Source organism: Pseudomonas sp. MUP55 (genome assembly GCF_034043515.1).
GTDB lineage: Bacteria > Pseudomonadota > Gammaproteobacteria > Pseudomonadales > Pseudomonadaceae > Aquipseudomonas.
In genome coordinates, this window is sequence record NZ_CP138214.1 from 862406 (window position 1) to 918201 (window position 55796).

General features: G+C 59.9%; 60 protein-coding genes and 1 tRNA gene (2 of these 61 running past the window's edge). 25 read left to right on the forward strand and 36 right to left on the reverse strand.

Annotation, left to right across the window (positions count from 1 at the left end):
• The 7 genes in view from sctO to sctU are tightly spaced (at most 9 nt apart) and all read left to right on the forward strand, a layout consistent with a single transcriptional unit that may run on beyond the window.
• Positions 1-347: the 3' portion of a type III secretion system stalk subunit SctO gene (sctO, locus tag SC318_RS03670; protein WP_320429694.1), read on the forward strand. The gene continues 82 nt to the left of window position 1, outside the view; 347 of the gene's 429 nt are visible here — the last part of the coding sequence; its start codon lies beyond the left edge, outside the window; the stop codon is at positions 345-347.
• On the forward strand, positions 344-802 hold the full coding sequence (locus SC318_RS03675; RefSeq protein WP_320429695.1) for a type III secretion system HrpP C-terminal domain-containing protein: 459 nt from the start codon (positions 344-346) through the stop codon (positions 800-802). Before sctO ends, SC318_RS03675 begins: the two co-directional genes overlap by 4 nt.
• Complete coding sequence (locus SC318_RS03680) at positions 799-1812, forward strand: FliM/FliN family flagellar motor switch protein (protein ID WP_320429696.1); 1014 nt, start codon at positions 799-801, stop codon at positions 1810-1812. Before SC318_RS03675 ends, SC318_RS03680 begins: the two co-directional genes overlap by 4 nt.
• Positions 1809-2462: a type III secretion system export apparatus subunit SctR gene (sctR, locus tag SC318_RS03685; RefSeq protein WP_320429697.1), complete on the forward strand. Its 654-nt coding sequence runs from the start codon at positions 1809-1811 to the stop codon at positions 2460-2462. Before SC318_RS03680 ends, sctR begins: the two co-directional genes overlap by 4 nt.
• A 7-nt stretch (positions 2463-2469) precedes the next feature.
• Positions 2470-2733, forward strand: coding sequence for a type III secretion system export apparatus subunit SctS (gene sctS / locus SC318_RS03690; RefSeq protein WP_320429698.1), 264 nt, complete (start codon positions 2470-2472; stop codon positions 2731-2733).
• A 9-nt stretch (positions 2734-2742) separates the two neighbouring features.
• Entirely contained in the window at positions 2743-3531 is a 789-nt protein-coding gene (gene sctT, locus SC318_RS03695; protein ID WP_320429699.1) for a type III secretion system export apparatus subunit SctT, read from the forward strand.
• Positions 3528-4625 carry a type III secretion system export apparatus subunit SctU gene (sctU, locus tag SC318_RS03700; RefSeq protein ID WP_320429700.1) on the forward strand — a complete coding sequence of 366 codons (1098 nt, stop codon included), beginning with the start codon at positions 3528-3530 and terminating at the stop codon, positions 4623-4625. The genes sctT and sctU overlap by 4 nt, the downstream gene beginning before the upstream one ends.
• Here sctU and SC318_RS03705 read toward each other — a convergent pair whose 3' ends face one another.
• The 18 genes from SC318_RS03705 to SC318_RS03790 all read right to left on the reverse strand — a co-directional run bounded on the left by SC318_RS03705 (position 4626) and on the right by SC318_RS03790 (position 19082).
• Positions 4626-4988, reverse strand: a complete 363-nt coding sequence (locus SC318_RS03705; protein WP_320429701.1) for a transcriptional regulator — start codon at positions 4986-4988, stop codon at positions 4626-4628. It lies immediately after the preceding gene.
• A gap of 2 nt (positions 4989-4990) precedes the next feature.
• The gene (gene hrpT, locus SC318_RS03710) at positions 4991-5194 is read right to left on the reverse strand and encodes an HrpT family type III secretion system protein (protein WP_320429702.1); all 204 of its coding nucleotides are present in this window, start codon (positions 5192-5194) and stop codon (positions 4991-4993) included.
• A complete protein-coding gene (sctC, locus tag SC318_RS03715) occupies positions 5191-7329 on the reverse strand; it encodes a type III secretion system outer membrane ring subunit SctC (RefSeq protein ID WP_320429703.1) in 2139 nt (712 codons plus the stop codon). Before sctC ends, hrpT begins: the two co-directional genes overlap by 4 nt.
• 14 nt (positions 7330-7343) lie before the next feature.
• Positions 7344-7736, reverse strand: a complete 393-nt coding sequence (locus SC318_RS03720; RefSeq protein WP_320429704.1) for a type III secretion protein — start codon at positions 7734-7736, stop codon at positions 7344-7346.
• On the reverse strand, positions 7737-7964 hold the full coding sequence (locus SC318_RS03725) for a hypothetical protein (protein WP_320429705.1): 228 nt from the start codon (positions 7962-7964) through the stop codon (positions 7737-7739).
• A 110-nt stretch (positions 7965-8074) separates the two neighbouring features.
• On the reverse strand, positions 8075-8758 hold the full coding sequence (gene sctL / locus SC318_RS03730) for a type III secretion system stator protein SctL (protein WP_320429706.1): 684 nt from the start codon (positions 8756-8758) through the stop codon (positions 8075-8077).
• A gap of 477 nt (positions 8759-9235) precedes the next feature.
• A complete protein-coding gene (gene sctJ / locus SC318_RS03735; protein ID WP_320429707.1) occupies positions 9236-10021 on the reverse strand; it encodes a type III secretion system inner membrane ring lipoprotein SctJ in 786 nt (261 codons plus the stop codon).
• Positions 10022-10027: 6 nt separating this feature from the next.
• On the reverse strand, positions 10028-10387 hold the full coding sequence (locus SC318_RS03740) for an EscI/YscI/HrpB family type III secretion system inner rod protein (RefSeq protein ID WP_320429708.1): 360 nt from the start codon (positions 10385-10387) through the stop codon (positions 10028-10030).
• Positions 10388-10499: 112 nt separating this feature from the next.
• The gene (locus SC318_RS03745; protein WP_320429709.1) at positions 10500-10688 is read right to left on the reverse strand and encodes a hypothetical protein; all 189 of its coding nucleotides are present in this window, start codon (positions 10686-10688) and stop codon (positions 10500-10502) included.
• A gap of 239 nt (positions 10689-10927) precedes the next feature.
• On the reverse strand, positions 10928-11860 hold the full coding sequence (locus SC318_RS03750) for a sigma 54-interacting transcriptional regulator (protein WP_320429710.1): 933 nt from the start codon (positions 11858-11860) through the stop codon (positions 10928-10930).
• A gap of 308 nt (positions 11861-12168) precedes the next feature.
• The gene (gene ychF, locus SC318_RS03755) at positions 12169-13269 is read right to left on the reverse strand and encodes a redox-regulated ATPase YchF (protein WP_185708255.1); all 1101 of its coding nucleotides are present in this window, start codon (positions 13267-13269) and stop codon (positions 12169-12171) included.
• A 21-nt stretch (positions 13270-13290) separates the two neighbouring features.
• Positions 13291-13875, reverse strand: coding sequence for an aminoacyl-tRNA hydrolase (pth, locus tag SC318_RS03760; RefSeq protein ID WP_003188350.1), 585 nt, complete (start codon positions 13873-13875; stop codon positions 13291-13293).
• A gap of 167 nt (positions 13876-14042) precedes the next feature.
• Positions 14043-14645, reverse strand: coding sequence for a 50S ribosomal protein L25/general stress protein Ctc (locus tag SC318_RS03765; RefSeq protein ID WP_320429711.1), 603 nt, complete (start codon positions 14643-14645; stop codon positions 14043-14045).
• Between the two features lie 137 nt (positions 14646-14782).
• The gene (locus SC318_RS03770) at positions 14783-15724 is read right to left on the reverse strand and encodes a ribose-phosphate pyrophosphokinase (protein ID WP_003208392.1); all 942 of its coding nucleotides are present in this window, start codon (positions 15722-15724) and stop codon (positions 14783-14785) included.
• 46 nt (positions 15725-15770) lie between these two features.
• Positions 15771-15845, reverse strand: a tRNA-Gln gene (locus tag SC318_RS03775).
• 37 nt (positions 15846-15882) lie between these two features.
• Positions 15883-16686 (reverse strand): 4-(cytidine 5'-diphospho)-2-C-methyl-D-erythritol kinase, encoded by an 804-nt coding sequence (gene ispE / locus SC318_RS03780; RefSeq protein WP_320431185.1) that lies wholly within the window; start codon positions 16684-16686, stop codon positions 15883-15885.
• Between the two features lie 49 nt (positions 16687-16735).
• The gene (gene lolB, locus SC318_RS03785; protein ID WP_065891723.1) at positions 16736-17353 is read right to left on the reverse strand and encodes a lipoprotein insertase outer membrane protein LolB; all 618 of its coding nucleotides are present in this window, start codon (positions 17351-17353) and stop codon (positions 16736-16738) included.
• Between the two features lie 4 nt (positions 17354-17357).
• Positions 17358-19082, reverse strand: a complete 1725-nt coding sequence (locus SC318_RS03790) for a tetratricopeptide repeat protein (RefSeq protein WP_320429712.1) — start codon at positions 19080-19082, stop codon at positions 17358-17360.
• 274 nt (positions 19083-19356) lie between these two features.
• Between SC318_RS03790 and hemA the strand changes: the two genes are divergently transcribed.
• The 6 genes from hemA (at position 19357) to SC318_RS03820 (ending at position 24710) form a co-directional block, all read left to right on the forward strand.
• Positions 19357-20646: a glutamyl-tRNA reductase gene (hemA, locus tag SC318_RS03795; protein ID WP_320429713.1), complete on the forward strand. Its 1290-nt coding sequence runs from the start codon at positions 19357-19359 to the stop codon at positions 20644-20646.
• Positions 20643-21725 carry a peptide chain release factor 1 gene (gene prfA, locus SC318_RS03800; protein ID WP_320429714.1) on the forward strand — a complete coding sequence of 361 codons (1083 nt, stop codon included), beginning with the start codon at positions 20643-20645 and terminating at the stop codon, positions 21723-21725. Before hemA ends, prfA begins: the two co-directional genes overlap by 4 nt.
• Complete coding sequence (gene prmC / locus SC318_RS03805) at positions 21726-22556, forward strand: peptide chain release factor N(5)-glutamine methyltransferase (protein WP_320429715.1); 831 nt, start codon at positions 21726-21728, stop codon at positions 22554-22556.
• Entirely contained in the window at positions 22550-23305 is a 756-nt protein-coding gene (locus tag SC318_RS03810; RefSeq protein WP_320429716.1) for a molybdopterin-synthase adenylyltransferase MoeB, read from the forward strand. Before prmC ends, SC318_RS03810 begins: the two co-directional genes overlap by 7 nt.
• Positions 23298-24092, forward strand: coding sequence for a glutamate racemase (murI, locus tag SC318_RS03815; protein ID WP_320429717.1), 795 nt, complete (start codon positions 23298-23300; stop codon positions 24090-24092). Before SC318_RS03810 ends, murI begins: the two co-directional genes overlap by 8 nt.
• A gap of 99 nt (positions 24093-24191) precedes the next feature.
• Entirely contained in the window at positions 24192-24710 is a 519-nt protein-coding gene (locus tag SC318_RS03820) for an acyloxyacyl hydrolase (protein ID WP_320429718.1), read from the forward strand.
• A gap of 139 nt (positions 24711-24849) precedes the next feature.
• Here SC318_RS03820 and SC318_RS03825 read toward each other — a convergent pair whose 3' ends face one another.
• The 12 genes from SC318_RS03825 to SC318_RS03880 all read right to left on the reverse strand — a co-directional run bounded on the left by SC318_RS03825 (position 24850) and on the right by SC318_RS03880 (position 34859).
• The gene (locus tag SC318_RS03825; RefSeq protein ID WP_065888031.1) at positions 24850-25155 is read right to left on the reverse strand and encodes a YkgJ family cysteine cluster protein; all 306 of its coding nucleotides are present in this window, start codon (positions 25153-25155) and stop codon (positions 24850-24852) included.
• A 54-nt stretch (positions 25156-25209) separates the two neighbouring features.
• Positions 25210-25719 carry a DUF2878 domain-containing protein gene (locus tag SC318_RS03830; protein ID WP_320429719.1) on the reverse strand — a complete coding sequence of 170 codons (510 nt, stop codon included), beginning with the start codon at positions 25717-25719 and terminating at the stop codon, positions 25210-25212.
• Positions 25712-26983, reverse strand: a complete 1272-nt coding sequence (locus SC318_RS03835) for a class I SAM-dependent methyltransferase (RefSeq protein WP_320429720.1) — start codon at positions 26981-26983, stop codon at positions 25712-25714. Before SC318_RS03835 ends, SC318_RS03830 begins: the two co-directional genes overlap by 8 nt.
• Positions 26970-27779: a DUF1365 domain-containing protein gene (locus SC318_RS03840; RefSeq protein ID WP_320429721.1), complete on the reverse strand. Its 810-nt coding sequence runs from the start codon at positions 27777-27779 to the stop codon at positions 26970-26972. Before SC318_RS03840 ends, SC318_RS03835 begins: the two co-directional genes overlap by 14 nt.
• Positions 27776-29023, reverse strand: a complete 1248-nt coding sequence (locus SC318_RS03845) for an NAD(P)/FAD-dependent oxidoreductase (RefSeq protein ID WP_320429722.1) — start codon at positions 29021-29023, stop codon at positions 27776-27778. Before SC318_RS03845 ends, SC318_RS03840 begins: the two co-directional genes overlap by 4 nt.
• A complete protein-coding gene (locus SC318_RS03850) occupies positions 29020-29802 on the reverse strand; it encodes an SDR family NAD(P)-dependent oxidoreductase (protein ID WP_320429723.1) in 783 nt (260 codons plus the stop codon). The genes SC318_RS03845 and SC318_RS03850 overlap by 4 nt, the downstream gene beginning before the upstream one ends.
• The gene (locus SC318_RS03855; protein ID WP_320429724.1) at positions 29799-30221 is read right to left on the reverse strand and encodes a nuclear transport factor 2 family protein; all 423 of its coding nucleotides are present in this window, start codon (positions 30219-30221) and stop codon (positions 29799-29801) included. Before SC318_RS03855 ends, SC318_RS03850 begins: the two co-directional genes overlap by 4 nt.
• Positions 30214-31656 (reverse strand): deoxyribodipyrimidine photo-lyase, encoded by a 1443-nt coding sequence (gene phrB, locus SC318_RS03860; protein ID WP_320429725.1) that lies wholly within the window; start codon positions 31654-31656, stop codon positions 30214-30216. Before phrB ends, SC318_RS03855 begins: the two co-directional genes overlap by 8 nt.
• Complete coding sequence (locus SC318_RS03865; protein ID WP_320429726.1) at positions 31657-32586, reverse strand: MerR family transcriptional regulator; 930 nt, start codon at positions 32584-32586, stop codon at positions 31657-31659.
• 3 nt (positions 32587-32589) lie between these two features.
• A complete protein-coding gene (locus tag SC318_RS03870) occupies positions 32590-33549 on the reverse strand; it encodes a YbgA family protein (protein ID WP_320429727.1) in 960 nt (319 codons plus the stop codon).
• Positions 33550-33660: 111 nt separating this feature from the next.
• Complete coding sequence (locus SC318_RS03875) at positions 33661-33876, reverse strand: TIGR02450 family Trp-rich protein (protein WP_320429728.1); 216 nt, start codon at positions 33874-33876, stop codon at positions 33661-33663.
• Positions 33873-34859 (reverse strand): NAD(P)/FAD-dependent oxidoreductase, encoded by a 987-nt coding sequence (locus SC318_RS03880; RefSeq protein WP_320429729.1) that lies wholly within the window; start codon positions 34857-34859, stop codon positions 33873-33875. The genes SC318_RS03875 and SC318_RS03880 overlap by 4 nt, the downstream gene beginning before the upstream one ends.
• Positions 34860-35071: 212 nt before the next feature.
• Here SC318_RS03880 and SC318_RS03885 point away from each other — a divergent pair, with 212 nt between their 5' ends.
• Positions 35072-35971 carry a TIGR01777 family oxidoreductase gene (locus SC318_RS03885; protein WP_320429730.1) on the forward strand — a complete coding sequence of 300 codons (900 nt, stop codon included), beginning with the start codon at positions 35072-35074 and terminating at the stop codon, positions 35969-35971.
• Between the two features lie 14 nt (positions 35972-35985).
• Positions 35986-37011, forward strand: a complete 1026-nt coding sequence (gene hemH, locus SC318_RS03890) for a ferrochelatase (RefSeq protein ID WP_320429731.1) — start codon at positions 35986-35988, stop codon at positions 37009-37011.
• 128 nt (positions 37012-37139) lie between these two features.
• Here hemH and SC318_RS03895 read toward each other — a convergent pair whose 3' ends face one another.
• Complete coding sequence (locus SC318_RS03895) at positions 37140-39236, reverse strand: TonB-dependent siderophore receptor (protein ID WP_320429732.1); 2097 nt, start codon at positions 39234-39236, stop codon at positions 37140-37142.
• Positions 39237-39347: 111 nt separating this feature from the next.
• Positions 39348-40508 (reverse strand): Do family serine endopeptidase AlgW, encoded by a 1161-nt coding sequence (algW, locus tag SC318_RS03900; RefSeq protein ID WP_320429733.1) that lies wholly within the window; start codon positions 40506-40508, stop codon positions 39348-39350.
• Between the two features lie 101 nt (positions 40509-40609).
• On the opposite strand from algW, the gene SC318_RS03905 reads away from it, so the two are divergent.
• The 4 genes from SC318_RS03905 to cysN all read left to right on the forward strand — a co-directional run bounded on the left by SC318_RS03905 (position 40610) and on the right by cysN (position 44931).
• Complete coding sequence (locus tag SC318_RS03905; RefSeq protein ID WP_320429734.1) at positions 40610-41368, forward strand: Nif3-like dinuclear metal center hexameric protein; 759 nt, start codon at positions 40610-40612, stop codon at positions 41366-41368.
• Between the two features lie 247 nt (positions 41369-41615).
• On the forward strand, positions 41616-42533 hold the full coding sequence (gene cysD, locus SC318_RS03910; RefSeq protein ID WP_012722132.1) for a sulfate adenylyltransferase subunit CysD: 918 nt from the start codon (positions 41616-41618) through the stop codon (positions 42531-42533).
• 104 nt (positions 42534-42637) lie between these two features.
• A complete protein-coding gene (locus tag SC318_RS03915) occupies positions 42638-42979 on the forward strand; it encodes a four helix bundle protein (protein WP_320429735.1) in 342 nt (113 codons plus the stop codon).
• 53 nt (positions 42980-43032) lie between these two features.
• Complete coding sequence (gene cysN, locus SC318_RS03920; RefSeq protein WP_320429736.1) at positions 43033-44931, forward strand: sulfate adenylyltransferase subunit CysN; 1899 nt, start codon at positions 43033-43035, stop codon at positions 44929-44931.
• A 112-nt stretch (positions 44932-45043) separates the two neighbouring features.
• Here cysN and SC318_RS03925 read toward each other — a convergent pair whose 3' ends face one another.
• The 3 genes from SC318_RS03925 to SC318_RS03935 form a co-directional block, all read right to left on the reverse strand.
• Positions 45044-45943 carry a 1-acylglycerol-3-phosphate O-acyltransferase, YihG family gene (locus SC318_RS03925; RefSeq protein WP_320429737.1) on the reverse strand — a complete coding sequence of 300 codons (900 nt, stop codon included), beginning with the start codon at positions 45941-45943 and terminating at the stop codon, positions 45044-45046.
• Complete coding sequence (gene pta / locus SC318_RS03930) at positions 45944-48043, reverse strand: phosphate acetyltransferase (protein ID WP_124361222.1); 2100 nt, start codon at positions 48041-48043, stop codon at positions 45944-45946.
• 79 nt (positions 48044-48122) lie between these two features.
• The gene (locus SC318_RS03935; RefSeq protein ID WP_124385058.1) at positions 48123-48413 is read right to left on the reverse strand and encodes a DUF3565 domain-containing protein; all 291 of its coding nucleotides are present in this window, start codon (positions 48411-48413) and stop codon (positions 48123-48125) included.
• Here SC318_RS03935 and SC318_RS03940 point away from each other — a divergent pair.
• Complete coding sequence (locus SC318_RS03940; RefSeq protein WP_032886172.1) at positions 48412-48897, forward strand: FKBP-type peptidyl-prolyl cis-trans isomerase; 486 nt, start codon at positions 48412-48414, stop codon at positions 48895-48897. The two genes, SC318_RS03935 and SC318_RS03940, sit on opposite strands and share 2 nt — an antisense overlap.
• A gap of 276 nt (positions 48898-49173) precedes the next feature.
• Here SC318_RS03940 and rpsT read toward each other — a convergent pair whose 3' ends face one another.
• Entirely contained in the window at positions 49174-49452 is a 279-nt protein-coding gene (gene rpsT / locus SC318_RS03945; protein ID WP_003188401.1) for a 30S ribosomal protein S20, read from the reverse strand.
• Positions 49453-49705: 253 nt separating this feature from the next.
• On the opposite strand from rpsT, the gene murJ reads away from it, so the two are divergent.
• The 5 genes from murJ to SC318_RS03970 all read left to right on the forward strand — a co-directional run.
• Positions 49706-51244, forward strand: coding sequence for a murein biosynthesis integral membrane protein MurJ (gene murJ / locus SC318_RS03950; RefSeq protein WP_320429738.1), 1539 nt, complete (start codon positions 49706-49708; stop codon positions 51242-51244).
• Positions 51245-51363: 119 nt separating this feature from the next.
• A complete protein-coding gene (gene ribF / locus SC318_RS03955) occupies positions 51364-52302 on the forward strand; it encodes a bifunctional riboflavin kinase/FAD synthetase (protein WP_306491557.1) in 939 nt (312 codons plus the stop codon).
• Positions 52303-52316: 14 nt separating this feature from the next.
• A complete protein-coding gene (ileS, locus tag SC318_RS03960) occupies positions 52317-55148 on the forward strand; it encodes an isoleucine--tRNA ligase (RefSeq protein WP_320429739.1) in 2832 nt (943 codons plus the stop codon).
• Positions 55149-55155: 7 nt separating this feature from the next.
• Positions 55156-55665 carry a signal peptidase II gene (lspA, locus tag SC318_RS03965; protein ID WP_320431186.1) on the forward strand — a complete coding sequence of 170 codons (510 nt, stop codon included), beginning with the start codon at positions 55156-55158 and terminating at the stop codon, positions 55663-55665.
• Between the two features lie 7 nt (positions 55666-55672).
• A protein-coding gene (locus SC318_RS03970; protein WP_320431187.1) for an FKBP-type peptidyl-prolyl cis-trans isomerase crosses the window boundary here: on the forward strand, positions 55673-55796 show its beginning. The gene runs 317 nt beyond the window's last position; only the first 124 of its 441 coding nucleotides appear in the window; its start codon is at positions 55673-55675; its stop codon lies beyond the right edge, outside the window.

Below are 55796 nucleotides of genomic sequence, written 5' to 3' on the forward strand. Positions count from 1 at the left end.
CGCTGCGCGAGGCCAAGCGATCTCAGCAAGCGCTGGTGGCGCACATCCAGCAGGCGCAGGACCTGCTTGAGCAAACCCGCCAGGAAGAGGCACGCCAATGCGCACAACTGCTGAGCGAACACCAGGGACAAGTGGTGAGCTTCCAGGCGCTGAAGTCCTGGAACCGCAAGGAGCAAAGCCTGTCTGCCGGCACCCGGCGTGAAGAGGGCCAGTTGCACCACCTGCAAGGGCAGCAGGAACAGCGTGAAGTAGAGGTAGGTAGGGCGCAGAAGCATGTCACCGCGTGCCTGCGTCAAGTCGAAAAACTCCAGGAGCTGGCCAATTTGCTCACGCAGGAATCGCTATGACCTCCATTTCAGCCAACACGTCTGAACGCCAACGTCGACGCGATCCTCGCGAGGACCGTGTCCACGAGGTGGGCGCGCCTGTGCCTTTGGAGCAGCGCCAGCTCTTTACCCAATTGTTCGGTGATGACGAACAGGATTCGGGCCGCAGCGCCTCACACGCCGGCATCAAGGCATCTGGCGATCGGGTCATGGTCGAGGCGCTGACCGAGCAGTTGGTACCTCGGCTGCAAGGCGTTTCAGCGTGGCCGCTGACGGTGGCCATGTACTTGCCGCGTCTGGGACGGATCAGTGCGCGTATTCGTCGGGAAAGGGCTGGGTGGAATATCGAGCTTGAGGCGCAGCAGAACGCAACGGCAAGCTGGCTCTACGGCGTACGGCACCAATGTGAGCAGAGGCTCGCCTCAGGCCTGGCACTCCCGGTGGAGCTGTGCGTGGCGAATGCGGCGCCGGCATGATGTTGCCATCTCTTGCCTTGCCCCGGGTGAGGGCCGACGCAGTGGCCGCGCGGCGGCGGCTGGGGCGCGGGTTGCGTTTACCGTTCCAGGTTGCCGAGCAGCGGGGTGAATTGCGCCTCGAGCCTGGCAATGAGCCGTTTGGTGTTCAGTCATTGTGCTTCGAAACCACCTGCGGGGTCCTGGCGCTCAGCGAGCCGGGACCGCAATTGAGCTTGATGGGCGAGTGCCCGGTGACATTGGCCCAGGCCGGCAATGATCCGGATTCCTGGTTCTGGGCCTTGCTTCAGCACTACCTGAGCCCGCAGATAAGCGCGCTGTTCGGTTATGTGCGGCTCGTGGATACCGACCGCCCCACGGGGTTTGGCTGCCGGCTCAGCGTGAGCCTGGGAGCTTCGCGAGTGGTGGGCTATGTGTGGCTGGCTCCTGACAGTTTGCTCGCTCTGTGCGAGGCCGCCCCATGGTGCTCTATCGCAGCCCCCCTGCCAGCGCAGTTCCAACTGGCGGTTGCCGTCACCCTGGGGCGCATGCGCCTGACCATTGCACAAGTGCGCGGCCTGCACGCCGGTGATGTGCTGGTTCCCGAACTCGCGCTGTTTCAGGCGCAGGGCAGCGGGTATGTCCAGGTGGGCAGGCACCGGCTGCGGGGCGTTATTGACGATGAAAACGGGACTATGTGCCTGACTCTTTCTTCTATCGAGGACACGTCTGTGGACGACAATTTTGCAGCGCATGCCTACTCCGAGGATGCGCAGGATGAGCCGGTGGTGGATATCTTTGGCCACGAGCCCTTTGACGAGTTGAGTATGGCGCTGAATGTTCGCTGCGGCACACTGAACCTCACGCTGGGCGAATTGCGCAATCTGGGGCCAGGCTCCGTGCTGGGCCTTACCGGTTACGCGCCTGGCCTGGCAGGCCTGTACTACGGCGATCGGCCGATTGGGCAGGGGCAGTTGGTGGAGGTCGACGGCCGCCTGGGCTTGCAATTGTCCCGCGTGCTTTTCGGTCGATGATACTTCAGGGGCTGGACCCCCTCGTTCTGGCACTGTTCCTTGCCACGCTGACGCTGATGCCCATGCTGTTGATCATCTGCACATCGTTTTTGAAGATCGTGATTGTGCTGATGATTACCCGCAATGCCATCGGCGTGCAGCAGGTGCCGCCAAGCATGGCTATCAACGGCATCGCATTGGCCGCGACGCTGTTTATCATGGCGCCGGTGGGCCATGAGATCGCTGAAAGCCTCAAGACCGCTCCGCTGGACACGAGCAATGTGCAGATGGTGTTGCAGACAGGCGCAGAGGCCATCAAGCCCTTGCGTGCATTCATGCTGCGCAATGTCGACCCCGACGTGCTCACCCACCTGTTGGAGAATACCCACCGCCTCTGGCCCGCGCAGATGGCCCAGGAGGTCCAGCGTGAAGATCTGATCCTGCTGGTTCCTGCCTTTGTCTTGTCGCAACTGCAGGCGGGGTTCGAGATCGGCTTTCTGATCTACATACCCTTTATCGTGATTGATCTGATTGTCTCCAACCTCTTATTGGCGCTGGGCATGCAGATGGTTTCCCCCATGACCATTTCCCTGCCGCTCAAATTGCTGCTGTTTGTGATGGTGTCCGGCTGGTCGCGGCTGCTCGACAGCCTGTTCCTTTCTTATCTCTGAGCCGACTATGGACCCGATCGTATTGTTCAAGCAGGGCATGTTGCTGGTCGTGGTATTGACCGCACCACCGCTGATCGTGGCTGTGGTAGTGGGCGTGCTGACCTCGCTGGTCCAGGCGCTGATGCAGGTGCAGGATCAGACGCTGCCGTTCGGCATCAAGCTGGTGGCGGTGGGGGTCACGCTGATCATGACCGGACGCTGGATCGGCGTGGAGTTGATCCAGTTGATCAACCTGACGTTCGACATGATCGGCCGCTCGGCCCTCCACTGAGGTTGCTCTGTGCTGTTGTATCTCGAGTTTCTGCCCAGTCTGGTGATCGCCATGGCGCGCATCTATCCCTGCGCGTTACTGGTCGCGGCCTTCAGTTTTCAACATATTCGTGGCATGCCCCGGCACACGATCGTGATGGTCATTGCACTGATCCCCGCGCCAGGCATCCATGCCGCATTGGAGGGGCTGGATTACTCGGCGCTCATGCTCGCCGCCCTGGCGCTCAAGGAGGTGGCCCTTGGGGTGTTGCTGGGCGTGTTGCTGTCGATGCCGTTCTGGATGTTCGAGTCGGTGGGCGCGCTGCTGGATAACCAGCGAGGCGCGTTGGCCGGAGGCCAGCTCAACCCATCGCTGGGCCCGGATGCAACGCCCATCGGACACATGCTCAAGCAGCTGGCGATTTTTCTGTTGATGATCAGTCTGGGGCTTGGCGCACTGACCCAGGTGATCTGGGATAGCTACCTGATCTGGCCACCGACGGTGTGGTTCCCGCTGCCGGGGCCCAATGGGTTCAGCGTATTTATTGCGCTGCTCGGGGATACGTTCATGCACATGATGCTTTACGCCGCACCCTTCATCGCCGTGTTGCTGTTGCTGGAGTTCGGCATCGCGCTGCTGGGGGTCTACAGTCAGCAATTGCAGGTGAGTACGCTGGCTCCGCCAGTCAAGAGCCTGGCGGGTATTGGTGTTCTCTTGCTGTATTTTGCGTTGTTGCAGGATTTGATCGTCGGGCGCATGAGCCTGCTGGGTGGCCTCAAGCACTCCCTTGGGCTGTTGTTCAAGGTAGTGATGCCATGAGTGACTCGGGAGAGAAAAAACACCCTGCCTCGGCCAAAAAGCTGCGTGACCAGCGTAAGAAAGGCCAGGTCTCCCAGAGCCAGGATGTGGGTAAGTTACTGGCGCTGGCCGCTATCAGCGAAATCGCGTTGTATACCGCCCAACGCAGTTTGCAACGTTTCGAACACCTGATGGTGTTACCGATCTCACGGATCAATCAGCCCTTTGTGCGAGCGCTGGAAGAAGTGCTGTTCGATGGGGTGACCGTATTTTTATCGTTCGCCTTGTTGATGGTTGGGGTCGCGATTGCCACGAAACTGATCAGCAGCTGGATGCAGATCGGCTTTCTGTTCGCTCCGGATGCCCTCAAGCTCGATTTCAATCGGGTAAACCCCATGAGCCAGCTCAAGCAAATGTTCTCCGCCCAGTCGGTGATGAACCTGTTGATGAGCGTGGCCAAGGCGTTTCTGTTGGGGCTGATTGTGTACCTGGTGGTCTGGCCCTCTCTGGGCACCCTGATCAATCTGGCCAACAGCGATCTGCAAAGTTACCTGTTGGCGCTGATTGCACTGTTTCGCTATCTGCTCCATGCCTGTCTCGGATTGCTGCTGGTGTTGGCGCTGATCGACCTGACCCTGCAAAAGTATTTCTTTGCCAAGCGTATGCGCATGACCCAGGTCGAAGTGGTCAAGGAGTACAAAGACATGGAGGGCGACCCTCACGTCAAGGGCCAGCGCCGTTCGCTGGCGTATCAGCTGGCGCAGGAAGAACCCAAGGTCAAGTTGCCCAAGCTGGAGGAGTCGGACATGCTGGTCGTCAACCCGACTCACTTTGCCGTCGCCTTGTATTACCGTCGCGGCAAAACGCCGTTGCCGCAGTTGGTGGCCAAGGGCACGGATGCACAGGCGCGCAAGTTGATCGACCGCGCCAAGGCGGCGGATGTTCCGGTCATTCAGTGCGTGTGGCTGGCTCGGACCCTTTACGAGAAAAAGCTCGGTGCGCCGATTCCCCGCGAAACGTTGCAGGCTGTGGCGTTGATCTACCGTACCTTGCGTGAGCTGGACGACGAAGCCAAGCGTGAAACCCTCACATTGCCGGAGCTCGAGCAGCGCTGATCAGCGTGTGGCCGAAAGGTCCAGAGCGTGCAAGTTGGCCAGAGACAGCATCCGGCTGAGCATTTTATCCAGCGCCTGGGGCTGTGTGGGCAGGGCGTGCCAGATAACCAGCGCGCCCTGTTTGTCCAGATAGAGGTAACAGCCGTCAAACGCCAGCGCCTGTTCAAAGCGACGCTCCAGTACCCGCTCCAACTGTCCAGCTTGCAGGGCCACGCGTTCGATTTGCAAGGCCACGCCCTTGCGTGTGCCCGCATCGCTCGAGCGCAATGCAATCCCCGGACACAACTGCTGATGAGCGGGGCGGCCGCTCACCAGGTCGTCGATGAGCATCTGGCGGTTCAGAGGGTCTGTCGATGCCCCCATGCTCATCGCTCCAGGGACACCGTTTGATAGTCCGAGCGCTCCCCGGCCGGGCCGGGCTCGGCACGCATGTGGGGTGGCCACCAGACCACCATTTTATCGTTGCTCGATTGCGGACGTGAGCAGGAGTCGCCTTTGCACGTCGGTGTGCAACCGGCAACAAGCAGTACGGCAGCCATCAGCGTGGCATGCATCAGACGGTGGTTCATGGCGAGGGTGTCCGGGTTGAAGGTGCAGTGATCAGGGAAGGGCGGGGCACGCTCAGGTGTTCATCCTTGATGACAGGACGCATGGCGATAAACACTTCGGCTTCTTCACCAGGCTTGAGCCAGGCGTGCGGCCACACAGTGACCGCCAGCGTTTGCGAATTGCTGCATTCCTTCTCATCGATGCGCACATTGCGCTTGAACTGGTTGCGCAGAACCACTACCGCCACGTTGTACTGTGGGCCCGCATACCATTGGCTGCGTTCTGGATTGAGCGCCAGCAAGTCTCGGGTGCTGCACAACGTGTTCAGCCCCAGTGGCATGGGCTCGGCCTTGAACGTCTTGGGCACCTCGCCACTGACCAGATGGGCCAGGGTGCTGGTGATATCGCTGCGGTTGATCACTGGCTGATGCGGGGCGTAGCGCCGTGCCAAAGGCTTGAGCGCGGCCTGCAACTGGACCTGATCATCCTGAGGCAGATAGCGCGAAGGGTCAGACTGATCGCCGATCACTCGCGGCGTCAGGATGAACAGTCGCTCACGCCGATTGTTCTGCCGTTCGGTCGAAGAGAACAGCGCCTTGCCCAGCAACGGTATGTTGCCCAGCACAGGCACCTTGCTTTGTTTGTCGGTGTTTTCCGTGACGTGGAATCCACCCACCACCAGCGAACGTTTTTCCGCCATCACGGCTTGGGTACTGACCTTGCCCCGGCGTACATCGGGGCCCATACGCTCGGGGTTGGACTCGTCGAAGTTACCGTCTTCGATGTCTATCGCCAGATGAATCTGATGACCACCTCGACTGGTGATTACCCGAGGAATCACCTGAAAGCTGGTGCCCACGGTGATGGGCAGGATCGTCGCGTTTTCAGTACCGGCAGTCAGGTATTGAGTACGGTTGAAATCGATGACCGCTGGTTGGTTTTCCAGGGTCAGTACTGAGGGGTTGGAGACCATGGTTGCCAGCCCGCGGGATTCCAGCGCGCGGATATCGGCGTAAAAGCGATCGCTGCGTCCGATCGATAGTTGCGAGGCGGTACCGGGCGCCATATTGACGCCGCCACGAAAGCGACTGTTCTGAAAGCCCCATCGGGTACCGAACTCATTTAATTGTGTGCGCTCGATGTCGAGGATGATCGCGTCGATTTCCACCAGCTTGCGCGCGACATCAAGTTGGCTGATCAGCTCGCGATACATCGCTTGTCGCTCCGGCAAGTCATAAATCAGGATCGCGTTGTTACGCACATCCGCCTCGACGCGGATCTGGCTGGTGCTCACTGGCGCCCGAGGCGTAATCGACATGCCGGTATCCGGGGGCGTAGGTGCGCTGAGCATCTGCCCCAGCAGCGGGTTGCTCAGGCGCGCAAAGCCGGGCGTGACAGGTGCGGGCTGGGACTGGGACGGGGTGCGTTGAGCCAGGCCGGAAAGCATAGTGGCAGAGCGCGGCTCCAAGAGCTTGCGCAGCATGCTGGCGACGCCAGGGATAACAATTTTTTCGCTGCGGTACTCTACTTGGCGGTCTGCGGCATTGGCGAACTTCAGCGGGAACGTCAGCACACTCTGTTTTTCATCTGCGGAGCGACGCTGGCTGCTGAATTGCTTGATCTGCTCGATGTAGCTTTTGGGGCCGGACACCAACACGATGCCGTCTTCCGGCAACTCGCCCCAGCCGAATCGGCTATCGAGCAAGCCGATATCGGTGAGCGCCTGCTTGAGGTCGGAAACCGTCTCCGAAGAAACTTCCAGTCGTGCAGACTCTTGTTGGTCCAGCGTGCTGATAAATAGCGTGTTGTTGTACATGTACCATTGGAAACGGTGTTCGACGCCAAGCCTGTCCAGCAGTGACTGCGGGGTGTTCGCTCGGATCTTGCCATTGACGTCGCCCTCCAGCAGGCCCTCGATTTGCAGTTGCGTGCCGAAGGTCTGGGCGAAGTCTTCGAGTACTTGGCGCAGAGGTTTGTGTTCGGCCTCATAGGCGTAGGCGGTGTTTTTCCATTCCGTGGGGGTGGCGGCCAGCGTCGTGCCGATAGGGTTAAGCAACCAAGGCATCGCAATTAAGCAACCCCAACGAGCTCGTTTTGATGAGGTGCCTGATGGGTTCGCTTGCACATACTCAAGCTTGGGGGAGGGCGTATGCATGGAGAGTTCTCTGATTAATATGTCAGTGATCGTAGTGAAGTGGGAGGCACGCTTTTGCGAGGGGAGGCAAGGCGTGCTGCCACGGCCTGCCACGCGTCGCGTTGGTTCAGCATGGCTTCAAGAGAGTCAATCAGGTGCTCTTCGCCTTGATCAGCGCCCAAACACTGGATTAGCCAGAGCGCACCAGTGACGGGTGCTCGAGCGAGCGCGCCCTGGAAACGGTTCAGGCTTGCGCTTCCCACCCACATCCATGTTTGCAGTTGCCAATCATCAGGTGCATGTTGGGTCAGTTGGACATTTAAGTACAAAGTGCTGCCATAACGCCGCATGACTATTTCAGCATCGCCTTCGCACAAATGGATCTGTTCTTCGTGACCGTTAAACCAATTGATAAGTAAACTGTTCAATTACTGAAAGCTATCAAACGTCGTTTTGTACATCATATGAGCGGCACGGCCTTGTTCATGCTGTGCTAACTGAGTATAAAAAGCGTCTCGCGATAATTTTCCAAACAGCGCGGAGAGTTCTCGCAGGTTTTCGGGATCTTGCACAGCGTGTTCCATCGCATTATCGAATTGTTTATCGACAACGCTGCGGCTGTTTGACAGTTGAGGCGCCAATTTAAAAAAATTCATATTTTTTTCCTCATGTGTTTTTGCGGTCGCTTTGGTTGTGGTTTCCTCTGGGAACTAGTTCCACTATTCAGGGCTTCTGAAAGAAATCCTACATGGAATTATTTTTTTGACTACGAGTTCTGACGCTTTTCAAGCGCTTCACGCATTGAATTCCAACTGATACGAAAGTTACCCTCTTCTGTTTGAAGCACAAGGGTTTGAGACTCTACCCTCTCGTCAGGCTGAAGCTTCCAATACTTGGAATGCTGACTAGCGAGGTACTGTTTCACAACTTTCATTTCAGGTGGATGGCAAAGCAGTATCGCGTTGACCTCTGGAAGCTGAAGCGTTACCAAGTGTCTGAGCAGAGATGCCAGACGTTCTGGTTCTACCGATTCGTCGAGCAGTCTGTGAATGGCTTTATTGACGACCGCGGTGGCATACCGTTCCAGGTTGTCGCACATTTGCTGACGGTCATTTTCCCAGCGCTTGAGCTGGGCGTCGGCGCGCTGCCATATCTCAAAAGCGGCGCTCTCCAAGATTGCTTCACGTTCTTTATTGGCTTGGGCCATCAACTGATTGGCTTGGGCTTGGGTGCGGTTCAACAGCTGACTGGCCTGCGAAAAGTCAGCAAGGGTTTGGCGTGAGATGAGGGTTGGCGGTAGTCCAAGGTTGTCCTTATCTATTTCAATCTTGTGTCTACAGAACATCGCTATCTCCGTGCTCGTTTGAATGAGAGTGCGCGTCAGCACCGGTAATGGCCGTAGCACGCCAAACGAACGCTTGGCAAAGTGTGTCCAATCGGCCGTTTCCATTTTCAAATGAAGCGTGGTTTTTTTCTGTTTCGAGTACTCGTGTATAAGGGAAGCGCAGTTTCAGACGATGCCAGATAGCAGGTTCGAGCCAGTTATGTAGGAGTTGTAGCGGGTCATCATTGGGCAACAGCATGCCCGGGGGAAGCGCCTTGGAAAGGCGCATGCACCACAGCTGATTATCTTTGCTCAATGGAGGCGCCGCTGTAGGGTTGAACATGCAATGAATCAGCAAGAGTATTAAATTGAGTTGTTCGGATGAGGCACGAACCAGTCGAAGTAGGGTGGGAGTAGGCGCAGCAGGTAAGCAAGGAGCAATACCGATAGCATTGAGGTTCACCGGTACGCTCATGCGAGAAAGCCAATCGAGGGCAGCGTATTTATCGGCAGTCTTCCAGTCCTGGTGGGCGCATCGCCATGGGAATGCCCACCATTGAGCCCAGGCCACGTTCTCGTTTACCGGGTCGTTTCCACCAGGCATCATAAGATCGGATGGTCAGCTGGTAGCGTCGCCAAGGATGCTTGTTGTCGCCGATGGTGTAAGAAAAGCGCGCTGCTGGTTATTAGCACCAAACCAATCAGCAAGAATGTAACGCTGATGCGCCAGAACCCGACGTCATTTTCAGGAACAAGAAACGGGCCGAAATAAGCCATCTGTTGCTTTTCCTGATACGCCGTCGCAGGTATAAATATCACGGCAAGTTTTTGCGGGTTGTCCACGGCTGAGGTCATGCCGGGGAGACTGCTTGCTACCAGTCTGCGAACACGTGCTCGGGTATTGTCAGGGTCGAGGCGTACGTCGTGCTTTATGAAAACTGAAGCGGATGCTGGCATAATGGGTTCCCCTGGAGCGATACGTTCGGGGAGGACTACGTGCACTCGTGCGACAATCACACCGTCTACATTGGATAAAGTGGCTTCAAGCTCTTGCGAGAGGGCATAGATGTAGCGAGCACGTTCTTCCAAGGGCGTTGAAATAACGCCTTCTTTTCGAAATATATCTCCTAAGGTCGTCCGCGCTAATCTAGGTAAACCTGCCGCTTCGAGGGTGCGCACTGCACGGCCGATGTCTTGTGCATTGACTGCAACTACAACGCCATCTTTGGCGGATGATTTTTGAGCGCGAATGTTCTTGTCGGCAAGCTCGGCAATGACCTCATTTGCTTCTTGTTCGGTAAGCTTACTGTGAAGTTCCACACTGTCGCCGCAACCGCTAAGCATAAACGCCAGGGCTAACAGTAACGCAACGGAGAGCAAACGATTCATGTCGATTTACTGCAAGTTAGAAATTTTATCAATGCATTGGGTCGCCTTGCCAAGGCTCTTTACCAAAATTTGCGACTGGAATAATGCATTGGAAAGCTGATTAGGGAATTTTCCGAGCAACTCGTCATTTCCGTTCTTGCTGATAGCTTTTAGGGTTTTTTTTAACTGGTCTGTTGTATGAGCGAGCTCTGAGGAAGCAATGGTTAATATGTTTGAACGTTGCGAGGAAGCGGTGCTTGGCCAGGTTTGCTGGGTAAGTGCCGCCTTGAAGAAGTCCACATCCGCACTGGAAGCCGCAGGGGCGGTGGCATGCTCATTACTGTTGAAATCTCTACGATTCGATTCTACAACCTCTTTAATTATCATATAGAACCACGCGTATGAATACTGATGGATAAGCGCCCGTTATACAATCCGGGGCATGGCTGCTTGGGGTATTGCCATCTCCCCGACAAACGAGTCGGGGAGACGTATTTTATTAATTTCGCGCTTGAATGGTCGCTTTGTCGTAGCTGGCCTTCTTCGCGTCATTCAAGTCTTTTGCGGCTTGAAGCTGGTCCATTTCTGCGCGCATTTTTTCATTTTCCATACTGCCTTCGATACCACTGCCAGCGTTAGGGAATAAGTTAGCGCCATAGTACGGATAGGAACCGGAACCTTGAATCATGGTTATATCTCCAATTTTCAATTTGAACGTTTTCGTCATGGTGGCCTAGGTCGAATGCCAGAGTTCATGGTTATCCATCTAGGGCCGCTAAATGAGTGGTGTTGCAAAACTAATTGGTTCCGGATATTCCAGTCTTGTCATTTCAAAGTGTTACATAATTTTCCGGCTGTTCTCTTCGTCACGTTCGCCCTGTTGAGCCGTGCGCTGTTCAGTAAGTCTGACAGCCAGGACAGCAGCCGTTAATCCTGATTCAACGATATGTCTAAGTGTTTCAGTCGGTAATACAACGTACGCTTTGGTACCCCCAGCTCCACCGCCACCGTATCTACGCAGTGCTGATGGCGACATAAAGACTCTTCAATCAATATCTTTTCAATGAACTGCAAACGGGCTTTCAGGTTAGTCTGTGTATAGCATTGCTCGCTTCCAGGGTTCGAAAGGGCCGGCAAGCCCAATACAAACCGTTTAGCGGTCGAGCGCAACTCACGAACATTGCCCTGCCAAGGGTGGCACAGCAGCTGTTGCAGCAATTCTCCAGACGGCGGTGGCGGCGGCGCGCATTTGAACTGGTCAGCCTCCTCACGGATCATTACCCGGAACAAGGGAATGATAAGTTCGCGTCGATTACGCAGAGCTGGGAGCTGAATGTTGACGATATTCAGACGAAAGTAGAGGTCACGCCTGAAGGTGCCTTGCTCCACCATTTCGTGTAACGCATACTGGGCTGACGCTATAACGCGCATGTCCACAGGAATAAAGCGGGTCGAACCCAGACGCTCTACGCCGCGCGATTCCAGCACACGCAGCAATTTGGCTTGCAGGCTCAAGGGCATGCTATCAATCTCATCCAAATACAGCGTACCCAAGTGAGCGGCCTCGACAAAACCGGCGCGTGATTGCATCGCTCCGGTATAGGCGCCGCTATTGACGCCGAATAATTGGCTTTCGGCCAGACTTTCCGGAATAGCTGCGCAGTTCACTGCGATGAAGTTACCTCGTCGGCCGGATAGACGATGAATTCGTTGCGCCAAGGTATCCTTGCCTGTGCCGGTTTCCCCCAGCAACAGAATGTCAATATTGAGCGTAGCAGTAGTGTTCAAGATGCTTTCAATATCGGGATCATCAATTATGGAAATTTCTGTTTCATTTTCCAGGTGGTCGACTCCCAACATCGAATGATCACTCCATAATAATCAGTGCTTCACTACCAGGAATACGATTGCCGCCGCGCTCCAGTAGAGCTGAGTTTATAGTGGTGTCACTTATTGTGGCGGTCGTTATTTGCCTGGACTACGTAGGATAAGTTTGATTGTGAATGGAGTGCTTACTGTTTTTATAAAAAGTAAATAATTGAATAGGAAAACTCTGTAATTGGTTAAGCTATGTCTGAGATTGCGAGTTTAAATCATAAAAATAGCCCACAAAAAAGCCGATGCACTGCATCGGCTTTCTTGTGGGCGGCGTAAACCCCCAAGTAATATTAAACGTTGAAACGGAAGTGCATAACATCACCATCCTTGACGATGTATTCCTTGCCTTCCAGGCGCCATTTACCGGCTTCCTTGGCACCGGCTTCACCCTTGTACTGGATGAAGTCGTTGTAAGCGATCACTTCAGCGCGGATAAAACCTTTTTCGAAGTCGGTGTGGATCACGCCGGCGGCCTGTGGCGCGGTGGCGCCGACCTTGACCGTCCATGCGCGTACTTCTTCGACACCGGCGGTGAAGTAGGTCTGCAGGTTAAGCATTTCGTAGCCGGCGCGGATCACGCGGTTCAGGCCCGGCTCTTCCAGGCCCAGGGCTTCAAGGAACATGTCCTTCTCTTCGCCGTCATCGAGTTCGGCGATTTCCGCTTCGATCTTGTTGCACACCGGTACCACGATGGCGCCTTCTTCGTCGGCGATGGCCTTGACCACGTCGAGCAGCGGGTTGTTCTCGAAGCCGTCTTCAGCGACGTTGGCGATGTACATCACAGGCTTGGTGGTCAGCAGGTGGAAACCCTTGATCACAGCCTTCTCGTCAGCGCCCATGTTCTTCATCAGGCTGCGAGCAGGCTTGCCTTCGGTGAAGTGAGCGATCAGTTGTTCCAGCAGGCCTTTCTGGACTACGGCGTCTTTATCACCGCCCTTGGCGTTGCGCGCGACTTTCTGCAGTTGCTTTTCGCAGCTGTCGAGGTCGGCGAAGATCAGTTCCAGGTCGATGATTTCGATGTCGCGTTTTGGGTCGACGCTGTTGGAGACGTGAATCACGTTCTCGTCTTCAAAGCAGCGGACCACATGGGCGATGGCATCGGTTTCGCGGATGTTGGCCAGGAACTTGTTGCCCAGGCCTTCACCTTTCGACGCACCGGCAACCAGGCCCGCGATGTCGACGAATTCCATGGTGGTCGGCAGGATGCGCTTGGGGTTGACGATAGCGGCCAGCGCGTCCAGGCGTGGGTCCGGCATCGGCACGATACCGCTGTTGGGCTCGATGGTGCAGAAGGGAAAGTTCTCCGCCGCAATACCGGACTTGGTCAGGGCATTGAACAAGGTGGATTTGCCGACGTTGGGCAGGCCGACGATGCCGCAATTGAATCCCATGGTGTTTCCCCTCGGTAAAAGTCAGGCCTTCTGGCTGTGCAGGTTTTTCATCGCACGGTTCCATTCACCGGCGAAGATATCCGGCAGCACGCCGAGGGCAAAATCGATGCTGGCATCGAGTTTTTCCTGTTCGGCGCGTGGCGCACGACCCAGGACGAAATTTGAAACCATACTGGCAACGCCCGGGTGGCCAATGCCGAGCCGCAGGCGGTAGAAGTTATTCTGATTACCCAACTGCGCGATGATGTCGCGCAGGCCATTGTGGCCGCCATGCCCGCCGCCCAACTTGAGTTTGGCTACGCCGGGTGGCAAGTCCAGTTCGTCATGGGCCACCAGGATTTCTTCGGGCTTGATCCGGAAGAAGCCCGCAAGCGCCGCGACAGCCTGGCCGCTGCGGTTCATGTAGGTGGTGGGTATCAGTAGACGAACATCCTGACCCTGGTGCGAGAAACGCCCGGTCAGGCCAAAATATTTGCGATCGGCCACAAGGTTGATGCCTTGGGCGTGGGCGATGCGCTCAACAAAAAGGGCCCCCGCGTTATGCCGGGTCTGTTCGTATTCGGCGCCTGGATTTCCCAGGCCAACGATCAGTTTAATGGCAGTCACGACAGGGGCCCTTCCTTTGGAGTTGTGGATAAGATCGCCAGACCGCGGTGCGGCGAAAGTGAACGACACTACATCATTTACTCAAGAGTAAACGCCGCGTTATCGCCCGCTTTCTCGCTACGTTTCGGTCCGCGATGTTTCCTCAAGCTCCGACGTTACAGAGAGTATTACTCTGCAGCGGTTTCGCCTGCTTCGTCTTCAGCTACAACACGTGGCGCGTGGACGTTGGCAACAGCCTTGTCGTCGTTGTGAGCCAGTGCAACGAACTCAACGCCTTTAGGCGCTTTGAGGTCGGACAAGTGAATGATGGTGCCGATTTCAGCTGCCGACAGGTCGACTTCGATGAATTCAGGCAGATCTTTCGGCAGGCAGGTTACTTCGATCTCGGTGGCAGTGTGGGAAACAACGCCGCCTTTCTTGACCGGAGCTTCTTCACCAACAAAGTGCACAGGCACGATAGCGGTCAGTTTCTGGCCAGCTACAACGCGAACGAAGTCAGCGTGCATGATGAACTGCTTGGAAGGGTGACGCTGCATGGCTTTAACGATCACGTTCTGCTTGGTGCCATCGACGTTCAGTTCGATAACGTGGCTGTAGGCCGCTTCGTTTTCGAACAGCTTGGCGATTTCCTTGGCCAGAATGGTCACGGATTCAGCAGGCTTGTTACCACCGTAAACAACGGCTGGGATGTTGGCGGCGTGACGCAGGCGGCGGCTCGCACCTTTCCCCAGGTCAGTACGCGCTTGAGCGTTCAGAGTAAAATCGTTCATGTTGTATCTCCAAAATAGCCATCATCGAGGGGCGTTTGCGACCAGCGCCGAACTCGACATGGGCAAAAAAGCCCCGCCCCAGCGGAATGCTGGGGCGGGGCGCTTTTCGTCAGTGAAATGCTCCGAAGGTTTGACCCTTAGCGGAACATCGCGCTGATCGATTCTTCGTTGCTGATGCGGCGAACCGCTTCGGCAACTACCGGTGCGATATCCAGTTGACGGATACGCGAACAGGCTTGAGCTGCAGCGGACAACGGGATGGTGTTGGTCACCACCAGTTCGTCCAGCATGGAGTTCTCGATGTTCTCGATCGCTCGGCCCGACAGCACAGGGTGTGTGCAGTAGGCGAAGACTTTTGCGGCACCGTGCTCTTTCAAGGCTTTCGCCGCGTGGCACAGGGTGCCGGCGGTGTCGACCATGTCATCAACCAGAATACAGGTACGCCCTTCGACATCGCCGATGATATGCATCACTTCAGAGTGATTGGCTTTCTCGCGGCGTTTGTCGATGATACCGAGGTCCACGCCCAGGGATTTGGCAACAGCCCGTGCACGCACGACGCCACCAATGTCCGGGGACACGATCATCAGGTTTTCAAAGCGCTGGTCTTCGATGTCATCCACCAGAACGGGGGAGCCGTAGATGTTATCTACCGGAATATCGAAGAACCCCTGGATTTGGTCAGCGTGCAGGTCAACCGTGAGAACACGATCGATACCTACCACGGTCAGCATGTCAGCAACGACTTTCGCGCTGATAGCCACACGTGCGGAGCGCGGACGGCGATCCTGACGGGCATAACCAAAGTAAGGGATTACAGCTGTGATTCGAGTCGCTGAGGAGCGGCGGAAGGCATCAGCCATCACGACGAGTTCCATCAGGTTATCGTTGGTCGGAGCGCAGGTCGGCTGAATAATGAAGACGTCTTTACCGCGAACGTTTTCATTGATCTCGGCTGTAATTTCGCCGTCGGAGAACTTACCGACAGAGATGTCACCGAGGGGGATATGCAGCTGACGTACGACACGTCGAGCCAGATCGGGGTTGGCATTCCCCGTAAAGACCATCATCTTGGACACGCGCAGTACCTAGAGGCTGAGGGTAACCTGGATGAGTATTAGAAAATGGCAGGGGCGGCTGGATTCGAACCAACGCATGGCAGGATCAAAACCTGCTGCCTTACCGCTTGGCGACGCCCCTGTATCTGTTGCAACGAGTGCCTAACACTCGATTCCTTTTAGAGCAGATTTTGCAGCTTGCGATGCAACATCGAAACGTTGCTTCCCTTTGCTACAAACCCTGTAAGGGTCTCTGTAAGAAGGGCCGAGACTTTATCAGCTTCAGCTTTGCTTGGGAAGCCCCCAAACACACAACTTCCAGTTCCGGTTAATTTTGCTTCGGTAAATTTACCTAACAAATTCAAAGCGTTACGTACCTCTGGATAACGCCTTGCTACAACCGGTAAGCAGTCATTTCGACTGTTTCCCTTGGGAACGGGGCGCACTTTAATGGGAGAAGAGTTACGTGTCAACAACGGATCTGAAAAAATTTCTGCTGTACTTACAGATACTTGCGGCACAAGCACGAGATACCACGGCTCCTCGGGCTCTACGGGGGTGAGTTTCTCCCCCACACCCTCAGCAAATGCGGCGTGCCCGCGCACGAAAACCGGGACGTCGGCACCGAGTGTGAGGCCCAGTTCGGCGAGGCGATCATGGTTCCAGCCGAGCTGCCACAAGTGGTTGAGACCGAGCAATGTGGTCGCGGCATTCGAGCTGCCGCCACCGATACCGCCGCCCATGGGCAGGATTTTATCGATCCAGATATCGATGCCGAACGGGCAACCGGATTGTTGCTGAAGTTTTTTCGCGGCTTTTACGATCAGATTGCTGTCGTGGGGCACGCCTTCGAATTCGGTGTGCAACTTGATCACGCCGTCGTCACGTACGGCGAAGGTCAGTTCATCGCCGTAGTCGAGAAATTGAAACAGCGTTTGCAACTCGTGGTAGCCGTCTTCACGGCGCCCCAGGATGTGCAGCATCAGGTTGAGTTTGGCGGGAGAGGGGAGCGTGAGTTTTGCTGCAGTCACGTTATTGCCCCAATTTACGCGGTTGCCAGTCCTTGATGACCAGCGTGACGTCAAGGTCGGTGCCGTGCAGCTTGATGCGCTCGGGCAGCCAGTAACCGTTCTGTTGTACATAGCTCAGGTACTCGACCTGCCAGCCATCCTGTTCAAGGGAGGCCAGGCGACTGTCGCCATTGAGGCTCAAGCGGCTTTTGCTATCGGGTGCCGGCAGGCCGCGCACCCACCAGACCAGGTGCGACACGGGCAGTTTCCAGCCGATCTGTTGCTCCAGCAGTTCTTCCGGCGATGTGGCTTCGTAGCGCCCCTGATTGGCCACTTCAAGGCTCACTTGCCCCGGCCGGCCGGTCAGGCGAGCCGCGCCGCGACCCAGCGGACCAGACAGACGGATATCGTAATAGTCCTGGCGTTGCAGCCAGAACAGGGTGCCGCTGCCGGAATCCTTCGGCGCACGCACCCCGACCTTGCCCTCGATCTGCCAGCCGTCGATGCTGCTGAGCTGATCCTTGTGCTGTTGCCATTGTGCCGGGTTGCCCTGGCCTTCAACGGATTCGCGGGAGCCAAAACCCGCGCAACCGGCGAGCAGGGCGATGAAGCTGAAAACGATAACGTGGCGCAGGAACATAAGCTTATAGGGTCTCGGATCCGGTCAGGCGCTTGATGGTGCCGCGCAGGATGGGGCTTTCGGGTTGTTCCTTGAGGAATTTTTCCCAGATTTGTCGCGCTTCGCGTTGCTTGCCGTTGGCCCAGAGCACTTCGCCCAGGTGCGCAGCGACTTCCTGGTCAGGAAAGCGCTCCAGCGCCTGGCGCAGCAGGCGCTCGGCCTCGTCGAGGTTGCCCAGGCGGTAATTGACCCAGCCCAGGCTGTCGAGCACAGCCGGATCTTCCGGGTTGAGCTTGTGGGCCTGTTCGATCAGCACCTTGGCTTCGGCATAGCGGGTTGTGCGGTCGGACAGGGTGTAACCCAGGGCGTTGAGGGCCATGGCGTTGTCCGGGTCGCGCTTGATGATCAGGCGCAGGTCTTTTTCCATCTGTGCCAGGTCATTGCGTTTCTCTGCCTGCATGGCTCGGGTGTAGAGCAGGTTCAGGTCGTCGGGGTACTGCAGCAAGGCTTGTTGCAACAGTTTCCAGGCGCGTTCGCCCTGGTTGTTGGCCGACAAGGTTTCCGCCTGGATCAGGTACAACTGGATCGCGTAGTCCGGTTCGGCGTCGCGGGCCGCGGCCAGGCGCTTCTCCGCTTCGTCGGTACGGCCGTTGCTCATCAGAATGTCGGCCTGGCGCAACTGCGCCGGCAGGTAATCGTTACCCGGGCCGACCTGGGCGTACTCAAGCAATGCCGCCTGCGGGTCGTTGCGCTCTTCAGCGATGCGGCCCAGGTTCAGGTGCGCCGAGTCCACATGGCTTTCGCGCGCAACCAGCTCTTGCAGGTAACCCTTGGCCTCGTCCCAGGCTTTGGCTTCCAGGCATACCAGCGCGAGGGAATAGCGCAGCTCGTCGTCATCCGGGTATTGCTGGACCAGATTGGCGAACTGCACCTTGGCGTCTTCCATGCGGTCCTGCTCAACCAGCATCCGTGCGTAAGTCAGGCGCAGACGCTTGTCGTCCGGATACTTCTTGATGCTTTTTTCCAGCAGCGGAATCGCTTCCTTGCCGCGGTTGAGGTTCTGCAGCAGGCGTGCGCGCAGCAGGATCGGGGCGATCTCACCTTCATCCGGTGGGTTCTGCTCCAGCAGCTTGAGCGCGGCGTCGGCTTCATCGTCCTGCTGCAATAGCAGGGCCTTGCCGAAAATCAGCTGGCTGTTCTTGGGATGCTTTTGCAGCAGGCGGTCGAAACTCTTCATCAGGCCGTTGCGGGTGTCCTGATCGGTATCGGCGGCTGACAGCGCAAGGAAGTCGAAATGCGTGTCGCCCTTGCCCTGCAGGACTTTTTCCATATAGACCATGGAATCGTCATAGCGCCCGGCGCGTGCCAACTGCACAGCGGCCGCACGTTGGGCTTCGAGGTCTTGCGGGGCGTTTTTCGCCCAGATCAGCGATGCATCCAGCGCGGCCTGGTCTGCTCCCAGGTACTCGGCGATGCGAAACGCGCGCTCCGAGATACCAGGATCCTGGGTATTGATCGCCTGGGTGACGTAGTTATCCAGCGCGATATCGAAGCGGTTACGCTGGCCTGCGAGTTCCGCGGTCAGCAGGCTGTAGACCGTTTCTTCGCTGAACGAGGAATAGACCTTGGGCTTTTCAGGGGCGGGCGTGGTGTCTTCCACCGGCGGTGTACTGTCCGGCGACACGGGGGCCGTGGCCTGGCAGCCGCTGAGGAAGACAAAAGCAAGGAGCAACGCGGAAGATCTATTCATATAGGAGAAGGACGACTAACCTGCGGTCGGATCATCATGACACAAGCCCTCGGCCAAACATAACCGTGTAGGAGCGAGCTTGCTCGCGAAGAACCAGAGAACAACGCGTTTTATCCAGTAAGCCAGCGTTATCGTTAACGACCATCGCGAGCGAGCTCGCTCCTACAGATGGCGTTTATAGGCACAAGCTACTAGGACAATAGACGACGGTGGTTGTTCTGGATCTTTCGAAGTAGGACAATTGTCGGCTTCCCGACATCATCAGCGATAGTGAATGGCCTTTCTCGCACTCGGTATTAACCACAAGACTGCCTCGGTAGACGTGCGCGAGCGCGTAGCGTTTACGCCAGAGCAGTTGGTTGAGGCCTTGCAGCAGCTCTGCCGGCTCACCGACAGCCGCGAAGCTGCAATCCTTTCGACCTGCAATCGCAGCGAGCTTTATATAGAGCAGGAACACCTGTCCGCGGACGTCGTGCTGCGCTGGCTGGCCGATTACCACCATTTGAGCCTCGATGAGCTGCGCGCCAGTGCTTATGTGCACGAAGAGGATGCGGCCGTTCGTCACATGATGCGTGTGGCGTCCGGTCTCGACTCGCTGGTCCTGGGCGAGCCGCAGATTCTTGGCCAGATGAAATCAGCCTATGCCGTGGCTCGCGAGGCCGGCACGGTCGGCCCGCTGCTGGGCCGCCTGTTCCAGGCCACGTTCAATTCCGCCAAGCAGGTGCGCACCGACACCGCCATTGGCGAAAACCCGGTTTCCGTCGCCTTTGCCGCCGTCAGCCTGGCCAAGCAGATTTTCAGCGACTTGCAGCGCAGCCAGGCGCTGCTGATCGGTGCCGGCGAAACCATTACCCTGGTCGCCCGGCACCTGCACGACCTGGGCGTGAAGCGTATCGTGGTGGCCAACCGTACGCTCGAGCGCGCGAGCACCCTGGCCGAGCAGTTTGGCGCGCATGCCGTGCTGCTGTCGGACATCCCGGCCGAGCTGGTGCGCAGCGACATTGTCATCAGCTCCACTGCCAGCCAGTTGCCGATCCTGGGCAAAGGCGCGGTCGAGAGCGCGTTGAAGCTGCGCAAGCACAAGCCGATCTTCATGGTGGACATTGCCGTTCCCCGGGATATCGAGCCTGAAGTCGGCGAGTTGGACGACGTTTACCTCTACAGCGTCGATGATCTGCACGAAGTGGTCGCCGAAAACCTCAAGAGTCGCCAGGGCGCTGCCCAGGCCGCAGAGGAGATGGTCAGCACCGGCGCTGAAGACTTCATGGTGCGCCTGCGCGAACTGGCGGCGGTGGATGTGCTCAAGGCGTATCGTCAGCAGGGCGAACGCCTGCGCGATGAGGAGCTGATCAAGGCCCAGCGCTTGTTGGCCAATGGCAGCAGCGCCGAAGACGTGCTGATGCAATTGGCCCGTGGCCTGACCAACAAACTGCTCCACGCTCCCAGCGTACAGCTGAAAAAATTGACTGCCGAAGGCCGCCTCGATGCGCTGGCCATGGCTCAGGAACTCTTTGCCCTCGGTGAGGGCGCGTCAGATAGCTCTTCGGATAAAAAACCGCAATGAAAGCGTCACTGCTCAATAAACTGGATGTGCTCCAGGACCGTTTCGAAGAACTGACCGCCTTGCTCGGCGATGGCGAGATCATCTCCGATCAGACCAAGTTCCGTGCTTATTCCAAGGAATACGCCGAAGTCGAGCCCATTGTGGCCACCTACAAGCACCTGCTCAAAGTACAGGCCGACCTCGAGGGCGCCCAGGCGCTGCTCAAGGATAGCGACCCGGACATGCGCGAAATGGCCGTGGAAGAAGTGCGCGAGGCCAAGGAAAAACTCGTCGAGCTCGAAGGCGACCTGCAACGCATGTTACTGCCCAAAGACCCTAACGACGGGCGCAACGTGTTCCTCGAAATTCGCGCCGGCACCGGTGGCGACGAGGCGGCAATCTTTTCCGGCGACCTGTTCCGCATGTACTCGCGCTATGCCGAGCGTCGCGGCTGGCGCGTGGAAATCCTGTCCGAGAACGAAGGCGAGCACGGCGGCTATAAAGAAGTCATCGCCCGGGTTGAGGGCGATAACGTCTATGGCAAGCTGAAGTTCGAATCCGGCGTGCACCGCGTGCAGCGTGTGCCGGCGACCGAGTCCCAGGGCCGTATTCACACGTCGGCGTGTACCGTGGCGGTGTTGCCCGAGCCGGACGAGCAGGAAGCGATCGAGATCAACCCGGCGGACTTGCGGGTCGATACCTACCGCTCGTCGGGCGCCGGCGGCCAGCACGTCAACAAGACTGACTCGGCAATCCGGATCACCCACTTGCCGTCGGGCATCGTGGTGGAATGCCAGGAAGAGCGTTCCCAGCACAAGAACCGTGCGCGGGCGATGTCCTGGCTGTCGGCCAAACTCAATGACCAGCAGACCAGCGCCGCCGCCAACGCGATTGCCAGCGAGCGCAAGCTGCTGGTGGGTTCGGGCGACCGCTCCGAGCGCATCCGTACCTACAACTTTGCCCAGGGCCGCGTCACCGACCATCGGGTCAACCTCACCCTGTATTCCCTGGATGAAATCCTCGCCGGTGGCGTTGATGCGGTGATCGAGCCGCTGCTCGCTGAGTACCAGGCCGATCAATTGGCGGCAATAGGTGAATAAATGACCATCATCGCCAGCCTGTTGCGTGCCGCTGACCTGCCCGACTCGCCCACTGCGCGCCTGGATGCCGAACTCCTGCTGGCCGCTGCCCTGGGCAAGTCCCGCAGCTACTTGCACACCTGGCCGGAAAAGATCGTCAGCAGCGAACACGCACTGACGTTCGCCGGCTTCCTGCAACGCCGTCGCGGCGGTGAGCCGGTGGCGTATATTCTCGGCCAGCAAGGCTTCTGGAAGCTGGACCTGGAGGTCGCTCCCCACACGCTGATCCCGCGTCCGGATACCGAGTTGCTGGTGGAAGCCGCCCTGGAATTGTTACCGGCCACGCCCGCCACGGTTCTGGACCTGGGCACCGGTAGTGGCGCCATCGCCTTGGCGCTGGCCAGTGAACGCCCGATGTGGCAAGTCACGGCCGTCGATCGCGTGATGGAAGCCGTGGCCCTGGCCGAGCGCAACCGCCAGCGGCTGCACCTCAATAACGCGGTGGTGCTCAACAGTCATTGGTTCAGCGCGCTGCAAGGCCAGACCTATGACCTGATCATCAGCAACCCGCCGTACATCGCCGCCAACGATCCGCACCTGGTTGCAGGCGACGTGCGCTTCGAGCCGTCCAGCGCCCTGGTGGCGGGCGATGACGGCCTGGACGACCTGCGCCTGATCATCAAACAGGCCCCGGCCCATTTGAAGGCCGGTGGCCGCTTGTTGCTCGAGCATGGTTACGACCAGGCCCCAGCCGTGCGCGACCTGCTGCTGGGGGAGGGCTTTGAAGAAGTACACAGCCGCATCGACCTCGGCGGCCATGAACGCATCACCCTGGGACGCCGCCCGTGCTGACCGACCACGAACTGTTGCGCTACAGCCGACAGATTCTGTTGCAACATGTCGACATCGAAGGCCAGTTGCGCTTGAAAAACAGCCGCGCGTTGATCGTCGGCCTGGGTGGGCTGGGGGCGCCGGTCGCGCTGTACCTGGCCGCCGCTGGGGTAGGCGAGTTGCACCTGGCGGATTTCGACACGGTCGACCTGACCAACCTTCAACGCCAGATCATTCACGACACCGACAGCGTCGGGCAGACCAAGGTCGATTCGGCCATGCGTCGGCTGGTCGCTATCAATCCCGATATCGCGCTGCTCGCCCATCGCACCGCGCTGGATGCCGATTCGCTGGCAGCGGCCGTTGCCGCCGTCGACGTGGTGCTCGATTGCAGCGACAACTTCTCCACCCGCGAAGCGGTCAATGCCGCCTGTGTCGCCGGCGGCAAACCGCTGATCAGTGGCGCGGCGATTCGCCTGGAGGGGCAGCTGTCGGTGTTCGATCCGCGTCGCCCCGACAGCCCGTGCTACCACTGCTTGTACGGGCATGGCAGCGACACCGAACTGACCTGCAGCGAAGCTGGCGTCGTCGGGCCCTTGGTGGGCCTGGTCGGTAGCCTGCAGGCGTTGGAAGCCTTGAAGCTGCTGGCCGGCTTCGGTGAGCCGCTGGTGGGGCGCTTGTTGCTGATCGATGCATTGACCTCGCGGTTCCGTGAGTTGCGTGTCAAGCGCGACCCGGGTTGCAGCGTATGCGGGACGCAACATGGTTGAGAACGCGCCCATCGGTGTGTTCGATTCCGGCGTCGGCGGCTTGTCGGTGCTGGATGAAATCCAGCAGCTGTTACCCCATGAGTCACTGCTGTACGTGGCCGACTGTGGGCATATTCCCTATGGCGAGAAAACCCCGGCCTTTATCCGTGAGCGCTCCCGCCTGGTCGCCGAGTTTTTTCGCGAGCAGGGGGCCAAGGCGTTTGTGATTGCCTGTAATACCGCGACGGTCGCGGCCGTGGCCGATGTGCGCCAGGACTACCCCGACTGGCCCTTGGTCGGCATGGAGCCCGCGGTAAAGCCGGCGGCGGCGGCGACTCGCAGCGGCGTAGTCGGCGTGCTGGCCACCACCGGCACCCTGCAAAGCGCCAAGTTCGCCGCCTTGCTCGACCGCTTTGCCACCGACGTGCGGGTGATTACCCAACCGTGTCCTGGCCTGGTGGAGCTCATCGAAACCGGCGACCTGAACAGCCCGGCCCTGCGCCAGTTATTGCAGGGCTACATCGAACCGCTGCTCAGCGCCGGCTGCGACACCATTATCCTCGGCTGCACCCACTACCCCTTCCTCAAGCCACTGCTGGCGCAGATGCTACCGCCGAGCATCATCCTGATCGACACCGGCGCCGCCGTCGCACGCCAGCTCAAGCGTTTGCTGGGCGAACGGAGCTTGCTGTCCAGCGGCACGCCCGCGCCTGCGCAGTTCTGGACCAGCGGCGACGTGTATCACCTCAGAAATATCCTACCGACACTTTGGAAACACCCTGGAGTTGTGCGAAGCTTCGGCTCGTGAAAATTTCGTGAAATCTCGCTGAACTTCTGACTCTACGCAAGCTTCTATAGCGAGATGGCCTGTAAATAACCAACAACTTCGTTCGCAAAGGTAGGTTCTATGAAGCGCTTGTTCTGTATGGCTGCAATTGCGGCTGTGATGCTGGGACACTCTATGACAACCCAGGCCGCCGGCCTGGAGTTCGGCCTTGGCAGCACCAGCGATTCAACGCTGACCTACCGTCTGGGCCTGACCTCGGATTGGGATAAAAGCTGGATGCAGAGCAACGTCGGTCGCCTGACGGGCTACTGGAGCGGCGCTTATACGTATTGGGAGGGGGATGACCGCGCAGGCGCCAGCAGCCTGTCGTTTTCGCCGGTGTTTGTGTATGAGTTTGCCGGGGAGTCGGTCAAGCCTTACATCGAGGCCGGGATCGGCGTGGCGTTGTTCTCCCGCACCAAGCTGGAAGACAACAACATTGGCCAGTCCTTCCAGTTCGAAGACCGCCTGGGTTTCGGCCTGCGGTTTGCCGGTGGGCATGAAGTGGGTATTCGTGCCACCCACTATTCCAATGCCGGGATCAGCAGCAATAACGATGGGGTAGAGAGCTACTCCCTGCATTACACCATGCCGCTGTAACGTTTAAGAAACGCCGGGAAACCAATGTGGGAGGGGGCTTGCCCCCGATAGCAGTGGGTCAGCCAGCAAATCTGTTGACTGAAACTCTGCCATCGGGGGCAAGCCCCCTCCCACAGTTGGATCTCTACTTATTTGAATATCAGCGGTAGACCGTGGCAATACCCGCACGCTCTTCCAGGCACTCCGGCGCCCCCATCTCGAATTCGCGGCATATCAACGGCCGAAGCTCATAGATCGTGCACATCATCGTGTCCCGATCCAGCGCTGCGCACCAACCATCGTCCAGGCGCAGCATGACTTCGCCGCCCCAGTCATCGGTATCGATATAGCGCTGCGGCACGCCGGTGTCGGTGATCAGCATCACTTCCAACTGGCAGCAGCAGGCTGCGCACGTCGAGCAGGTGACGGCGGGTTCGGTGATTTGCGTGTGAGGGATGTTGGTCATAGGGCGGCAGCTTCAAGCTTTAAGCGGCAAGCTGCAAGCAGAAGCCGACCGGCTTCATCTATTACGTGCCGTGCGAAGTTCGCCGCGTGTAGCTGCTCCCGTCAGCAGCGTGAACACCACTGCCCAAAGTAGCGCCAGCCCGGCCATCGTGGGCCCCAGGGCATAACCAAACTGCACGCCCGCCAGTTGGCTGCCTGCGTAATACGACAGCGGCCCACCGACGGCGCCCAGCAGGGCGGCGCGCCACCAGGGGCGGGCGCTCCAGGCCAGGCAGTGGCGCAACGTGGTCGCCAGCAATGCCCACAGCAGCATCAACCAGAATGGAATCAGCGGCCCCGGCTCGCTGAAGTGGAAAACTCCCAGCGTGCGCAGCAGTGTGTCCAGTACCGTGCCGGCGAGTGTCACGCTGACGATCAGCGCCCCGTCATCGGTCAGCGAACTTATCCACAGCAGGTGAATGACCAGCACCGCCAGGCCCACCAGCAACCACGGGCCATCGCCGCCGAGCACACAGGCGAACCAGCCGCATTGAAACAGCGCGGCATTGGCCAGGGTTTTAAGCACTGAAACGGCCTAGCAACGGCGGGTTGATTGCCGCCGGCTTGGCCAGCAGCAACTGCGCGGTGCCAATCGTGCGCTCCATGAAGCCGCCCTCGCAGTAGCACAGGTAGAACTCCCACAAGCGCAGGAAGTACTCGTCGTAGCCCAGCTCGGCGAGACGGCCATGGGCGCGGCGAAAGTTCTCATGCCACAGGCGCAGGGTTCGCGCGTAGTGCAGGCCGAAATCCTCCATGTGCAGCAGGTTCATATCGGTGTCGCGGCAGACGATCTGCAGCATGTTTTGCACGCTGGGCAAGGCGCCGCCGGGGAAGATGTAGCGTTGGATGAAGTCGACGCTGTTCTTGGCCTGCTCAAAGCGTTGGTCGCGGATAGTGATGGCTTGCAGCAGCATCAGGCCGTCGGGCTTGAGCAGGTGCGCGCACTGCTTGAAATACGTAGGCAGGAAGCGATGGCCCACCGCTTCGATCATTTCGATGGACACCAGTTTGTCGTACTCGCCGGTAAGGTCGCGGTAGTCCTGCAACAGCAATGTCACCTGATCCTGCAGGCCCAACGCCTCGATGCGCTGGGCGGTGTAGGCAAACTGCTCTTTGGACAAGGTGGTCGTGGTGACCTTGCAACCGTAATGCTGCGCCGCGTACAGCGCCATGCTGCCCCAGCCTGTGCCGATTTCCAGCAGGTGATCGCTGGGCTTGAGCGAGAGTTTCTGGCAGATGCGTTCCAGCTTGTTCAGTTGCGCCTGTTCCAGGGTGTCGTCGGCGGTCAGAAATTGCGCCGCCGAATACATCATGGTCGGGTCAAGAAACTGCTCGAACAGGTCGTTGCCCAGGTCGTAATGGGCGGCGATGTTTTTCTGCGAGCCCTTGCGCGTATTGCGGTTGAGCCAGTGCAGGCCCTGGGTGAGCGGTCGCGCCAGACGTGCCAGGCCGCCCTCCATCGCATCGAGTACGTCCAGGTTGCTGACCATCACGCGCACCACAGCGGTCAGGTCCGGGCTGCTCCAGTAGCCGTGTATAAACGCTTCGCCGGCACCGATCGAACCGTTGGCGGCCACCAGGCCCCACACCGCCGAGTCGAGGATCTGGATTTCCCCGAGCAGGTGCGCTTCCCGTGCGCCAAACACTTGTCGCTCGCCGTCCTCGACGATCACCAATTGGCCATGGCGCAATTGGCTGAGTTGGCGCAACACGCCCTTGCGCAGCAGCGCGGCGGTCATGCCGTTGACGTTCAGGCGATTAGCCTTGACCGATAAGCTAGGGGATTTCATGGCGGCGATCCTTGGTATACCCGACTGCGGTGCTGGAGGCGCCATCGGCGGCCCGGTGGGAAAAAATCGGTGTGCGTTTGAGCAACAGGCGCAGGGCCTGCCAGTAAATCGCGAGGCAGGTCTTGGCGGTCATCCAGGGGAAGCGCCAAAGATAGCGATGCAGGCTGGCGCGGTTCAGGGCTTGCTTCTGCAAGCTCAAGGTTGCGTCGAAGACTTTATGCGCGCCCTGCCAGTCGGCCATGTGCACGCCGAGCCTGGCGGCGGGCGGGCTGAAGCTCATGCGGTATTCCAGGTCGCGCGGCAGGAAGGGCGACACATGGAACGCCTTGGCCACGGCAAAATGCTGATGCTCATGGGCATCCAGCGCCTGGGCCGGCAGCACATAGTGATAGCGCTCGCGCCACGGTGTGTTGGTGACTTCGCACAGGATCGCCGCCAACTGCCCGTCGGCCTCGAAACAATAGAAGAAGCTCACCGGATTGAACGCCAGGCCCCAGCTGCGGGCCTGGGTCAGCAGGCAGATAGCGCCTTGCGGCGTACGCCCAAGGGCCTTGCCGACTTCCTGGCGCACCGCGTCGCTCAAGCTCATGCCGTGGCGTGTGAATTGGCGCAGATAGTCCTGCTGGCGAAAGCCGAACGGCGCCAGGCGACTCGCGCCGGCCAGGGGCGAGAGCCCGAGTACTGCATCCTGTTCGCTGAGGTCCAGGTACAGCAGGCCGATGCGGTAGCGAAAGGCATGGGCCTTTGGCGAAAACCGACGATGGGCGATCCAGCCGCTGTACAGGGCGCTGTTCACAGGGTTTCCCCAAAGGCCTGGGCCACGCGCAGGGCGCTGACCACGCCGTCTTCATGGAAACCGTTGGCCCAGTAGGCGCCGCAGTAGAACGTGTTGCGCGCGCCATGCAATTCTTCCCAGCGCGCCTGTGCGGCCACCGCCGCCAGGCTGTACTGGGGATGAGCGTAGGTGTAGCGCGCCAGGATTTTCAGCGGGTTGATCATCGGCGTCTGGTTGAGGCTGACGCAAAAGGTGGTGGCGCTGTCGATGCCCTGCAGGATGTTCATGTCATAGGTGACGGCGGCTTGATGCTGCTGACTGCCGGTCAGCCGGTAATTCCAGCTGGCCCAGGCCAGCTTGCGGTCGGGCAGCAGTCGCGTGTCGGTGTGCAGCACCACGTCGTTGTCGGCGTAGGGCAGGGCACCGAGGATTTGCTGTTCGGCATCGCTGGGGTCGTCGAGCAAGGCCAGGGCCTGGTCGCTGTGGCAGGCGAAGACCACGCGGTCGAACGTCTCGCTGCCCGCCGGGCTGTGGATAACCACGCCGTCATCGGTGCGCTGTACTTTATGCACAGGGCAGTTGAGGCGCACTTGGTCGCGAAAGCTGCGGCTCAGCGGTTCGATGTAGCTGCTGGAACCGCCTTCGATCACGCACCATTGCGGGCGATTGCTCACCGACAGCAGGCCGTGATTCTTGAAGAAGCGCACGAAGAACTGCAGCGGAAAGCCAAGCATGTCGGCCAGCGACATCGACCAGATCGCCGCGCCCATCGGCACGATGTAATGCTGGATAAAACGAGGCCCATAGCCGCCCGCTTTCAGATAGTCGCCAAGGGTCATGTCCGCCTTGATGCGCTGTTCTTGCAGGTCCAGCGGCGCCTGGCGGTTGAAGCGCAGGATATCGCGCAGCATGCCCCAGAACCCGGGCGACAGGATGTTGCGGCGCTGGGCAAACAAGCTGTTGAGGTTATTGCCGTTGTATTCGAAGCCGGTGCTCTGGTCGCACACCGAAAAACTCATTTCGGTGGGTTTGAACCGCACCCCGATCTGCCCCAGCAAGCGGATGAAGTTCGGGTAGGTCCAGTCGTTGAACACGATGAAACCGGTGTCCACCGCATAGCGCTTGCCCTCGACCGTTACGTTGGCCGTATGGGTGTGTCCGCCCAGGCAGTCACCCGCTTCGAACAGCATGATGTCGTGGCGCCGACTGAGCAGGTAGGCGCTGGTCAGCCCGGCGATGCCGCTGCCGATAATGGCGATCTTCACAGGTCGTCCTTTTTCGGTGGCGGGCTGCGCAACATGCGTTTGCCGATGATCAGTTGTGCACGGTTAGGCAGCTTCGATAGCGGCCACAAGGTGGCGATGAACAGGGCCGGAAAGGCAATCTCCAGCGGGCGTTTTTCCAGCTTGGCGAAGATATGCCTGGCCGCCTTGTCGGCGGGCCAGCTCAGCGGCATGGGGAAGTCATTACGTTCGGTCAGGGGCGTGTCGACGAACCCTGGGCTGATCACGGTAACGTCGATGTTCTCCGGTGACAGGCCAATGCGCAGGGATTCAAACAGGTAGCGCAGCCCCGCCTTGGATGCACCGTAAGCCTCGGCGCGAGGCATGGGCAGGTAGGTCACGGCGCTGGCCACGCCAACAAGGTGCGGCGTACGTCCGGCACGCAGGAGTGGCAGCGCGGCTTCAATGCAATAGCTGCTGGCCAGCAGGTTGGTGCGCACCACGTGTTCGATGATCGAGGCATCGAATTGCCTGGCGTCGACATATTCACAGGTGCCTGCGTTGAGGATCACTGTGTCCAGGCTGCCCCAGGTTTCGCCGATGCGTTCACCGATCTCGCGTACGGTCTGGCTGTTGGTCAGGTCGCCTTCCACCACCAGCACCTGCCCCGGATAACGCTGGGCGAGGGCTTGCAGCGGGCCTTTGCTGCGCGAGCTGAGCGCCACGTGGGCGCCGCTGTTGAGCAGTTCCACGGCCAGCGCGGCACCGATGCCACTGCTGGCGCCGGTCAACCAATAACGACGGGGCGGTGTCAGGCTCATCCCATTCTCCTTTTCAGCCAACTGATGACGCCGCCGAGGACCGGCAGGTGTTCATAAAGCAGAGCGCCGGCATCGAAATAATCGCGATGTCGGTAGACCTTCTCGCGCCACATCAAGTGGGAACAACCGGGCACCTGGATCAGCTTGCCACTGGCCAGGCGCGGGTGACGAAAACTCATGGTCCAGCGCAGGTAGCCTTCGCCTTCGGCCGTTTGGTCGAAACCGTGGAAATCAAAGCCAAGCTGGCTGACGTTGCTGTACAGCTGCTCAAAGTAGCGATGCAGTTCAGCTAAGCCGTGGACTTCATGCAGCGGGTCGGCAAACACGATGTCGTCGCTGTACAGGCTGTCGAGCAGGTGCAGGTTGTGCCTGTCCAAGGTGGCGAAGGTGTGGCCGAAGCGGCGCAGAAAGTCACTCATGCTCGGCCATCTCCTGACGCGCGGGCAGGCTGCGAAACGCGGCAAGCGCGCGTTCGCGGGATTTTTTCAAGTCGACGATGGCGCTCGGGTAATCGGCCACGCCGAACAAGCCCCCGGCTGCTTGCGGGTTGTGAACTTCCTTCTTGTTCAATGCGGCCAGCTCCGGCAGCCAGTGCTTGATGAACAAGCCTTCGCTGTCGAACTTTTCCGACTGGCTCAGCGGGCTGAAGATCCGGAAGTACGGCGCGGAATCGGTGCCGGTCGACGAACTCCACTGCCAGCCGCCGTTATTGGCTGCCAGGTCGCCGTCGATCAGGTGGCGCATGAAGAAGCGCTCGCCCTCGCGCCAGTCGATCAGCAGGTTCTTGGTCAGGAACATCGCCACCACCATGCGCAGGCGGTTGTGCATCCAGCCGGTTTCGAGCAGTTGGCGCATGGCCGCATCGATGATCGGCAAGCCGGTGCGGGCTTGCTGCCAGGCCGCGAGATCCTTGGGCGCATCACGCCAGGCCACGGCTTCGGTTTCGGGGCGGAATGCACGATGGCGCGAGACCCGCGGGTAACCCACCAGGATATGTTTGTAGAATTCGCGCCACAGCAGTTCGTTGATCCAGGTGATCGTGCCGATGTCGCCGCTTTCGAATTCGCCCTGATTGGACTGCAACGCAGCGTGCAGGCACTGGCGTGGCGACACCACTCCGGCGGCAAGGTAGGCCGACAGCTGGCTGGTGCCAGGCTTGGCGGGAAAGTCGCGTTCGTCTTTGTAATAGCTGATCTGTTCATCCGCAAAGGCGTCGAGGCGGCGGCGCGCTTCGTATTCACCGGCAGGCCAGAGTGCACGCAAGGTTTCACTGGGCGGCTCGAAGCCTTCGACGGTAGTGGGGATGGCGTCGCTTTTCAGGTCAAGCCGGGCCTGGGCCTTCGGGCTTGCCACCAAGCGCGGCAAGGCGCTGTGCAGGCGTGTATAGCAGACCTTGCGGAACTGGCTGAACACCTGGAAGTAAGTACCGGACTTGGTCAGCACGCTGCCCGGCTGGAAAAACAGCTGGTCCAGGTAACTGTGGAAGGTTACGCCTTGGGTCTCCAGCGCCTGGGCCACCGCGCTGTCGCGACGGCTCTCATGGATACCGTATTCCTCGTTGACGTGCACCGACTCCACCTTGAGTTCGCGGCACAGCTGGCTCAGTACGTCCGGCGTCTGGTCCCAGGTGGCGGCGTGGCGGATCAGCAGCGGGATGTTCAGCTCCCCGAGCGCCTGGCTCAGTGCTCGCAGGTTGCGCAGCCAGAAATCCACTTTGCACGGCGCGTCATCGTGAGCCAGCCATTGTTGCGGCGTGATCAGGTAAACGGCCGCGACCGGGCCTCGCTGGCTGGCGGCAGTCAGTGCGGTGTTGTCGTGAAGGCGCAGGTCGGTGCGCAGCCAGATCAAGTGCATTTACACAATTCCACGCTGGATCAATATCTGGTGGGCCGACAACGGGTCTTCGGCGACGGACAACTCAGGGAAGTCAGTGGTTAATACGGCTAACTCGGCGTGGTGGATGCATACCGTTGGTCCGGCAATCAGCAGTGGGCAGCCCACGCCGGTCAGCAGCTTTTTCAGGGCCGGTACCTGCAGAGCCTTGCTTGAATACAACAGCACGGCGCGCGGTTGCAGGTGCTCCACCGCCAGGGCCAGCTCGCCGGCCGGCAGCGGCCAGTCAAACACCTCCACCGGGCAGTCGGCGCTGCTGGCCAGCCAGGCACTGAGCCACAGGTGCGGTTCCAGCGGTAAGTCGGAGTGGTTGACCAGCAGCAGCGGGGCGCCGTGGAGTTGGCGATTGTTGTGGTAGATTCGCGCGCCAAATTTGCTGCGCAGCCATGACAGGAAAAATACCCGTTCCATCTGCGCGCCGAACTGACCCTGCCATTTCTGCTCAAGCTCGCTGAGCAGCGGCAGCAACAACTGTTCGCACAGGGTGCGTGGCGGGTAGAGCGCCATGGCCTGGTTGAAGGCATCGTCGACCCGGCGTTCAGCCAGTTCGCCGATGGCATTCACCAAGGCCTGGCGCAGGGCGTGCCACTCGCTTTCCATCGACTCGGGGTTGGCTTGGGTCGAGTCGATCAAGCCCTTGACCTGGCTGACCGGCACGCCTCGATTAAGCCAGGTGAGGATGGCGTGAATGCGTTGCACATGTTCGGCGCTGAACAACCGATGCCCCTTGGGCGTGCGCTGGGGCACGATCAGGCCGTAACGGCGCTCCCACGCGCGCAGCGTCACGGCGTTCACGCCAGTCTGGCGCGCCACTTCGCGGATCGGCAGCCAGCCATTTTCCAGGGCCAGGGCGATGTCTTCGCCGGGTTCGTCTTGCAGGGCAGCTTTCATGGTTTAGATCGCATTACGCAGGCTGAGGTTTTCCGGGTGCGGTTGCAGGTAGGCCTGCTGCGCGATGTAGCGGTCCGGGTGCTGACGAAAATGATGCTTGAGCAGCGTGAGGGGCACCACCAGTGGCACGATGCCGTGGCGGTATTGGCCGATGACGGTTTGCATTTCCTGCTTGTCGTCGGCGCTGATCGCCTCTTTCAGGTAGCCGCTGATGTGTTGCAGCACATTGGTGTGGGTGCCGCGGGTGGCGCACTTCTTCAGACCGGTCATCAGCTCGCTGAAGTAGCCGCTGGCCAGTTCGTTGAGGTCGTCATCCTTGCCCATGGTGCCGAGCAACTGGCCAAGGCTTTTGTAGTGCACCGGGCTATGGGCCATCAGCAGGTATTTGTAGCGCGAGTGAAACGCCAGCAACCGGTGCCGCGACAGGCCTTCGGCGAGCAACTGCTGCCAACTGGCGTAGACGAATACGCGGGTGAGGAAATTTTCCCGCAAGACCGGGTCGTTCAGACGGCCGTCCTCTTCCACCGGCAAGTTGGGGTGGCGCGCGCAGAACGCCTGGGCGTAGATACCGCGCCCACCGCCATCCACCGGTGCGCCGTTCTCACGGTAGACTTTCACGCGCTCCAGGCCACAGGACGGCGACTTCTGCATAAAGATGTAGCCGCACAGGTCGGTGTGCTCACGTGCCATGGCTTGCCCGTACTCATCCAGCGGCTGGGTCACGTTGAGTTCACGGTGTACGGTGCCCACGGCTTGTGGGTTGGCGGCGTCGCCGACCAGGCGAATGGTTTCGCGCGGAATGCCCAGGCCGATTGCGACTTCAGGGCACAGCGGCACGTAGTCGAAGTACTCGGCGAGGGTCTGGCTGCACAACAGCGATTGTTTATGTCCGCCGTTGAAACGCACGTTCTCGCCCAGCAGGCAGGCGCTGATGCCGATCTTGGGTTTCACGGAACTGGACATGGCAAACCTCTGCGAAATTCCTGTACAGCGCTCAAATACTGTACAACTAAATCTCATCATAGATTTGATCTTGTACAAGTCAATTGTTTTGTATAGGTATTTGCAGAAGACTTATTGCCATCCCATTTTCCAGCTATCGGCATTGCGCAACGTCTGCCAGCCCATGCGCTCGGTCCTGTGGGTCAACACCGCTTGCAGCTCGATCTCCAGCACGGTGCCTTCCTCGTCACGGAACAGCTCTGTGACGAGGAAGTGTTTTTCCTTGTTTTTCGGGGACGTCGCGGTCCATTTCGACAGCAGTAATTTGGCTGGATTGATGCGGTTCATTGCAGGTGCTCGATCAACCGTCGCGCCGCCTCCTGGCCGCTGAGCCAGGCGCCTTCGACGCGGCCCGACAAGCACCAGTCGCCGCAGACGAACAAACCCAGATCGGCATCAGCAAGCACGCCGAACTCATGACTGCTTGACGGTCGGGCGTAGAGCCATCGGTGTGCCAGGCTGAATGACGGTGCGGGCATGGCGCAATGCAGCAATTCGGCGAAGGCGCCGTGCAGGTGTTCGATCACGGCTTCTTTGGGCAGGTCCAGGTGCGCCTTGCTCCAGGCGCTGGTGGCATGCAGCACCCAGGTATCGACCGCAACGTCACGCCCCGGTTTGCTGCGGTTGCGCGCCAGCCAGTCGAGGGCGCTGTCCCGCACGAAGCAGCCTTCCATCGGCGTATCCAGCGGCGTGTCGAAGGCCAGGGCGATGGCCCAGGTGGGGTCCATTTTTACCCCGGCCACTGCGCTCGCCAGCTTCGGTGCGGCCGCCAGCAGGGTGGTGGCCTGGGGCGCCGGTGTGGCGATGATCACATGGCTGAACGGGCCGTGATTGCCGCCATCGGCGTCGAGCAGGTTCCAGTGCTGGGTGCCCTGGAATACTTCGGTAATGCGGCAACCGAACTCCACCGGCAGGTCGTCGAGCAGGGCGCGCGTGATGGCGCTCATGCGCGGCGTACCGACCCAGCGGATCTGTTCGTCAGGGGAGGGCGTCAGTTGGCCGGACTTGAAGTTGTACAGCTGGGGTTTCCACTGTTGTGCCCAGCCATGGGTCTGCCAGCGTTGCACTTCGTTGACGAAGCGCCGATCGCGGGCGGTGAAATACTGTGCGCCCATGTCCAGCGCGCCGGCGTCGCTGCGTTTGCTGGACATACGGCCACCGCTGCCGCGGCTTTTATCGAAGAGTTGTACAACGTGCCCCGCGTCTCGTAACGCTCGGGCGGCGGAGAGACCGGCAATGCCGGTACCTATGATCGCAATCGGAACAGTCATGGTAGGCCTCGTTTTACCGTTGGGTACAGACTACGCCGACACCAATAGCTGTACAATATTGTTTTTTGGTATAAGTTTTGGCGTGCCTGATTGTGTGGCGTGACCTATGGTTAAGCTATGGCTTAAACGCCCGTCACGCTCGATTATCAAATTGATCCCTGCTTATAAAATAGACCAGTGAGCGGCGGCGAACGTTACATGAGGAGAGTCCCATGCATATTTTGCTGACCGGCGGTACCGGCTTGATCGGCCGTCAACTGTGCCGGCACTGGCTTGCCCAGGGCCATCGCCTGACCGTATTGAGCCGCAAACCGGATTCGGTTGCGCGGGTGTGCGGCGCGCAGGTGGCGGGTGTCGGGCGCCTGCAAGACGTGAGCGGCGTGGTGGACGCGGTGGTCAACCTCGCTGGCACGCCCATCGCCGACCGCCCCTGGACCCACAAGCGCAAGGCGCTGCTGTGGAGCAGTCGCATCAGCCTGACCGAAACCCTGCTGGCGTGGTTGGAAAGCCTGGAGCACAAACCCGCGGTGCTGATCTCCGGGTCTGCGGTGGGGTGGTACGGCGACGGCGGCGAACGTGAGCTGACGGAGGCCAGTGGCCCGGTGCTGGACGATTTCCCCAGCCAGCTGTGTATCGCCTGGGAAGAAACCGCAACCCGTGCCGAGGCCTTGGGCATTCGTGTGGTGCTGGTGCGTACCGGCCTGGTGCTGGCCGCCGAGGGCGGCTTTTTGTCGCGCCTGCTGCTGCCATTCAAACTGGCGCTGGGCGGGCCGATCGGCAATGGTCGGCAATGGATGCCGTGGGTGCATATTCAGGATCAAATCGCCCTGATTGATTTTCTTCTGCACAAGGCTGACGCCAGCGGTCCTTATAATGCGTGCGCGCCACACCCGGTGCGTAACCGCGAATTTGCCAAAACGCTGGGTGAGGTGCTGCACCGCCCGGCGTTCATGCCGATGCCGGCCTTTGCACTGAAGGTGGGCTTGGGCGAGTTGTCGGGTTTGTTGCTGGGTGGGCAAAAGGCACTGCCTGAGCGGCTGCTGGCTGCGGGTTTCACTTTCCAGTTCACTGAGTTGCGTGCGGCCCTGGACGACTTGTCCAGCCGCCTCTAGAGATAGGATGTTGCATGACCGATCACGCGTTGTTGCTGGTTAACCTGGGCTCGCCAAAGTCCACTTCGGTGGCCGATGTGCGCAGCTACCTCAATCAGTTTTTGATGGACCCTTATGTGATCGATCTGCCGTGGCCGGTGCGTCGCTTGCTGGTATCGCTGATCCTGATCAAGCGCCCCGAGCAGTCGGCGCATGCCTATGCGTCCATCTGGTGGGACGAGGGCTCGCCGCTGGTGGTCCTCAGCCGTCGCCTGCAGCAGCAGATGACCGCGCAGTGGACCCAAGGCCCGGTGGAGCTGGCGATGCGCTATGGCGAGCCTTCGCTGGAAAGCGTACTGACGCGCCTGGCCGCCCAGGGCATTGAGAAAGTCACCCTGGCGCCGCTGTACCCGCAATTTGCCGACAGCACCGTGACCACGGTGATCGAGGAAGCCCGGCGTGTGGTGCGCGACAAGAAACTGAAGGTGCAATTCTCGATCCTGCAGCCGTTCTACGATCAGCCTGAGTATCTTGATGCCCTCGCGGCCAGTGTGCGACCGCATGTAGAGCAGGACTACGACCACCTGCTGCTGAGTTTCCATGGCTTGCCGGAGCGCCACCTGACAAAGCTCGACCCAACGGGCCAGCATTGTTTCAAAGACGCCGATTGCTGCAAGAACGCGTCGCCTGAAGTGCTCGCCACCTGTTATCGCGCGCAGTGTTTCAGCGTCGCCCGCGATGTGGCCGCGCGGCTGGGGCTGCCGGACGGCAAGTGGTCGGTGGCGTTCCAGTCTCGCCTGGGCCGCGCCAAGTGGATCGAACCCTACACCGAGGCGCGCCTTGAGGCGTTGGCGCAGCAAGGCGTGAAGAAATTGCTGGTGATGTGCCCAGCGTTTGTCGCCGATTGCATCGAGACCCTGGAGGAGATTGGTGATCGCGGGCTGGAGCAGTTCCGTGAGGCAGGGGGCGAGGAGTTGGTGCTGGTGCCCTGCTTGAATGATGACCCGCAGTGGGCGGCGGCGCTTAATACCTTGTGTGAAAGGGCGCCTGTGTCACTGTAATTGCGCCTGGTGGTTATCCAAATGTGGGAGGGGGCTTGCCCCCGATAGCGGTGTATCAGTCAGGAATGTTAAGACTGACACACTGCTATCGGGGGCAAGCCCCCTCCCACATTCAGTACTGTGTTTGCTTAGAGATTGAGGGTCAGGCTGAGCGTCAAGTTGCGCGGCTCACCGGGGTTGACCCAGTAGCTGCTGTAGGAGCGCTCGTAATACTTTTCATCAAACAGGTTGTTGAGGTTCAGGCCCACGGTGAGGTTCTGCGTCGCCTTGTAATGCGCCAGCAGATCGACCGTGTGGTAGGCGGGCAGTTCGAAGGCTGTTCCCGCTTCACCGGAGCGATCACCGACATAGGTAAACGCCGCGCCCAGGTCCGACCCGCGCAATGCGCCGTCCTGGAACTCATACACGCCCAACAGACTGCCGCTGCGCTTGGCCACGCCGAGGATGCGGCTACCGGTTGGAATGGCTTTGTCGCCTTTAGTCACTTCGGCGTCGATGTAGGCAAACGCGCCGATCACGCGAATGGCGTCGCTGACTTGCCCGGTCAGCTGCAGATCGAACCCCTGGCTGCGCGCCTTGCCCATTGCACGGTTGGTGTTGGTTGCCGGGTCCAGGGTCAGCACGTTTTCCTTTTCGATATGGAAGGCGGCGAGGGTGGCGCTTAGGCGGTCATCGAACAGCTCGCTCTTGATCCCCACTTCATAACCCACGCCTTCTTCGGGCTTGAAGGTCTTGCCGCCCGCATCCACGCCGCTGTTGGGCTTGAACGAGGTGGAGGCGTTGGCGAACACTCCCACCTGCGGCGTCAGTTGATAGAGCAGGCCGGCGCGCTGGGTCAGGGCGTCGTGGGTTTGCCGGCTTTTGGTGTGGTTGCGGGCAAAATCATCGGTGCTCTGTTCGAAATGCTCCAGGCGCGCTCCCACCATGCCGCGCAGGCGGTCGGTGAAGACAATCTGGTCTTGCAGGTTCAGCGCCTGGCTTTTGGTGTGTTCGAAGGTATCGGTGCCCGAGCGGACGCCGTTGGGTTTTGGCTTGCCGTAGACCGGGTTGTAGATATCGATGGGGTAATTGGCGCCGCCAACGGTGGTCACGCGCTCCTTCTTGCGGTAGTCCTCGTATTCGGTGCCGATCAGCAGTTCATGCTGCCAGCTGCCTACGTCGAACAGGCCGCGCAGTTCCAGTTGGGTGATGCTGTCATGCCACCCGGTGGAGCGCTCGCGGTAGCGGCGATTGACGGTGTGACCATCCGGGTTCAGTGCACGACTTTCCGAGGCGTCGCCCCACAGGCTGCCTTGTTTGTAGTGACTGGCCAGGCGCAGTTTCCAGGCATCGTTGAGGTGATGCTCCAATGCCGCCTGGAGGCGATTGTTGTGGTTGCGGATATTGCCGTCGTTAGGCTCGCCGAGGAAGGTGGACCGGGACATGCCGGTGTTGGCGACAATACCTCGGTCGAAGGTGGAGCTGTGGCGCACGAATTCGCTTTCCACCAGCAGGCTGGTGTCCGGATCCAGTTGCCAACTGAACGACGGCGCGACGAACACCCGCTTGGCGTCCACGTGATCACGAAAACTGTGGTTGTCTTCAACCGCCAGGTTGACGCGGGATAACACTCGCCCCTCGCTGTCCAGCGGGGTATTCACATCCAGCGCCGTGCGGTAGCGGTCCCAGCTGCCGGCGCTGGTCTGCAAGGTGGTGAAGGCATCCGGCTGAGGCTTCTTGCTGACGATATTCACTGTGCCGCCAGGATCGCCGCGCCCATACAGGCTGGCGGCAGGCCCCTTGAGCACTTCGATGCGTTCGATATTCGCGGCGTCCGGCGTGCTTGGGTAGCCCCGGTTGGCACTGAAGCCGTCCTGATAGAACTCAGAGGTGGTGAAGCCACGCACGCTGTATTCGTAGAGGGTCAGGCCGCCGAAGTTGTTTTGCTTGGAGACGCCGCCGGCAAATTCCAGGGCGCGCTCCACGCTGGTGCTGCCCAGGTCCTTGAGCACCGTGGCGGGAATCACGCTGATCGATTGCGGGATGTCGCGCAGTGCGGTGTCGGTCTTGGTGGCACTGGCGGAGCGGGTAGCACGGTAGCCCTGCACCGGGCCGGTGGCCGACTCATAGGCGTCGGTGGTGACACTGATGGTGTCCAGCTCCAGCGTGTTTTCTTCGGCGTAGGCGGGGTCGAGCAGCAAGCCAAAGGCGAGGCCAGCCAAGGGCACAAATTTTCGAGACGGCATGATAGAGCGTTCCAATGTCGATATTGAAACAATATAACATGACGAATGAGAGATATTGCTATGTAAAATCGTCGTGCAAGCGCCCGTGAACGGGCGCCTGGGCGATGCCGCTTATTCCTCTTCTTTTACGGGCGCCGTGGCCGGTGGTGGGCGCAGGCCGATTTCCGCCGACAGCTTGAGCTCCTTGCCGTTGCGCATCACCTGAATCGCCACCTTGTCGGTCGGCTTGATGCGCGCCACCTGATTCATCGACTTGCGACCATCACCCGCCGGTGCGCCGTCGATGCTGAGGATCACGTCGCCCAATTGCAGGCCGGCTTTCTGCGCCGGACCGTCGCGGAATATCCCCGCGACCACGATGCCAGGGCGCCCGGTCAGGCCGAACGACTCGGCCAGTTCCTTGGTCAGGGGCTGTACTTCAATGCCCAGCCAGCCGCGAATCACCTGGCCGTGTTCGATGATCGACTTCATTACTTCCATCGCCAGTTTCACCGGGATCGCAAAACCGATGCCCTGGGAGCCGCCGGACTTGGAGAAAATCGCCGTGTTGATGCCCGTCAGGTTGCCATTGGCATCCACCAGCGCGCCGCCGGAATTGCCAGGGTTGATCGCCGCATCGGTCTGGATGAAGTCTTCGTAGCTGTTAAGGCCCAACTGGTTACGCCCGGTGGCGCTGATGATGCCCATGGTCACCGTCTGGCCCACGCCGAACGGGTTGCCGATGGCCAGCGCCACGTCGCCTACGCGCAGGCCATCGGAGCGGCCCAGGGTGATCGAAGGCAGGTCCTTCAGGTCGATTTTCAATACCGCAAGATCGGTTTCCGGATCGCTGCCTACCACGCGGGCCAGGGTCTCGCGGCCATCACGCAGGGCCACCACGATCTGGTCGGCGCCGGTGGTCACGTGATTGTTGGTGAGGATGTAGCCTTCGGGGCTCATGATCACCCCGGAACCGAGGCTGGACTCCATGCGCCGTTGCTTGGGCCCGTTGTCACCGAAATAGCGGCGAAACTGCGGGTCTTCGAACAAGGGATGCGCCGGCTTGTTGATGACCTTGGTGGTGTACAGGTTGACCACGGCGGGGGCGGCAATGGTCACGGCGTCCGCGTAGGTCACCGGGCCCTGCACCACCGTGCTGGTTTGCGGGGCCTGTTGCAGGTTCACGTCGAGGCTGGGCAGGCCCACCCACTGTGGATAACGCTGAATGATCAGCATCGCAATCAGCACGCCAGCCAACAATGGCCATCCAAAAAAACGCAGTGCCTTGAGCATCAAGTAAGTCCTGACAGGTTGCAGGGGGCGCGGGAGCGACCATAATGTGGCGCATTATACGAGGCTGTGACGCCTGCGAACGGGATATTTAGGAGTCTTTTATGGCCGTCCCCCTTACCACCCTCGTCGAGGAAGCGGACCGCTACCTTGGCAGCTCGAAAATCGCCGATTATTGCCCCAACGGCCTGCAGGTCGAGGGCCGGCCCCAGGTGATGCGCATCGTCAGCGGCGTCACCGCCAGCCAGGCCCTGCTGGACGCTGCCGTCGAAGCCCAGGCCGACTTGATCCTGGTGCACCACGGGTATTTCTGGAAAGGCGAGAACCCCTGCGTCGCCGGCATGAAGCAGCGTCGCCTGAAAACCTTGCTCAAGCATGACATCAGCCTGCTGGCCTACCATCTGCCCCTGGATCTGCATCCGGATGTCGGCAACAACGTGCAACTTGCCAGGCACCTGGACATCACCGTCGAAGGCCCGCTGGACCCCAGCGATTCCAAGGTCGTAGGCCTGGTCGGCTCCCTTGCCGAGCCGCTGTCACCGCGTGACTTTGCCCGTCGCGTACAGGAAGTGATGGGCCGTGAGCCGCTGTTGATCGAAGGCAGCGAAATGATCCGCCGCGTGGGCTGGTGCACCGGCGGTGGCCAGGGTTATATCGACCAGGCGGTGGCTGCCGGTGTCGACCTGTACCTGAGCGGCGAAGCATCGGAGCAGACCTTCCACAGCGCGCGGGAAAATGACATCAGCTTCATCGCCGCCGGTCACCACGCCACCGAGCGCTACGGCGTGCAGGCGCTGGGGGATTACCTGGCCCGCCGCTTCGCCCTGGAGCATATCTTCATCGATTGCCCGAACCCGATCTGAGGCCCACAGCGGACCTGAATGTGGGAGGGGGCTTGCTCCCGATAGCGGTGTGTCAGTCAGTACAAATTTAACTGACCCACCGCTATCGAGGGCAAGCCCCCTCCCACACTCAGGCCAAACTCAGCGGCATATCCATATACCGTTTCGATCTAGTTGGCGCCCTGAATAGAAGCAGGTGCTGTGCTAGCATGCCCCGCTCGAACACGGCCCGCTGGCCGTCCATACGATCGTTTTTCCGTGAGTAGCCATGGTCGACAAACTGACGCACCTGAAACAGCTGGAGGCGGAAAGCATCCACATCATCCGCGAGGTCGCCGCCGAGTTCGACAACCCGGTGATGCTCTACTCGATCGGTAAAGACTCCGCCGTGATGCTGCACCTGGCACGCAAGGCCTTCTTCCCGGGCAAGTTGCCGTTTCCAGTGATGCACGTCGACACGCGCTGGAAATTCCAGGAGATGTACACGTTCCGCGACAAGATGGTCGAAGAGCTGGGCCTGGACCTGATCACCCACGTCAACCCGGACGGCGTGGCGCAGGGCATCAACCCATTCACCCACGGCAGCGCCAAGCACACCGACATCATGAAGACCGAGGGCCTCAAGCAGGCTTTGGACAAGCATGGTTTCGACGCCGCGTTCGGAGGTGCTCGTCGCGATGAAGAGAAATCCCGCGCCAAAGAGCGCGTGTACTCGTTCCGCGACAGCAAGCACCGCTGGGACCCGAAGAACCAGCGCCCGGAGTTGTGGAACGTCTACAACGGCAACGTCAACAAGGGCGAATCCATCCGTGTGTTCCCGCTGTCGAACTGGACCGAACTGGACATCTGGCAGTACATCTACCTGGAAGGCATTCCGATCGTGCCGCTGTATTTTGCCGCCGAACGCGACGTGATCGAGAAGAACGGCACGTTGATCATGATCGACGACGACCGCATCCTCGAGCATCTGTCCGACGAAGACAAAGCCCGCATCGTCAAAAAGAAAGTCCGTTTCCGCACCCTAGGCTGCTACCCGTTGACGGGCGCGGTGGAGTCCGAAGCCGAAACGCTGACGGACATCATTCAGGAAATGCTCCTGACGCGAACTTCCGAGCGCCAGGGCCGGGTCATCGACCACGATGGCGCAGGCTCCATGGAAGATAAAAAACGTCAAGGGTACTTTTAAGCTTCGAGTTACAAGCGGCAAGCTGCAAGTTAAGGGCGGTATGCGTAATTTTGCAGTTTGGTGCTTGCAGCCGGTTGTTGCGAGCCGTTATCGAGTGACTCGTAATGGACTTCGAGAAGTTGGTCGTGTGGCAAAGAAGCAAGTGTTTGGCGGTTGGAATCTATAGAGAGTTTGCCGATTGCAGGGATCTTGGTTTCAAAGACCAAATCACCCGATCGGCGCTTTCGGTGCCCTCCAACATTGCTGAAGGCATGGAACGTTGCAGCGCTAAAGAAAAGGTGCGTTTTCTCTGGATCGCGAAGGCTTCTTGTGGAGAGTTACGTACACAAATTCTCATCGGCAGTGACATTGCTTACATCGCCCCTTCGCTGGCTGAAAACTGGATTACAGAAACTCGCGAGCTCTCAAAAATGCTCTGCGGCCTGATCAACAAAATTTCTGACTAGCTGTACGCCGACAAGCTTGCCGCTTGAAGCTTACAGCTCGGAGCTTGAACGCAATGAGCCATCAATCTGATTTGATCAGCGAGGACATCCTCGCCTACCTGGGCCAGCACGAGCGCAAGGAAATGTTGCGCTTCCTGACCTGCGGCAACGTCGACGACGGCAAGAGCACCCTGATCGGGCGCCTGCTGCACGACTCCAAGATGATCTACGAAGATCACCTGGAAGCCATCACCCGCGATTCGAAGAAGTCCGGCACCACCGGCGATGACATCGACCTGGCGCTGCTCGTTGACGGCCTGCAGGCCGAGCGCGAGCAGGGCATCACCATCGATGTTGCCTACCGCTACTTCTCCACCGCCAAGCGCAAATTCATCATTGCCGATACCCCAGGCCATGAGCAGTACACCCGCAACATGGCCACCGGGGCGTCCACCTGTGACCTGGCGATCATCCTGATCGACGCCCGCTACGGCGTGCAGACCCAGACCCGTCGCCACAGCTTTATCGCTTCGTTGCTGGGTATCAAGCACATCGTGGTGGCCGTCAACAAGATGGACATCAACGGCTTTGACCAGAGCGTATTCGAGCAGATCAAGGCCGATTACCTGAAGTTCGCCGACGGTATCGCCTTCAAGCCGAGCACTCTGGCCTTCGTGCCGATGTCGGCGCTCAAGGGCGACAACGTGGTGAACAAGAGCGAGCGTTCGCCGTGGTACACCGGGCAGTCGCTGATGGAGATCCTGGAAACTGTCGAGATCGCCAACGACCGAAACTACACCGACCTGCGTTTCCCGGTGCAGTACGTCAACCGTCCGAACCTGAACTTCCGTGGTTTTGCCGGCACCCTGGCCAGCGGCATCGTGCACAAGGGCGACGAGGTTGTGGTGTTGCCGTCGGGCAAGAGCAGCCGCGTCAAGTCCATCGTCACCTTCGAGGGCGAGCTGGAACACGCGGGCCCGGGCCAGGCCGTGACCCTGACCATGGAAGACGAGATCGACATCTCCCGTGGCGACCTGTTGGTGCATGCCGACAACGTGCCGCAAGTGACCGACGCCTTCGACGCCATGCTGGTGTGGATGGCCGAAGAACCGATGCTGCCGGGCAAGAAATACGACATCAAGCGCGCCACCAGCTATGTGCCGGGTTCCATCACCAGCATCGTGCACCGCGTGGACGTGAACACCCTGGCCGAAGGCCCGGCGAGTTCGCTGCAGTTGAACGAGATTGGCCGGGTCAAGGTCAGCCTCGATGCGGCTATCGCGCTGGACGGCTACGACAGCAACCGCACCACCGGCGCGTTTATCGTCATTGACCGTCTGACCAATGGTACCGTCGCGGCAGGCATGATCATCGCTCCGCCAGTCAGCCATGGCAGCGCGGCGCAGCACGGCAAGCTGGCCCATGTGTCCACCGAAGAGCGCGCCCTGCGTTTCGGCCAGCAACCGGCCACCGTGTTGTTCAGCGGCCTGTCTGGCGCCGGCAAGAGCACCTTGGCCTATGCGGTCGAGCGTCGGTTGTTCGACATGGGCCGTGCGGTGTTCGTGCTGGACGGTCAGAACCTGCGTCATGACCTGAACAAGGGGTTGCCGCAGGACCGTGCCGGGCGCACCGAGAACTGGCGTCGTGCCGCTCACGTGGCGCGCCAGTTCAACGAAGCCGGACTGCTGACCCTGGCGGCCTTCGTTGCGCCGGATGCCGAAGGCCGCGAACAGGCCAAGGCGCTGATCGGCAGCGACCGTCTGCTGACGGTGTACGTGCAGGCCTCGCCGCAGGTGTGTGCCGAACGTGATCCGCAAGGGCTGTATGCCGCCGGTGGGGATAACATCCCGGGTGAGTCGTTCCCGTACGACGTGCCGTTGAATGCCGACCTGGTGATCGACACCCAGTCTTTGTCGCTGGAAGACAGCGTCAAGCAGGTGCTGGAGCTGTTGCGTCAGCGCGGCGCGATCTAAGGGTTGCAGTTACCAAATGTGGGAGGGGGCTTGCCCCCGATAGCGGTGGATCAGTGGCAGATGTACTGACTGACACACAGCTATCGGGGGCAAGCCCCCTCCCACATTTTGATCAGTTGCGGTCTGGGTAATCGGTGTGAAGCTTTGCCAGCAACGCATCCTTGTCTTCCCACAACCGGTTGATCCACCCCTGGAACGCCAACCGATACTCCCCGTCCTGCTCATAATTCTTGCCGATAAACTCCGGCGGAATCCGCACCTCTTCGAACTGCACCACCACATCCTTCACAGTCCCGCACAGCAAATCCCAATACCCCGGGCGCCCGGCTGGGTAGTGGATGGTCACGTTCACCAGTGACTTCAACTGCTCGCCCATGGCATCCAGCACAAACGCGATACCACCGGCCTTGGGCTTGAGCAGATAGCGAAAGGGCGACTGCTGCTGCGCATGCTTGCCCGGCGTAAACCGTGTGCCTTCGGCAAAGTTGAAAATGCCCACCGGGTTGGCGCGAAACTTCGCACAGGTCTTGCGGGTGGTTTCCAGGTCCTTGCCTTTCTTCTCCGGGTGTTTTTCCAGGTACGCCTTGGTGTAGCGCTTCATGAACGGGAAACCCAGTGCCCACCACGCCAGGCCAATCACCGGCACCCAGATCAGCTCCTGCTTGAGGAAGAACTTCAGCGGGCGAATGCGGCGATTGAGCACGTATTGCAGCACCATGATGTCGACCCAGCTCTGGTGGTTGCTGGTCACCAGGTAGGAATGCTGATAATCGAGGCCTTCAAGGCCGCTAAGGTGCCAACGGGTGCGCCGTACCAGGTTCATCCAGCCCTTGTTGTTGGTGACCCAGGCTTCGTGCGTGTGGTTCATCAACCATTCGCTGAAGCGTTTGGCGAAGGGCAGGGCCTTGAACAGCGCGACGATAAACAGGAACGAGCACAGCAGGATCGTGTTCAGCGCCAGCAGCAGGGAAGCGATCACCCCGCGCACGGCGGCAGGTAGAAAATCCAGCATTTAGATATCCATAGGTCGGTTGGCGGCTTGGATCGCAGTCAGCGCGATGGTGTACACAATGTCGTCCACCTGGGCGCCGCGCGGCAGGTCGTTGACCGGTTTGCGCAGGCCCTGGAGCATCGGCCCCAGGCTTACGCAATCGGCGCTGCGCTGCACGGCTTTGTAGGTGGTGTTGCCGGTATTCAGGTCGGGGAACACGAACACCGTGGCCTTGCCAGCGACCTGGCTGTTGGGAGCCAGTTGCCGGGCGACACTTTCGTTGGCGGCGGCGTCGTATTGCAACGGGCCGTCGATCAGCAGCGAACTCTGTTGCTCGTGGGCCAGCAGGGTGGCTTCGCGGACCTTTTCCACTTCTTCGCCGCTGGCCGAGTCGCCGCTGGAATAACTGATCATCGCCACGCGCGGGACGATGCCGAACGCGGCCGCCGAATCGGCGCTTTGCAGGGCGATTTCCGCCAGCTCCGCAGCACTCGGGTGCGGGTTCATCACGCAGTCGCCGTACACCAGCACCTGCTCGGGGAACAGCATGAAGAACACCGACGACACCAGCGTGCAGCCCGGCGCCGTCTTGATCAACTGCAAGGCCGGGCGGATGGTATTGGCGGTGGAGTGAATCACCCCGGACACCAGGCCGTCGACTTCGTCCAGGGCGAGCATCATGGTGGCGATCACCACGGTGTCCTCCAGTTGCTGCTCGGCCATGGGCGCGTTCAGGCTCTTGCTCTTGCGCAGGGCCACCATGGGCTCGACGTAGCGCTGACGGATCAGGTCCGGGTCGAGTATCTCCAGGCCTTCCGGCAGTTCGATGCCCTGGGCGCGAGCCACCGCCTCTACGTCCGCCGGCTTGGCCAGCAGCACACAGCGGGCAATGCCGCGCGCCTGGCAGATCGCAGCGGCTTGTACGGTCAGCGGCTCGCTGCCTTCGGGCAGCACGATGCGCTTGTTGGCGGCCTGGGCGCGCTGGATCAACTGGTAGCGGAATACCGCCGGTGACAGGCGCATCTCCCGTGGGGTGCCGCAGCGTTGGTGCAGCCAGCGCGCATCGAGGTGGCTGGCGACGAAGTCGGTGATGATCTCCGCGCGCTCGCGGTCATCGATGGGGATTTCCTTGTTGAGGCTATTGAGCTGGTTGGCGGTGTCATAGGAGCCAGTGCTCACCGAGAGTACCGGCAACCCGGCCTGGAACGCGCCACGGCACAAATCCATGATGCGCGGGTCGGGCAGGGTGTCGCTGGTCAGCAGCAGGCCGGCCAGCGGAACGCCGTTGATGGCGGCCAGGCTGACGGCAAGGATGATGTCGTCGCGATCGCCCGGAGTTACCACCAGCACGCCGGGCTTGAGCAACTCCACGGTGTTGCGCATGGTGCGTGCGCAGATAATGATCTTGGTCATGCGCCGGGTTTCGTAGTCGCCGGCGTTGAGGATTTGCGCGCCCATCAGGTCGGCCACGTCGCGGGTACGCGGCGCGTTGAGTTCGGGCTGGTAGGGAATGCAGCCGAGCAGGCGGAAATCACCGCTGCGCAATAACGGCGAGTGCTCCTTGAGGCGCGCCGAGAAGGCCTCCATGCTTTCGTCGGTGCGCACTTTGTTGAGGATCACGCCCAGTACTTTCGGGTCTTTCGGGCCGCCGAACAGTTGGGCCTGCAGTTCCACGCGGCCGGACAGCTCGGTGAGCACTTCATTTTCCGGGGCCGAGACCAGAATCACTTCCGCATCCAGGCTCTTGGCCAGGTGCAGGTTGACCCGTGCCGCATAGCTGGCGCTGCGGGTCGGCACCATGCCTTCGACGATCAGCACGTCCTTGCCCACGGCGGCTTGCTGGTACAGCGTGATGATCTCTTCGAGCAACTCATCGAGCTGGCCGTCGCCGAGCATGCGCTCCACGTGGGCCAGGCCCAGGGGCTGTGGCGGCTTCAGGCCGTGGGTGCGCGCCACCAGTTCGGTAGAGCGCTCGGGGCCGGTGTCGCCAGGGTGCGGCTGGGCAATCGGCTTGAAGAAACCGACTTTCAGCCCGGCGCGTTCCAGGGTGCGCACCAGCCCAAGGCTGATGGAGGTCAGACCCACACCAAAATCGGTGGGCGCGATAAAAAAAGTCTGCATGCGAATTCTCTGGAGGTGCATGGCTTGGGTGGCGCTCTATGCATGAGTGCCTACCGCGAATCAGGCGCCAAGGTTATCGTTATTCGGGCTGTTGCGCACACCAGCCGCACGCAAAGGGTTGGCCTATTTTTTCAAGGCGTTGCGCAGGGTCCAGTACCCAGGCGCGTGACTGCCAGGGCGGCTGGTGGCGCAGGTGCTGGGTGTGGCCGCAGGACAGCTCGGCGACCCAGTGCAGGTCGTCGTCCTGGTGGAAACCGCAGATCGTCGAGACCGTTGGTCGGCCCCGTCTGTCCGGGTTCTGTTCGCTTTCGGGCAAATCCTTGTTTAGACTTGTCCGTTCTTCATTCTTATGCAAAAGGTCTCGCCCCATGACGATCGCCGCTAACAAGGCTGTCTCCATCGACTATACCCTGACCAACGACGCTGGTGAGGTCATCGACAGCTCCGCCGGCGGCGCGCCGCTGGTCTACCTGCAAGGCGCGGGTAACATCATCCCAGGCCTGGAAAAGGCTCTGGAAGGCAAGGCGGTTGGTGATGAACTGACCGTGGCCGTAGAACCTGAAGATGCCTACGGCGAATACTCCGCCGAACTGGTCAGCACCCTGAGCCGCAGCATGTTCGAAGGCGTCGATGAGCTGGAAGTGGGCATGCAGTTCCACGCTTCCGCGCCGGACGGCCAGATGCAGATCGTGACCATCCGCGACCTGGACGGCGACGACGTGACCGTTGACGGTAACCACCCTCTGGCTGGCCAGCGTCTGAACTTCCAGGTGAAGATCGTTGCCATCCGCGACGCTTCCCAGGAAGAAGTGGCTCACGGCCACGTTCACGGTGAAGGCGGTCATCAGCACTGATCGATGTTTTGATCAAGCGGTAGCAAAAAGCCCCGACTGGTTCGGGGCTTTTTTTTGCGCTTGATAATGCGCCACCTATTCAAATGTGGGAGGGGGCTTGCCCCCGATGACAGTGTGTCATTCAGAATATCTGGTACTGATGCACCGCTATCGGGGGCAAGCCCCCTCCCACATTTGGATGGTGATCTGAACACAAACAAAAATGCCCCGGACCTTTCGGTACGGGGCATTTCTTAACTGTTACGCAACCTCAGGTCGCGTGGCAGTTGTTACCACTTAGGCTGCAGCAGGAACGCTCAGAGCCTTGATGTGGCCGTTCAGGCGGCTCTTATGACGAGCGGCCTTGTTCTTGTGGATGATGCCTTTATCGGCCATACGGTCGATAACTGGCACGGCCAGAACGTAAGCTGCTTGAGCTTTTTCAGCGTCTTTGGTGTCGATGGCTTTAACTACATTCTTGATGTAGGTACGAACCATGGAACGCAGGCTGGCGTTGTGGCTGCGACGCTTCTCAGCCTGTTTTGCACGTTTTTTGGCGGAAGGTGTGTTGGCCACCGTCGAGCTCCTCGAAAGACTTTTTAGGAAATAGCAAACAAAATAGGCCGCGAATCATGCCGATGACTTGATGGGTTGTCAAGGGCGGCTGATGCGAACTGCTGAGTGGTCGATCTGAAGAGGCGGGTGATTTATTTCCGGCGCTTGACCTGTAAACTCGCGAGCTTTGGCTCTGTGCTGTTGCAGGCGCGCAGTATCGCATAAGTAGGCGCTTTGTTCGCCTGCTCTTTATCTATAGGCGCAAACTCTTTCAATGAATCTGCTCAAATCGTTGGCTGCCGTCAGCTCTATCACGATGATCTCCCGGGTTTTGGGGTTTGTGCGTGACACCCTGCTGGCGCGTATTTTTGGCGCCAGCATGGCCACGGACGCCTTCTTCATCGCCTTTAAATTGCCCAACCTGCTGCGCAGGATCTTCGCCGAAGGCGCGTTTTCCCAGGCATTCGTGCCGATCCTGGCCGAATACAAGACTCAGCACGGCGAGGAGGCAACCCGCACATTCATTGCCTACGTCTCTGGCCTGTTGACCCTGGTGCTGATGCTGGTGACCTTCGTCGGCATACTCGCCGCGCCCTGGGTGATCTGGGCCACGGCCCCCGGCTTTGCCAATACCCCGGAGAAATTCGCGCTGACCACTGATCTGCTGCGCGTGACCTTTCCTTATATATTGCTGATCTCGCTGTCATCGCTCGCCGGGGCGATTCTCAATACCTGGAACCGTTTCTCGGTGCCGGCCTTCGTGCCGACACTGCTTAACGTCAGCATGATTATCTTCGCGCTGTTCCTCACGCCGTACTTCGACCCGCCGGTGATGGCCCTGGGTTGGGCCGTCCTGGCCGGCGGCCTGGCGCAGTTGCTCTACCAGCTGCCGCATCTGAAAAAGATCGGCATGCTTGTGCTGCCGCGCCTGAACTTCAAGGACACCGGCGTCTGGCGCGTGATGCGCAATATGTTGCCAGCGATCCTCGGGGTGTCGGTCAGTCAGATTTCCCTGATCATCAACACCGCCTTCGCTTCGCTGCTGGTGTCCGGCTCGGTGTCGTGGATGTACTACGCCGACCGTCTGATGGAATTGCCATCCGGCGTGCTCGGGGTCGCCTTGGGTACGATCCTGCTGCCGACCCTGGCGCGCACCTATGCGAGCAAGGACCGCCAGGAGTATTCGCGCATTCTCGACTGGGGCCTGCGCCTGTGCTTCCTGCTGGTGCTGCCATGCGCACTGGCCCTGGGTATCCTGGCTGAACCTTTGACAGTCTCGCTGTTTCAATACGGACAATTCGACGCCCATGACGCCTTGATGACCCAGCATGCGCTGGTGGCCTACTCCGTCGGCCTGCTCGGCATTATCGTGATCAAGGTGCTGGCACCGGGCTTCTATGCCCAGCAGAACATCCGCACGCCGGTGAAGATCGCGATTTTCACGCTGATCGTCACACAGCTGCTCAACCTGATCTTCATCGGCCCGCTGGCCCATGCCGGCCTGGCGTTGGCGATCAGTGCCGGTGCCTGCATCAATGCCGGCCTGTTGTTCTACCAACTGCGCAAGCAGCAGATGTATCAGCCGCAGCCAGGCTGGGGGGCGTTTACCCTCAAGTTGCTGGTGGCAGTGGCCGCGATGTCTGCCGTGTTGCTTGGCTTGATGCAGGTGATGCCGGCCTGGGACCAGGGCCACATGCTGGAGCGCTTCCTGCGCCTTGGCGTGCTGGTGGTGGCGGGCGTGGTGGTTTACTTCGGGATGTTGCTGCTGCAGGGTTTCCGCCTGCGCGATTTCAATCGCAAGTCGCTGGGATAGACAGTTTGCAGCGGTAAAACGGCTGTTTTATCGAATCGATCCATTTGGCCTGCGCTGTTGCCTGTCGTCCGGGGCCGGGTGTGGTTATAATCGACCACTTTATGAGCAAGAAGCGCGTTATGCAGCTGGTTCGAGGTCTCCACAACCTGCGCCCCGAGCACCGGGGCTGCGTCGCCACTATTGGCAACTTTGACGGTGTTCACCGTGGCCACCAGGCTATCCTGGCCAGGCTGCGCGAGCGTGCGGTCGAGTTGGGCGTGCCCAGCTGCGTGGTGATTTTTGAGCCACAGCCGCGGGAATTCTTTACCCCGCAAACGGCGCCGGCCCGTCTGGCCCGCCTGCGGGACAAGTTGCAGCTGCTGGCTGAAGAGGGTGTGGACCGCGTCCTCTGCCTGGCTTTCAACCAGCGCCTGCAAAGCCTGAGCGCCGCCGAGTTCGTCGACCGGATCCTTGTCGATGGCCTGGGCGTACAGCATCTGGAGGTCGGCGACGACTTCCGTTTTGGTTGCGACCGCGTCGGCGATTTCGATTTCCTGCAGCACGCTGGCGTCAACCAGGGTTTTACCGTCGAAGCCGCGCAAACCGTCGAACTGGACGGTCTGCGCGTGAGCAGCACCCAGGTGCGTAACGCCCTGGCCGCTGCCGACTTCGCCTTGGCCGAGCGCTTGCTCGGTCGCCCGTTCCGCATCGCCGGACGGGTACTGCACGGCCAGAAGCTGGCGCGCCAACTGGGCACGCCAACCGCCAACGTGCAACTCAAGCGCCGTCGTGTGCCGCTGACCGGGGTTTACCTGGTGAGTGTCGACATCGACGGCCAATCGTGGCCGGGAGTCGCCAACATAGGCGTCAGGCCCACGGTTGCAGGTGATGGCAAGGCCCACCTGGAAGTTCACCTTCTGGATTTTGCCGGTGATTTATACGACCGGCGTTTAACGGTGGTTTTCCACCAGAAGCTGCGTGAAGAGCAGCGATTTGCCTCCCTTGAGGCATTGAAAACGGCGATCAATGCGGATGTCGCCGCCGCCCGTGCACTAGCCGCACCTAGCGCCCATCGCTAACCGAAGAGCCTTAAATGACCGACTATAAAGCCACGCTAAACCTTCCGGACACCGCCTTCCCAATGAAGGCCGGCCTGCCACAGCGCGAACCGCAGATCCTGCAGCGCTGGGACAGTATTGGCCTGTACGGAAAGTTGCGCGAAATTGGCAAGGATCGTCCGAAATTCGTCCTGCACGACGGCCCTCCTTATGCCAACGGCACGATTCACATCGGTCATGCGCTGAACAAGATTCTCAAGGACATGATCCTGCGTTCGAAGACCCTGTCGGGCTTCGACGCACCGTATGTTCCGGGTTGGGACTGCCACGGCCTGCCGATCGAACACAAAGTCGAAGTGACCTACGGCAAGAACCTGGGCGCGGATAAAACCCGCGAACTGTGCCGTGCCTACGCCACCGAGCAGATCGAAGGGCAGAAATCCGAATTCATCCGTCTGGGTGTGTTGGCCGAGTGGGACAACCCTTACAAAACCATGAGCTTCAAGAACGAGGCCGGTGAAATCCGTGCCTTGGCCGAAATCGTCAAGGGTGGTTTCGTGTTCAAGGGCCTCAAGCCCGTGAACTGGTGCTTCGACTGCGGCTCGGCCCTGGCCGAGGCGGAAGTCGAGTACGAAGAAAAGAAATCCTCGACCATCGACGTGGCGTTCCCGATCGCCGACGACGCCAAGCTGGCCGAGGCCTTCGGCCTGGCATCGCTGGCCAAGCCCGCGGCCATCGTGATCTGGACCACCACGCCATGGACCATTCCTGCCAACCAGGCGCTGAACGTGCACCCGGAGTTCACCTACGCGCTGGTTGACGTGGGTGACCGCCTGCTGGTGCTGGCCGAAGAAATGGTCGAGTCGTGCCTGGCGCGTTACGAACTGCAAGGCTCGGTGATCGCCACCACTACCGGCTCCGCGCTGGAACTGACCAACTTCCGTCATCCGTTCTATGACCGTCTGTCGCCCGTCTATATGGCCGACTACGTTGAGCTGGGTTCGGGCACGGGCATCGTTCACTGCTCGCCTGCCTACGGCGTGGACGACTTCGTGACCTGCAAGAAGTACGGCATGGTCAACGACGACATCATCAACCCGGTGCAGAGCAACGGCGTGTATGTGCCGTCGCTTGAGTTCTTCGGCGGGCAGTTCATCTTCAAGGCCGACCAGCCGATCATCGACAAGCTGCGTGAAGTCGGCGCGTTGATGCAGGCCGACACCATCAAGCACAGCTACATGCACTGCTGGCGCCACAAGACCCCGTTGATCTACCGCGCCACTGCGCAGTGGTTTATCGGCATGGACAAAGAGCCAACCAACGGCGAGACCCTGCGCGTACGCTCCCTCAAAGCCATCGAAGACACCCAGTTCGTCCCGGCCTGGGGCCAGGCGCGCCTGCACTCGATGATCGCCAACCGTCCGGACTGGTGCATCTCCCGCCAGCGCAACTGGGGCGTGCCGATTCCGTTCTTCCTGAACAAGGAAAGCGGTGAGCTGCACCCACGCACCGTCGAGCTGATGGAAGAAGTGGCCCAGCGCGTTGAACAGGAAGGCATCGAAGCCTGGTTCAAGCTGGACGCCGCCGAGCTGCTGGGTGACGAAGCGCCGCAGTACGACAAAATCAGTGACACCCTCGACGTGTGGTTCGATTCGGGCACCACCCATTGGCACGTCCTGCGCGGTTCGCACCCGATGGGCCACGAAACCGGCCCGCGTGCCGACCTGTACCTGGAAGGTTCCGACCAGCACCGTGGCTGGTTCCACTCTTCGTTGCTGACCGGTTGCGCCATCGATGGCCATGCGCCGTACCGCGAATTGCTGACCCACGGCTTCACCGTCGACGAAAACGGTCGCAAGATGTCCAAGTCGCTGAAAAACGTGATCGAGCCGAAAAAGATCAACGACACCCTGGGCGCCGACATCATGCGTCTGTGGGTTGCGTCGACCGATTATTCGGGCGAGATCGCCGTGTCGGACCAGATCCTGGCCCGCAGCGCCGATGCCTACCGTCGCATCCGTAATACCGCACGCTTCCTGCTGTCGAACCTGACCGGTTTCAACCCGGCCACCGACCTGCTGCCGGCCGAGGACATGATCGCCCTCGACCGTTGGGCCGTGGACCGTACCCTGTTGCTGCAACGCGAGTTGCAGGAACACTACGGCGAGTACCGCTTCTGGAACGTGTATTCGAAGATCCACAACTTCTGCGTGCAGGAACTCGGTGGCTTCTACCTCGACATCATCAAGGACCGCCAGTACACCACCGCCGCCAACAGCAAGGCGCGCCGCTCGGCGCAGACCGCGCTGTATCACATCAGCGAAGCGCTGGTGCGCTGGATCGCCCCGATCCTGGCGTTCACCGCCGACGAGCTGTGGGAATACCTGCCGGGTGAGCGTAACGAGTCCGTCATGCTCAATACCTGGTACGAAGGCCTGACCGAACTGCCGGCCGACTTCGAACTGGGCCGCGAGTACTGGGAAGGCGTGATGGCCGTGAAGGTTGCGGTGAACAAGGAGCTGGAAGTGCAGCGCGCGGCCAAGGCCGTGGGTGGCAACCTGCAAGCCGAAGTCACCCTGTTTGCCGAGGAAGGCCTGACCGCCGACCTGGCCAAGCTGAGCAACGAGCTGCGCTTTGTGTTGATCACCTCGACCGCAAGCCTGGCACCCTTCACCCAGGCGCCGGCGGATGCGGTGGCGACCGAAGTGCCGGGCCTGAAGCTCAAAGTGGTCAAGTCGGCCTTCCCCAAGTGCGCCCGTTGCTGGCACTGCCGTGAAGATGTCGGCGTGAACCCTGAGCACCCGGAAATCTGCGGTCGTTGCGTGGATAACATCAGCGGTGAAGGCGAGGTTCGCCACTATGCCTAGTCAAAGCATGCCTGACGCCGGCCGTTTCGGACGTCTTGGCTGGCTCGTGCTGAGCGTGCTGGTCCTGGTCATCGACCAGGTCAGCAAGGCTCATTTCGAAGGCACCCTGGAAATGTTCCAGCAAATCGTGGTGATCCCGGATTACTTCAGCTGGACCCTGGCCTACAACACCGGCGCGGCCTTCAGTTTCCTCGCCGATAGCGGCGGCTGGCAGCGTTGGTTGTTCGCGCTGATCGCCGTGGTGGTCAGTGCGGTGCTGGTTGTCTGGCTCAAGCGCCTGGGCCGCGATGATACCTGGCTGGCCATTGCGCTCGCCCTGGTGCTGGGCGGCGCGCTGGGCAACCTGTACGACCGCATCGCCCTGGGCCACGTAATCGACTTCATCCTGGTGCACTGGCAGAACCGTCATTATTTCCCGGCGTTCAATTTTGCCGACAGTGCCATCACCGTCGGTGCAATCATGCTGGCGCTGGATATGTTCAAGAGCAAGAAAACCGGAGAGACCGTCAATGACTGATCAGGTATTGGCTGAGCAACGCATCGGCCAGAACACGGAAGTCACGTTGCATTTCGCATTGCGCCTGGAGAATGGCGATACGGTCGACAGCACCTTCGACAAGGCCCCGGCGACCTTCAAGGTCGGCGATG

Coding starts and splice junctions, on each gene's coding strand:
- SC318_RS03675 (WP_320429695.1), top strand. CDS start 344: ATGACCTCCATTTCAGCCAACACGTCTGAACGCCAACGTCGACGCGAT.
- SC318_RS03680 (WP_320429696.1), top strand. CDS start 799: ATGATGTTGCCATCTCTTGCCTTGCCCCGGGTGAGGGCCGACGCAGTG.
- sctR (WP_320429697.1), top strand. CDS start 1,809: ATGATACTTCAGGGGCTGGACCCCCTCGTTCTGGCACTGTTCCTTGCC.
- sctS (WP_320429698.1), top strand. CDS start 2,470: ATGGACCCGATCGTATTGTTCAAGCAGGGCATGTTGCTGGTCGTGGTA.
- sctU (WP_320429700.1), top strand. CDS start 3,528: ATGAGTGACTCGGGAGAGAAAAAACACCCTGCCTCGGCCAAAAAGCTG.
- SC318_RS03705 (WP_320429701.1), bottom strand. CDS start 4,988: ATGGGGGCATCGACAGACCCTCTGAACCGCCAGATGCTCATCGACGAC.
- hrpT (WP_320429702.1), bottom strand. CDS start 5,194: ATGAACCACCGTCTGATGCATGCCACGCTGATGGCTGCCGTACTGCTT.
- sctC (WP_320429703.1), bottom strand. CDS start 7,329: ATGCATACGCCCTCCCCCAAGCTTGAGTATGTGCAAGCGAACCCATCA.
- SC318_RS03725 (WP_320429705.1), bottom strand. CDS start 7,964: ATGAATTTTTTTAAATTGGCGCCTCAACTGTCAAACAGCCGCAGCGTT.
- sctL (WP_320429706.1), bottom strand. CDS start 8,758: ATGGAAACGGCCGATTGGACACACTTTGCCAAGCGTTCGTTTGGCGTG.
- sctJ (WP_320429707.1), bottom strand. CDS start 10,021: ATGAATCGTTTGCTCTCCGTTGCGTTACTGTTAGCCCTGGCGTTTATG.
- SC318_RS03740 (WP_320429708.1), bottom strand. CDS start 10,387: ATGATAATTAAAGAGGTTGTAGAATCGAATCGTAGAGATTTCAACAGT.
- SC318_RS03745 (WP_320429709.1), bottom strand. CDS start 10,688: ATGATTCAAGGTTCCGGTTCCTATCCGTACTATGGCGCTAACTTATTC.
- SC318_RS03750 (WP_320429710.1), bottom strand. CDS start 11,860: ATGTTGGGAGTCGACCACCTGGAAAATGAAACAGAAATTTCCATAATT.
- ychF (WP_185708255.1), bottom strand. CDS start 13,269: ATGGGATTCAATTGCGGCATCGTCGGCCTGCCCAACGTCGGCAAATCC.
- SC318_RS03765 (WP_320429711.1), bottom strand. CDS start 14,645: ATGAACGATTTTACTCTGAACGCTCAAGCGCGTACTGACCTGGGGAAA.
- ispE (WP_320431185.1), bottom strand. CDS start 16,686: ATGCTGCACATCCTGGGGCGCCGTGAAGACGGCTACCACGAGTTGCAA.
- lolB (WP_065891723.1), bottom strand. CDS start 17,353: ATGTTCCTGCGCCACGTTATCGTTTTCAGCTTCATCGCCCTGCTCGCC.
- SC318_RS03790 (WP_320429712.1), bottom strand. CDS start 19,082: ATGAATAGATCTTCCGCGTTGCTCCTTGCTTTTGTCTTCCTCAGCGGC.
- hemA (WP_320429713.1), top strand. CDS start 19,357: ATGGCCTTTCTCGCACTCGGTATTAACCACAAGACTGCCTCGGTAGAC.
- prfA (WP_320429714.1), top strand. CDS start 20,643: ATGAAAGCGTCACTGCTCAATAAACTGGATGTGCTCCAGGACCGTTTC.
- prmC (WP_320429715.1), top strand. CDS start 21,726: ATGACCATCATCGCCAGCCTGTTGCGTGCCGCTGACCTGCCCGACTCG.
- murI (WP_320429717.1), top strand. CDS start 23,298: ATGGTTGAGAACGCGCCCATCGGTGTGTTCGATTCCGGCGTCGGCGGC.
- SC318_RS03820 (WP_320429718.1), top strand. CDS start 24,192: ATGAAGCGCTTGTTCTGTATGGCTGCAATTGCGGCTGTGATGCTGGGA.
- SC318_RS03825 (WP_065888031.1), bottom strand. CDS start 25,155: ATGACCAACATCCCTCACACGCAAATCACCGAACCCGCCGTCACCTGC.
- SC318_RS03835 (WP_320429720.1), bottom strand. CDS start 26,983: ATGAAATCCCCTAGCTTATCGGTCAAGGCTAATCGCCTGAACGTCAAC.
- SC318_RS03850 (WP_320429723.1), bottom strand. CDS start 29,802: ATGAGCCTGACACCGCCCCGTCGTTATTGGTTGACCGGCGCCAGCAGT.
- SC318_RS03855 (WP_320429724.1), bottom strand. CDS start 30,221: ATGAGTGACTTTCTGCGCCGCTTCGGCCACACCTTCGCCACCTTGGAC.
- phrB (WP_320429725.1), bottom strand. CDS start 31,656: ATGCACTTGATCTGGCTGCGCACCGACCTGCGCCTTCACGACAACACC.
- SC318_RS03865 (WP_320429726.1), bottom strand. CDS start 32,586: ATGAAAGCTGCCCTGCAAGACGAACCCGGCGAAGACATCGCCCTGGCC.
- SC318_RS03870 (WP_320429727.1), bottom strand. CDS start 33,549: ATGTCCAGTTCCGTGAAACCCAAGATCGGCATCAGCGCCTGCCTGCTG.
- SC318_RS03875 (WP_320429728.1), bottom strand. CDS start 33,876: ATGAACCGCATCAATCCAGCCAAATTACTGCTGTCGAAATGGACCGCG.
- SC318_RS03880 (WP_320429729.1), bottom strand. CDS start 34,859: ATGACTGTTCCGATTGCGATCATAGGTACCGGCATTGCCGGTCTCTCC.
- SC318_RS03885 (WP_320429730.1), top strand. CDS start 35,072: ATGCATATTTTGCTGACCGGCGGTACCGGCTTGATCGGCCGTCAACTG.
- hemH (WP_320429731.1), top strand. CDS start 35,986: ATGACCGATCACGCGTTGTTGCTGGTTAACCTGGGCTCGCCAAAGTCC.
- SC318_RS03895 (WP_320429732.1), bottom strand. CDS start 39,236: ATGCCGTCTCGAAAATTTGTGCCCTTGGCTGGCCTCGCCTTTGGCTTG.
- algW (WP_320429733.1), bottom strand. CDS start 40,508: ATGCTCAAGGCACTGCGTTTTTTTGGATGGCCATTGTTGGCTGGCGTG.
- SC318_RS03905 (WP_320429734.1), top strand. CDS start 40,610: ATGGCCGTCCCCCTTACCACCCTCGTCGAGGAAGCGGACCGCTACCTT.
- cysD (WP_012722132.1), top strand. CDS start 41,616: ATGGTCGACAAACTGACGCACCTGAAACAGCTGGAGGCGGAAAGCATC.
- SC318_RS03915 (WP_320429735.1), top strand. CDS start 42,638: ATGGACTTCGAGAAGTTGGTCGTGTGGCAAAGAAGCAAGTGTTTGGCG.
- cysN (WP_320429736.1), top strand. CDS start 43,033: ATGAGCCATCAATCTGATTTGATCAGCGAGGACATCCTCGCCTACCTG.
- SC318_RS03925 (WP_320429737.1), bottom strand. CDS start 45,943: ATGCTGGATTTTCTACCTGCCGCCGTGCGCGGGGTGATCGCTTCCCTG.
- pta (WP_124361222.1), bottom strand. CDS start 48,043: ATGCAGACTTTTTTTATCGCGCCCACCGATTTTGGTGTGGGTCTGACC.
- SC318_RS03940 (WP_032886172.1), top strand. CDS start 48,412: ATGACGATCGCCGCTAACAAGGCTGTCTCCATCGACTATACCCTGACC.
- SC318_RS03935 (WP_124385058.1), bottom strand. CDS start 48,413: ATGGGGCGAGACCTTTTGCATAAGAATGAAGAACGGACAAGTCTAAAC.
- murJ (WP_320429738.1), top strand. CDS start 49,706: ATGAATCTGCTCAAATCGTTGGCTGCCGTCAGCTCTATCACGATGATC.
- ribF (WP_306491557.1), top strand. CDS start 51,364: ATGCAGCTGGTTCGAGGTCTCCACAACCTGCGCCCCGAGCACCGGGGC.
- ileS (WP_320429739.1), top strand. CDS start 52,317: ATGACCGACTATAAAGCCACGCTAAACCTTCCGGACACCGCCTTCCCA.
- lspA (WP_320431186.1), top strand. CDS start 55,156: ATGCCTGACGCCGGCCGTTTCGGACGTCTTGGCTGGCTCGTGCTGAGC.